Annotated in this window: 52 protein-coding genes (2 of these 52 cut by a window edge); 25 read left to right on the top strand and 27 right to left on the bottom strand. The window is 71.1% G+C overall.

The window, feature by feature from the left end:
• Window positions 1–1,100 carry the 5' portion of a LolA family protein gene (locus FHR33_RS09505; protein WP_183645590.1) on the bottom strand. The gene continues 22 nt to the left of window position 1, outside the view, so only the first 1,100 of its 1,122 coding nucleotides appear in the window; its start codon is at window positions 1,098–1,100; the stop codon falls past the left edge of the window.
• Window positions 1,101–1,209: 109 nt separating this feature from the next.
• On the opposite strand from FHR33_RS09505, the gene FHR33_RS09510 reads away from it, so the two are divergent.
• Window positions 1,210–1,884 (top strand): response regulator transcription factor, encoded by a 675-nt coding sequence (locus FHR33_RS09510; RefSeq protein ID WP_183645591.1) that lies wholly within the window; start codon window positions 1,210–1,212, stop codon window positions 1,882–1,884.
• The gene (locus FHR33_RS09515) at window positions 1,877–3,223 is read left to right on the top strand and encodes a sensor histidine kinase (protein WP_183645592.1); all 1,347 of its coding nucleotides are present in this window, start codon (window positions 1,877–1,879) and stop codon (window positions 3,221–3,223) included. Before FHR33_RS09510 ends, FHR33_RS09515 begins: the two co-directional genes overlap by 8 nt.
• Window positions 3,224–3,272: 49 nt before the next feature.
• On the opposite strand, the gene FHR33_RS09520 is transcribed toward FHR33_RS09515, so the two are convergent.
• Window positions 3,273–3,863 carry a TetR/AcrR family transcriptional regulator gene (locus FHR33_RS09520; protein WP_183645593.1) on the bottom strand — a complete coding sequence of 197 codons (591 nt, stop codon included), beginning with the start codon at window positions 3,861–3,863 and terminating at the stop codon, window positions 3,273–3,275.
• A gap of 84 nt (window positions 3,864–3,947) precedes the next feature.
• Here FHR33_RS09520 and FHR33_RS09525 point away from each other — a divergent pair, with 84 nt between their 5' ends.
• Window positions 3,948–4,946, top strand: coding sequence for a saccharopine dehydrogenase family protein (locus tag FHR33_RS09525; RefSeq protein ID WP_221241032.1), 999 nt, complete (start codon window positions 3,948–3,950; stop codon window positions 4,944–4,946).
• A 63-nt stretch (window positions 4,947–5,009) separates the two neighbouring features.
• Here the strand turns inward: FHR33_RS09525 and folP are convergent, their stop codons facing one another.
• Together folP and FHR33_RS09535 are read right to left on the bottom strand one after the other, a co-directional pair.
• Window positions 5,010–5,852, bottom strand: coding sequence for a dihydropteroate synthase (folP, locus tag FHR33_RS09530; RefSeq protein WP_183645594.1), 843 nt, complete (start codon window positions 5,850–5,852; stop codon window positions 5,010–5,012).
• Between the two features lie 90 nt (window positions 5,853–5,942).
• Entirely contained in the window at window positions 5,943–6,815 is an 873-nt protein-coding gene (locus tag FHR33_RS09535; protein WP_183645595.1) for a LysR family transcriptional regulator, read from the bottom strand.
• Between the two features lie 190 nt (window positions 6,816–7,005).
• Here FHR33_RS09535 and FHR33_RS52510 point away from each other — a divergent pair, with 190 nt between their 5' ends.
• Complete coding sequence (locus tag FHR33_RS52510) at window positions 7,006–8,604, top strand: neutral zinc metallopeptidase (RefSeq protein ID WP_312895436.1); 1,599 nt, start codon at window positions 7,006–7,008, stop codon at window positions 8,602–8,604.
• A 135-nt stretch (window positions 8,605–8,739) separates the two neighbouring features.
• Entirely contained in the window at window positions 8,740–10,404 is a 1,665-nt protein-coding gene (locus FHR33_RS09545; RefSeq protein ID WP_312895437.1) for an LCP family protein, read from the top strand.
• 15 nt (window positions 10,405–10,419) lie between these two features.
• Here the strand turns inward: FHR33_RS09545 and FHR33_RS09550 are convergent, their stop codons facing one another.
• Window positions 10,420–11,178 carry a maleylpyruvate isomerase family mycothiol-dependent enzyme gene (locus FHR33_RS09550; RefSeq protein WP_183645597.1) on the bottom strand — a complete coding sequence of 253 codons (759 nt, stop codon included), beginning with the start codon at window positions 11,176–11,178 and terminating at the stop codon, window positions 10,420–10,422.
• A gap of 57 nt (window positions 11,179–11,235) precedes the next feature.
• Entirely contained in the window at window positions 11,236–13,269 is a 2,034-nt protein-coding gene (locus FHR33_RS09555) for a spermidine synthase (protein WP_183645598.1), read from the bottom strand.
• A 175-nt stretch (window positions 13,270–13,444) separates the two neighbouring features.
• Between FHR33_RS09555 and FHR33_RS09560 the strand changes: the two genes are divergently transcribed.
• Window positions 13,445–14,803 (top strand): S8 family peptidase, encoded by a 1,359-nt coding sequence (locus tag FHR33_RS09560; protein WP_183645599.1) that lies wholly within the window; start codon window positions 13,445–13,447, stop codon window positions 14,801–14,803.
• A 4-nt stretch (window positions 14,804–14,807) separates the two neighbouring features.
• Window positions 14,808–15,029 carry a hypothetical protein gene (locus tag FHR33_RS09565; protein ID WP_183645600.1) on the top strand — a complete coding sequence of 74 codons (222 nt, stop codon included), beginning with the start codon at window positions 14,808–14,810 and terminating at the stop codon, window positions 15,027–15,029.
• Here the strand turns inward: FHR33_RS09565 and FHR33_RS09570 are convergent.
• From FHR33_RS09570 to FHR33_RS09580, 3 genes are read right to left on the bottom strand one after another with little or no spacing between them, the layout of a single operon-like run.
• A complete protein-coding gene (locus FHR33_RS09570; protein WP_183645601.1) occupies window positions 15,026–15,907 on the bottom strand; it encodes an arginase family protein in 882 nt (293 codons plus the stop codon). The genes FHR33_RS09565 and FHR33_RS09570 overlap by 4 nt on opposite strands.
• Before the next feature lie 56 nt (window positions 15,908–15,963).
• Window positions 15,964–16,686: an ABC transporter permease gene (locus tag FHR33_RS09575; RefSeq protein ID WP_183645602.1), complete on the bottom strand. Its 723-nt coding sequence runs from the start codon at window positions 16,684–16,686 to the stop codon at window positions 15,964–15,966.
• Window positions 16,683–17,390 (bottom strand): ABC transporter ATP-binding protein, encoded by a 708-nt coding sequence (locus FHR33_RS09580; protein WP_183645603.1) that lies wholly within the window; start codon window positions 17,388–17,390, stop codon window positions 16,683–16,685. The genes FHR33_RS09575 and FHR33_RS09580 overlap by 4 nt, the downstream gene beginning before the upstream one ends.
• A 53-nt stretch (window positions 17,391–17,443) precedes the next feature.
• On the opposite strand from FHR33_RS09580, the gene FHR33_RS09585 reads away from it, so the two are divergent.
• Window positions 17,444–18,079, top strand: coding sequence for a TetR/AcrR family transcriptional regulator (locus tag FHR33_RS09585; RefSeq protein WP_183645604.1), 636 nt, complete (start codon window positions 17,444–17,446; stop codon window positions 18,077–18,079).
• Window positions 18,076–18,567 carry a nitroreductase family deazaflavin-dependent oxidoreductase gene (locus FHR33_RS09590; RefSeq protein ID WP_312895438.1) on the top strand — a complete coding sequence of 164 codons (492 nt, stop codon included), beginning with the start codon at window positions 18,076–18,078 and terminating at the stop codon, window positions 18,565–18,567. The genes FHR33_RS09585 and FHR33_RS09590 overlap by 4 nt, the downstream gene beginning before the upstream one ends.
• Here FHR33_RS09590 and rpsD read toward each other — a convergent pair.
• Entirely contained in the window at window positions 18,564–19,178 is a 615-nt protein-coding gene (gene rpsD / locus FHR33_RS09595) for a 30S ribosomal protein S4 (protein WP_183659973.1), read from the bottom strand. The genes FHR33_RS09590 and rpsD overlap by 4 nt on opposite strands.
• Window positions 19,179–19,255: 77 nt before the next feature.
• Here rpsD and FHR33_RS09600 point away from each other — a divergent pair, with 77 nt between their 5' ends.
• Window positions 19,256–19,978: a DUF2470 domain-containing protein gene (locus tag FHR33_RS09600; RefSeq protein WP_183645605.1), complete on the top strand. Its 723-nt coding sequence runs from the start codon at window positions 19,256–19,258 to the stop codon at window positions 19,976–19,978.
• 68 nt (window positions 19,979–20,046) lie between these two features.
• Window positions 20,047–20,550, top strand: a complete 504-nt coding sequence (locus FHR33_RS09605; protein WP_183645606.1) for a hypothetical protein — start codon at window positions 20,047–20,049, stop codon at window positions 20,548–20,550.
• Here the strand turns inward: FHR33_RS09605 and FHR33_RS52515 are convergent.
• Both FHR33_RS52515 and FHR33_RS09615 read right to left on the bottom strand, forming a co-directional pair.
• Window positions 20,485–21,945 carry an OmpA family protein gene (locus FHR33_RS52515; protein WP_183645607.1) on the bottom strand — a complete coding sequence of 487 codons (1,461 nt, stop codon included), beginning with the start codon at window positions 21,943–21,945 and terminating at the stop codon, window positions 20,485–20,487. The two genes, FHR33_RS09605 and FHR33_RS52515, sit on opposite strands and share 66 nt — an antisense overlap.
• 143 nt (window positions 21,946–22,088) lie before the next feature.
• Window positions 22,089–23,279, bottom strand: coding sequence for an ROK family transcriptional regulator (locus FHR33_RS09615; RefSeq protein WP_183645608.1), 1,191 nt, complete (start codon window positions 23,277–23,279; stop codon window positions 22,089–22,091).
• Between the two features lie 140 nt (window positions 23,280–23,419).
• Here FHR33_RS09615 and zwf point away from each other — a divergent pair, with 140 nt between their 5' ends.
• From zwf to lepB, 5 genes are all read left to right on the top strand, one after another.
• Window positions 23,420–24,880 carry a glucose-6-phosphate dehydrogenase gene (zwf, locus tag FHR33_RS09620; protein WP_183645609.1) on the top strand — a complete coding sequence of 487 codons (1,461 nt, stop codon included), beginning with the start codon at window positions 23,420–23,422 and terminating at the stop codon, window positions 24,878–24,880.
• A 4-nt stretch (window positions 24,881–24,884) separates the two neighbouring features.
• Window positions 24,885–26,795 carry a phosphogluconate dehydratase gene (gene edd, locus FHR33_RS09625; RefSeq protein ID WP_183645610.1) on the top strand — a complete coding sequence of 637 codons (1,911 nt, stop codon included), beginning with the start codon at window positions 24,885–24,887 and terminating at the stop codon, window positions 26,793–26,795.
• Between the two features lie 43 nt (window positions 26,796–26,838).
• Entirely contained in the window at window positions 26,839–27,804 is a 966-nt protein-coding gene (gene glk, locus FHR33_RS09630) for a glucokinase (RefSeq protein ID WP_183645611.1), read from the top strand.
• Window positions 27,801–28,412 carry a bifunctional 4-hydroxy-2-oxoglutarate aldolase/2-dehydro-3-deoxy-phosphogluconate aldolase gene (gene eda / locus FHR33_RS09635; RefSeq protein ID WP_183645612.1) on the top strand — a complete coding sequence of 204 codons (612 nt, stop codon included), beginning with the start codon at window positions 27,801–27,803 and terminating at the stop codon, window positions 28,410–28,412. The genes glk and eda overlap by 4 nt, the downstream gene beginning before the upstream one ends.
• 614 nt (window positions 28,413–29,026) lie before the next feature.
• A complete protein-coding gene (gene lepB / locus FHR33_RS09640) occupies window positions 29,027–29,749 on the top strand; it encodes a signal peptidase I (RefSeq protein WP_183645613.1) in 723 nt (240 codons plus the stop codon).
• Between the two features lie 7 nt (window positions 29,750–29,756).
• Here the strand turns inward: lepB and FHR33_RS09645 are convergent, their stop codons facing one another.
• Both FHR33_RS09645 and FHR33_RS09650 read right to left on the bottom strand, forming a co-directional pair.
• Window positions 29,757–30,425 (bottom strand): response regulator transcription factor, encoded by a 669-nt coding sequence (locus FHR33_RS09645; protein ID WP_183645614.1) that lies wholly within the window; start codon window positions 30,423–30,425, stop codon window positions 29,757–29,759.
• Window positions 30,418–32,142, bottom strand: a complete 1,725-nt coding sequence (locus FHR33_RS09650; RefSeq protein ID WP_183645615.1) for a sensor histidine kinase — start codon at window positions 32,140–32,142, stop codon at window positions 30,418–30,420. The genes FHR33_RS09645 and FHR33_RS09650 overlap by 8 nt, the downstream gene beginning before the upstream one ends.
• 111 nt (window positions 32,143–32,253) lie before the next feature.
• On the opposite strand from FHR33_RS09650, the gene FHR33_RS09655 reads away from it, so the two are divergent.
• Window positions 32,254–33,585, top strand: a complete 1,332-nt coding sequence (locus tag FHR33_RS09655; protein WP_183645616.1) for a serine hydrolase — start codon at window positions 32,254–32,256, stop codon at window positions 33,583–33,585.
• Between the two features lie 38 nt (window positions 33,586–33,623).
• Here FHR33_RS09655 and FHR33_RS09660 read toward each other — a convergent pair whose 3' ends face one another.
• Genes FHR33_RS09660 through FHR33_RS09675 form a run of 4 tightly spaced genes read right to left on the bottom strand, consistent with a single transcriptional unit; the run spans window position 33,624 to window position 37,622 of the window.
• Complete coding sequence (locus tag FHR33_RS09660) at window positions 33,624–34,619, bottom strand: LacI family DNA-binding transcriptional regulator (RefSeq protein WP_312895440.1); 996 nt, start codon at window positions 34,617–34,619, stop codon at window positions 33,624–33,626.
• Complete coding sequence (locus FHR33_RS09665; protein ID WP_183645617.1) at window positions 34,616–35,440, bottom strand: carbohydrate ABC transporter permease; 825 nt, start codon at window positions 35,438–35,440, stop codon at window positions 34,616–34,618. Before FHR33_RS09665 ends, FHR33_RS09660 begins: the two co-directional genes overlap by 4 nt.
• Window positions 35,437–36,321 carry a carbohydrate ABC transporter permease gene (locus FHR33_RS09670; RefSeq protein WP_183645618.1) on the bottom strand — a complete coding sequence of 295 codons (885 nt, stop codon included), beginning with the start codon at window positions 36,319–36,321 and terminating at the stop codon, window positions 35,437–35,439. The genes FHR33_RS09665 and FHR33_RS09670 overlap by 4 nt, the downstream gene beginning before the upstream one ends.
• Entirely contained in the window at window positions 36,318–37,622 is a 1,305-nt protein-coding gene (locus FHR33_RS09675; protein ID WP_183645619.1) for an ABC transporter substrate-binding protein, read from the bottom strand. The genes FHR33_RS09670 and FHR33_RS09675 overlap by 4 nt, the downstream gene beginning before the upstream one ends.
• A 188-nt stretch (window positions 37,623–37,810) precedes the next feature.
• Between FHR33_RS09675 and FHR33_RS09680 the strand changes: the two genes are divergently transcribed.
• The 3 genes from FHR33_RS09680 (at window position 37,811) to FHR33_RS09690 (ending at window position 42,780) form a co-directional block, all read left to right on the top strand.
• Complete coding sequence (locus FHR33_RS09680; RefSeq protein ID WP_183645620.1) at window positions 37,811–39,778, top strand: beta-galactosidase; 1,968 nt, start codon at window positions 37,811–37,813, stop codon at window positions 39,776–39,778.
• A gap of 30 nt (window positions 39,779–39,808) precedes the next feature.
• Window positions 39,809–40,909: a glycoside hydrolase family 53 protein gene (locus FHR33_RS09685; RefSeq protein ID WP_183645621.1), complete on the top strand. Its 1,101-nt coding sequence runs from the start codon at window positions 39,809–39,811 to the stop codon at window positions 40,907–40,909.
• A 143-nt stretch (window positions 40,910–41,052) separates the two neighbouring features.
• Window positions 41,053–42,780: a serine/threonine-protein kinase gene (locus FHR33_RS09690; protein ID WP_312895441.1), complete on the top strand. Its 1,728-nt coding sequence runs from the start codon at window positions 41,053–41,055 to the stop codon at window positions 42,778–42,780.
• 18 nt (window positions 42,781–42,798) lie between these two features.
• On the opposite strand, the gene FHR33_RS09695 is transcribed toward FHR33_RS09690, so the two are convergent.
• Window positions 42,799–43,227 (bottom strand): MarR family winged helix-turn-helix transcriptional regulator, encoded by a 429-nt coding sequence (locus FHR33_RS09695; protein WP_221241034.1) that lies wholly within the window; start codon window positions 43,225–43,227, stop codon window positions 42,799–42,801.
• A gap of 54 nt (window positions 43,228–43,281) precedes the next feature.
• On the opposite strand from FHR33_RS09695, the gene FHR33_RS09700 reads away from it, so the two are divergent.
• Window positions 43,282–43,671, top strand: coding sequence for a PPOX class F420-dependent oxidoreductase (locus FHR33_RS09700; RefSeq protein WP_183645623.1), 390 nt, complete (start codon window positions 43,282–43,284; stop codon window positions 43,669–43,671).
• Between the two features lie 4 nt (window positions 43,672–43,675).
• On the opposite strand, the gene FHR33_RS09705 is transcribed toward FHR33_RS09700, so the two are convergent.
• From FHR33_RS09705 to FHR33_RS09715, 3 genes are read right to left on the bottom strand one after another with little or no spacing between them, the layout of a single operon-like run.
• On the bottom strand, window positions 43,676–44,554 hold the full coding sequence (locus FHR33_RS09705) for an adenosine kinase (RefSeq protein WP_183645624.1): 879 nt from the start codon (window positions 44,552–44,554) through the stop codon (window positions 43,676–43,678).
• A 22-nt stretch (window positions 44,555–44,576) separates the two neighbouring features.
• Complete coding sequence (locus tag FHR33_RS09710; RefSeq protein WP_183645625.1) at window positions 44,577–45,602, bottom strand: LacI family DNA-binding transcriptional regulator; 1,026 nt, start codon at window positions 45,600–45,602, stop codon at window positions 44,577–44,579.
• A 10-nt stretch (window positions 45,603–45,612) separates the two neighbouring features.
• Window positions 45,613–47,118: a glycoside hydrolase family 13 protein gene (locus FHR33_RS09715; protein ID WP_183645626.1), complete on the bottom strand. Its 1,506-nt coding sequence runs from the start codon at window positions 47,116–47,118 to the stop codon at window positions 45,613–45,615.
• Window positions 47,119–47,498: 380 nt separating this feature from the next.
• On the opposite strand from FHR33_RS09715, the gene FHR33_RS09720 reads away from it, so the two are divergent.
• On the top strand, window positions 47,499–48,782 hold the full coding sequence (locus FHR33_RS09720; RefSeq protein ID WP_183645627.1) for an ABC transporter ATP-binding protein: 1,284 nt from the start codon (window positions 47,499–47,501) through the stop codon (window positions 48,780–48,782).
• Between the two features lie 100 nt (window positions 48,783–48,882).
• Here FHR33_RS09720 and FHR33_RS09725 read toward each other — a convergent pair whose 3' ends face one another.
• Window positions 48,883–49,503, bottom strand: a complete 621-nt coding sequence (locus FHR33_RS09725; RefSeq protein WP_183645628.1) for an ACT domain-containing protein — start codon at window positions 49,501–49,503, stop codon at window positions 48,883–48,885.
• Window positions 49,504–49,687: 184 nt separating this feature from the next.
• Here FHR33_RS09725 and FHR33_RS09730 point away from each other — a divergent pair, with 184 nt between their 5' ends.
• The 3 genes from FHR33_RS09730 to FHR33_RS51675 are packed head-to-tail and all read left to right on the top strand — an operon-like array spanning window position 49,688 to window position 51,259.
• Complete coding sequence (locus FHR33_RS09730) at window positions 49,688–50,848, top strand: thiolase family protein (RefSeq protein ID WP_183645629.1); 1,161 nt, start codon at window positions 49,688–49,690, stop codon at window positions 50,846–50,848.
• Window positions 50,845–51,120, top strand: coding sequence for an SDR family NAD(P)-dependent oxidoreductase (locus tag FHR33_RS09735; RefSeq protein ID WP_183645630.1), 276 nt, complete (start codon window positions 50,845–50,847; stop codon window positions 51,118–51,120). Before FHR33_RS09730 ends, FHR33_RS09735 begins: the two co-directional genes overlap by 4 nt.
• 4 nt (window positions 51,121–51,124) lie before the next feature.
• On the top strand, window positions 51,125–51,259 hold the full coding sequence (locus FHR33_RS51675) for a hypothetical protein (RefSeq protein WP_281388152.1): 135 nt from the start codon (window positions 51,125–51,127) through the stop codon (window positions 51,257–51,259).
• Between the two features lie 41 nt (window positions 51,260–51,300).
• On the opposite strand, the gene FHR33_RS09740 is transcribed toward FHR33_RS51675, so the two are convergent.
• The 4 genes in view from FHR33_RS09740 to FHR33_RS09755 are tightly spaced (at most 57 nt apart) and all read right to left on the bottom strand, a layout consistent with a single transcriptional unit that may run on beyond the window.
• Window positions 51,301–52,542: a right-handed parallel beta-helix repeat-containing protein gene (locus FHR33_RS09740; protein ID WP_183645631.1), complete on the bottom strand. Its 1,242-nt coding sequence runs from the start codon at window positions 52,540–52,542 to the stop codon at window positions 51,301–51,303.
• Window positions 52,543–52,599: 57 nt separating this feature from the next.
• Window positions 52,600–54,387 carry a glycoside hydrolase family 13 protein gene (locus tag FHR33_RS09745; protein ID WP_183645632.1) on the bottom strand — a complete coding sequence of 596 codons (1,788 nt, stop codon included), beginning with the start codon at window positions 54,385–54,387 and terminating at the stop codon, window positions 52,600–52,602.
• 9 nt (window positions 54,388–54,396) lie between these two features.
• Window positions 54,397–55,236, bottom strand: a complete 840-nt coding sequence (locus FHR33_RS09750) for a sugar ABC transporter permease (protein WP_183645633.1) — start codon at window positions 55,234–55,236, stop codon at window positions 54,397–54,399.
• A protein-coding gene (locus tag FHR33_RS09755) for an ABC transporter permease subunit (protein WP_183645634.1) crosses the window boundary here: on the bottom strand, window positions 55,233–56,219 show its 3' portion. The gene runs 582 nt beyond the window's last position; 987 of the gene's 1,569 nt are visible here — the last part of the coding sequence; its start codon lies off the right edge, out of view; its stop codon occupies window positions 55,233–55,235. Before FHR33_RS09755 ends, FHR33_RS09750 begins: the two co-directional genes overlap by 4 nt.

Genomic DNA, 56,219 nt, shown 5'->3' on the forward strand with positions numbered 1-56,219 from the left:
GTGAGCTCCTCGGGGGTGACCGCGCCGACCAGGAGGCGGCCGTCGTCGGTGAACAGGGCGCTGACCAGCTTGGTCCTGATCAGCTTGCCGCTGCCCCACGCGCCGCTCACCGGGGTGGCCGAGCGCAGGACGGTGTCGAGCGCGGCGGCGGCTTCCTGGCCCTGCCCCTGCCCCTCGCTCCGCCCCTGGGCGGGAGCCGCGGGGGTCTTCGGCGTGGGCAGGACCGCGACCGTGGTCCAGCCGGCGCCGACGGTCTTGACCTCGCCCTCGGCGAAGTCGTGCTTCTCCTCGTCCTTCGAGAAGCCGAGCGTCTTCTCCTCGACCTTGGCCCCGGCGGGCGGGGTGAAGGCGAAGTTCTCGGGCGCCGGAGCCGAGAAGGTGACCTGGGTGAAGCCGACCTCGAAGGCGGGCTCGGCCGAGCCCTTGGCGTACACCTGGACCCTCAGCGGGACGTAGGTCTCGCCGTCGAGCGCCAGCCGTACGTCCTGCACCAGCGAGCCCGCCTCCTTGGGCGCCAGCACCAGCTCGTAGGCCGGGCGGCCGGCGACCTGGGTGTTGCTGGTGACGCTGACCACGCTGTGCTCGCCGACCTTGGACAGCAGCTGCTCGGCGGCCTGCTGCGGGGTCATCGAGGGCCCGGTCGGGGCCGCGGTGTGCGTCTTCTCGGCGCCGGGCGCGATCTTGACCCGGGTGGCGGTGTTGGACTGGCTGTCCCACACCCAGGTCTGGTCGCCGTTCACGATGACGTTGGTCTCGTTCATCGGCCCGGGGACGGCCAGCCTGAACTGGTCGCGCGAGCCGTACCAGACCTTGGCCTCATGGGATCCGGACAGCAGGGCGATCGGGGATCCTGCCGACGCGGTCTGCGGGAGGGCGGGAAGGCCGAGGGAGGCGGTCTCCAGGACGGTCCCCGACATCGGGGGCAGTCCGTCCTTCTGCACCGCGGCCGCCGCCTCCGCCAGCAGCTGCTGAGCCGAGCGCTCCGGCAGGACCGGGTCTCCGCTGACCGCGGCGATCACCGGCCCCGCGCCTATCGCGGCGCCGATGACGGCCACGGCCGCCATCGGGACTCCCCACCTCACGAGCTTGCCTCTGGACATCTCACTCCTTCACGGTATTGCTTACCTCTCAACAGTGCGTGAAGTGTCCTGTGGCGACCCTGAGACGAGCTGAGAGGGCTCTCAGCGCTGATGGTGCACTATGTGGCCTATGAGAGTTCTGGTCGTCGAGGACGAGCGGCGGATGGCGGCGGCCCTCCAGCGAGGGCTGCAGGCCGAGGGGTTCGCCGTGGATCTGGCCCACGACGGCGAGGAGGGCCTGCACCTGGCCAGGCAGGGCGACTACGACGTGGTCGTGCTGGACATCATGCTGCCCAGGCTGTCGGGCTACAACGTGTGCAAGCGGCTGCGCGCGGAGGAGAACTGGGTGCCGATCCTGATGCTGTCGGCCAAGGACGGCGAGTACGACATGGCCGACGGTCTCGACCTCGGCGCCGACGACTACCTCACCAAGCCGTTCTCCTACGTCGTGCTGGTGGCCAGGCTGCGGGCGCTGCTGCGGCGTGACGCGGGCCGCCGTCCGGCCGTGCTGACGGCGGGCGACCTGTCGCTGGACCCGGCCAGGCGCAAGGTGCAGCGCGCCGAGGAGTCGGTGGAGCTGACGCCACGGGAGTTCGCGCTGCTGGAGTACCTGATGCGCCGCCACGACGAGGTGGTGTCGAAGACGGAGATCCTGGAGCACGTCTGGGACACCTTCGACACCGACCCGAACGTGGTCGAGGTCTACGTCGGCTACCTGCGCCGCAAGATCGACGCCCCGTTCGGCAGGAACGCGCTGCAGACCGTGCGCGGCGCCGGGTACCGGCTGGCCGGCGACGGTGGCTGACTCCCCTCTCGCCAGATGGAGGCGCAGGAGCCTGCGCTTCAGGCTGACCGCCCTGGCGGCCGTCGCGCTGGTGCTGGCGTTCGGGGTCTCGGCCTCGACGCTGATGATGGTGCTGGGCAGGTCGCTGATGGACACCGTCGACGAGACCACCAGGCAGCACGCGCAGGCCGTCAGGGCCCAGGCCGACAGCGGCACGCTGACCGACCCGATCACCACGCAGGACGGCACGATCGTGCAGGTCATCGCGGCCAACGGCAGGATCACCCACGGCACGTACGGCGCTGACCGACTGGTGCCGCTGCTGCCCGCCCACGACAGGAGGCGGGCGCAGAGCCACGAGAACGCCCGGTTCCGCGACGGCGAGCCCTACGGCATCCCCGGGCCGCTGCGCGTCGTGGTGGTCAGCGGGGACGACGGGATCACCGTGCTGGCGGCGCGCCCTGTGGCCGAGATCGAGAAGAGCCTCATCGTCGCCGGCAGGGTGCTGTTCGTGGGCACGCCGCTGCTGGTGGCCTTCCTGGCGGGGGCGAGCTGGCTGATCATCGGCAGGACGCTGCGTCCGATCGCCGCGCTGCGCAAGGGGGCCGCCGAGATCACCCACACGGCCAGGTCCAGGCGGCTGCCCGTGCCGGAGGCGCGCGACGAGGTGCACTCGCTGGCGGTCACGCTCAACGACATGCTGGCCCGGCTGGAGGGAGCCGAGTCGCGCCAGCGGGCGCTCGTCTCCGACGCCGCGCACGAACTGCGCAGCCCGCTGGCCAGCATCAGGCTGCAGCTCGAGGTGGCGCTCGGCCATCCGGAGGGCCAGGACTGGCGCGAGACGGCCGAGGGTGTGCTCGAGGACACCCTGCGGCTGTCGCGCCTGGCCGAGGACCTGCTGGCGCTGGCCAGGCTGGACGAGCGCGGCGGCAGGCTGGCCAGGAACGAGCCCGTCAACCTGGATGAGGTGGTCAGGCAGGTGGTCGAGAGGTACGGCGAGGCCCGTCTGACCGCCTGCGAGCCCGTCGTGGTGCGCGGCGACGCCTTGGACCTGAGCAGGGTCCTGACCAACCTCATGGACAACGCCGTACGGCACGCCACCGGCAAGGTCGAGGTGGCGCTGAGGGCCGACGGCGAGCTCACCGTGTCCGACGACGGGCCCGGCGTCCCCGAGCAGGACAGGGAGCGCGTCTTCAACCGCTTCACCAGGCTCGACGACGGCCGCGGCAGGGACGAGGGCGGCGCGGGCCTGGGCCTGGCGATCGTGCGCGAGACGGTCAGGGCGCACGGCGGCACCGTCCACCTGGAGGACGCCGCTCCCGGCCTGCGCGCGGTGGTCAGGCTGCCACCCGCCGCCTGAGGCCTGCGTCGCCTTCTCCGAACCGTCGAGGGCCGGCGCCGTCGCGGCATCAGCGATCGGTCCTGGCGCCGACGCTTCCGACGATCAGGTCGGACAGCGCCGTGACCGCCTCCGCCGCGGTCGTCTGCCCCCTGTTCAGCTCCGCCGCGATCGTCTCCGCTGCGCCCAGCACGCCGACGCAGCGCAGCCGAAGCGCCTCGGAGGTCAGGCTCGAGTGGGGCAGCAGTGCGGCGGCCAGCCAGTCCCTGAAGCTGTCGAGCATCTGGTGCTGGATCTCCTCCATCTCCGGATTCCCCTTCAGCGCGGCGGACACGGCGTTGAACTCCGGCATGTCGGTGGCACAGGCGAAGTACGCGGCGCTCATGGCACGAGCGATCTCCTCGACGGCGGGCGCGGCCTCCCGCAACGCCCGCGCCGACGCGTCCCTGTGTCGTTCGTCCAGTCGCCGGTAGAGCGCGAGCAGCAGGCCTGGCCGGGTGCCGAAATGCTCGTACACGATCGGCCTGCTCACGCCCGCGGCCTCGGCGAGGGTCGCCAGCGTCAGACCGTCTGCGCCCTGGTCGCGCACCATCGTCATGGCGGTGTCGAGCAGCTGCTCCCGCCTGGCCTGCTTGGACAGGCGACTCGGTGATGTGGTCATCGTCCTCCCTTGCGCTGTCGCCCCAGTTTAGCTACAAAATGTAAGTTACAAAATGTAGCTTGGCTGGACACGAGAGGAACCTCAGTGGAGCATTCGACATCCGTCCTGGTCATGGGTGGTTCGGGCCAGGCGGGCGCGGGAGCCGCCGCCCTCCTGCGCCAATGGCATCCGACACTGCCGCTGACGATCGCGGGTCGCGATCTCGCTCGCGCGCAGCGGGTCGCCGACGAGCTCGGGACCGCGACGGCCGTGACCATCGACCTGGAGCGGAGCGACCTCGGCCTGCCTGCCGGCCAGGGCCACTCAGCGGTGGTCGCGGCCGTGTGGGACGCCCGCCTGCACGGGCTGCGCTACGCGCAGCAGCGCGGGCTGCCCTATCTCAGCATCTCCAGCGGTCTGATGGACATCGCACCGGAGGTCGTCGCGGGCGCCCAGCGGGCGGGCGGGGCACCGATCCTGGTGGCCAGCCACTATCTCGCCGGTCTCGTCGTCCTCGCGGCGCTGGACTCGGCCCGGGAGTTCGACCGGATCGACACCATCAGGATCGGCGCCATACTCGACGAAACAGACATCGGCGGGCCCGCGGGGGTAGCGGATCTGGAGCGCTGGTCGGCCGTCACCTCGGCAGGGCTGGTGCGCCGTGACGGCGTCTTCACCTGGCTCGACAGCCGCGACGCGCAGGCGGAGGTGATCGGCTTCGACGGCACCGTCCTGCCCGGCCAGAGCATCCCCATCCTCGACGTGCCGAGCCTCGCCCTCGCCACGGGCGCACCGAACGTCCGCTTCGACTTGGCGGTCGGGCAGTCCCCGAGCAGGCGCCGCGGCGAACCCGCTTCCATGGAGGTCCGGATCGACCTCGAAGGAGCAGGGTCCACAGGTGCGCCGCTCAGCACGAGCCGACACCTCGTCCACCCCGAGGGGCAGCGGCCCCTGACCGCCCTCGGCGTCGCCCTCGGCGTCGAACGACTGCTCGGGCTGCGCGGCGATGCCGTGGCGCCGGGCATCCACACCCCCGAGGCCTTGCTCGACCCCGCCTACGCGGTCGAGCGGATGATGGAGGTCGGCGCCACGTTCGTCGGCTGACGAGACGACCGCCGAAGCACCCCGCGCCGCCAATCCTCGGGCGCAGGGTGCCGGTGGGGGGCCTCAGGCGCCGGGTCGCGTGAGGCGGGCGACCTCGGCCAGCGCCGTCCTGGCCGAGGCGGCGTCGTGGACCCGGAAGACCCGCGCCCCCTGCAACGCCGAGACGGCCAGCGTGGCGATCGTGCCGGCGTGCCGTTCCTCCACGGGCAGCCCGCCCAGCGCCTCGCCCACGAAGTCCTTGTTCGACACGGCCACCAGCACCGGCCAGCCGGTGGCCGTCATCTCGTCCAGGCGGCGGCTGACCTCCAGCGAGTGGAAGGTGTTCTTGCCGAAGTCGTGTGCCGGGTCGATGAGGATCGACTCTCTCGCCACCCCGGCCGCGACCGCCCGCCCGGCCAGCTCCACGGTGTAGGAGACGACGTCGGCGACCACGTCGGCGTAGGCGATGCGGTGCGGCCTGGTGCGCGGCTCCACCCTGCCCGCGTGCGCGCACACGAGCCCTACCCCGTGCCTGGCCGCGACCTCGGCCAGGCCGGGGTCGACGCCGCCCCACGTGTCGTTGAGCAGGTCGGCGCCCGCCTTGGCCACCACGTCGCCCACCTCGGCCCGCCAGGTGTCGACGCTGATGATCAGCTCGGGGTGGCGCTCGCGGACGGCGGAGACGAGGTCGGCCACCCGCCTGATCTCCTCGTGGGCGTCGACCGTCTCGCCGGGGCCCGCCTTGACGCCGCCGATGTCGACGATGTCGGCGCCGCCCTCGACGGCCTGGGCGACCGCCTCGAGCGCGGCCCCGAAGCCGTAGGTCCTTCCCCGGTCGAAGAAGGAGTCGGGAGTACGGTTCACCACGGCCATGACCGCGTACTCCCCCGGGCCGAACTCCCTGCCGCGCAGGCGCAAGATGCTCATCACCTCGGAGCCTACAGAGCCGTACGGCCGGTCGGCCCCACCACCGCGACCAGCCCAGGGACGAGAGTGGCTCTCGCCCCTGGGCGGAGGTCATGCGGCCGTGGAGCCCTTCTCCGCCGTCGCCAGGAAGTCCTGGGCGATGAGGGGAAGCCTGCGGCGGGCGTGGACGACGGCGATCACCCGGCGCACGGCCGGATCGAGCGAGCGCACCACGAGTCCCGCCCTGGCCGCCTGCTCGGCCATGCCGCGGTACCACAGCAGCGAGGCCTGCCCCGCCCGCACCGCGTTGAGCCAGCCGTTGCGCTCGTCGGTCTCCAGCACGACGATCGGGTTGACCGCGTACTTGCCGAACATCGCGTCCAGCTCCCGCCTGCGGACGCTGCCTCTGGCGGGCAGGGCCAGACGCAGCCCGTCGAGCCTGCGCATCGGGACGGGATCGGGCAGATCGAGCCCCGGAGGGGAGATGAGCACGATCTCCTGGCGTTCGAGGGGATGGGTGATCAGGTCGGTGGGCACCGGCAGGTCGGTGAGACCGAGATCGGCCCGCTGGTCCCTGACCGCGTTCACGACCGCGTCACGGCCGTCGCAGCGGATGATGTGCACCCTGACACCCGGATGCTCGGCCGCGTAGGCGGGGAGCAACCGGCCTGCCAGGCCTGGTTCGAGGTTGGCGGTGGAGGCGATGCGAAGCTCGGCCTCCGAGGCGCCGCCGTGGGTCGACAGGGCCTCGATCTCGCCGACCGCGTCGAGCGCCTCTCGGGCCAGTTTGACGACCCTGCGGCCCTGCGCGGTGACGACCACCCCGCGCCCCGAGCGGGCGAACAGCGTCATGCCCAACTCGCGCTCCAGGTCTCGGATCGCGCGCGAAAGCGCAGGCTGCGCGATGTAGAGCGACCTGGCCGCGTCGGTCATGGTGCGGTGCTCCGCAGTCGCGACCACGTAGCGGAGCTGCTGCAGATTCATGACATTGAAGCTAGGACAACGGCCGCTCCTCGGACGGCGACATAGCGGAGATCACCTCGAATGATTTCGGACTGTAACCGAGTACCGCTACATCCGTGACGGGTGAGAAATCAGTATGCTTCTGCCCCAAATTTGGCAAAGGTCTGGACTGCGGTTCCCATTTCGGACAACCGTGTCAAGGGGAGACAGCGTGACAGGCAACGGGCAGTATCCACCCCCGCCTCCGGGACACCAGGGGCAGCCAGGTTCAGGCCCACCCCAGCAGCCGCCGTTTCCCCCGTGGCCTCCCCAGCGGGACGGGCAGCAGTACCAGGAACCGGCCACCCGGCAGTACCGGCCGCCGCCCCCTCAGCCGCCCGCCCAGCCCACCGCGCAGCCGCCCGCCCCGCAGGGCCCGCCGTACGGCGGGCCGCCACAGGCGGGCCCGCAGGCCCCCTATCCGCCGCAGGCTCCCTACCCGCCGCAGCCGCCCGCCCCGCCGTACGGCAGGCCTCCCCACGCGCCGCACCAGAGCCCGGCGCCCCAGGGCCCACCTCAGGGGCCGCCCTACCAGGGCCCACCCCAGGGTCCGCCGTACCAGGGCCCGCCGCAGGGGCCGAACCAGGGGCAGCCGTACGGCGTGCCGTACGGGCAGCCCCCGCAGGGGCCTCCCCACGGTCAGGGCGGCCCCTACCCGCCGCACCCGCAGGGCGGGGGTCCGCGGCCCGGCTGGGGAGCGCCCCATGGCCCGCGCGGGCCATGGCAGCGGCCGCCCCAGCGCGGCAAGTCCAACGCGGGCGCGATCATCGGGGCGGTGTTCGGCTCGGTCGCGGCGATCTTCGTGCTGCTCGTGATCGGCGCGGCGCTCTTCAAGAGCGCCTCGCACACCGACACCACCTCGCCCGTGGCGATCCCCACGTTCACCCCGCCGACCTTCGAGCCCGAGCCCGACCGCAGCGAAGGGCCGATCGAGCCGACGGACAGGCCGACAGGGCAGCCCTCGCAGCGGCCGACACGGGAGCCGTCCACCCGCCCCTCGCAGCAGCAGACGCTCAAGCCGCCCGCCAGGGTCACGCTGAACACCAGCCTGCAGGCCAACACCCTCTACCGCGCCGGCAGGCTGCCGCGTACGACGTGCAGGGCGGGCAACGCGAGCCTGTTCAGCCACAGCCAGCTGAAGGCGCTCATCCTGAAGACCGGCCGATGCATGGACGCGGCATGGGCGCCGATCCTGCGCAAGCAGGGCATCGACTGGAGCCCGCCCAACTACGCGATCGCCGCCAAGCGCGGCAGGGGCGCGTGCGGCGACTACCCCTCGCCCGGCAGCATGGTGCCGTACTACTGCCCGCGCAACAACACCATCTACGCCTCCACCTCCGCGCTCGCGCGGGGCAACGGCAACTCCATGGGGTACGGCCAGATCGTCGCCTGGCACGGCGCGACGATCAGCATGATGGCCCACGAGTACGGTCACCACGTCCAGCAGATCACCGGCATCCTCGGCTCGCACTGGCGCAAGCACCTCGACTCCTCCAGCGAGAGCGGGCGGCTGGCACTGAGCAGAAAACTGGAGCTCCAGGCAACCTGTTTCGGCGGTATGTTCATGAGGGCCGTCGCCGACAGCTATCCCATCAACTCCAGCCGTCGCGACACCCTGTTCTGGTTCTACTCGCGTGTGGGCGACCACCCTGGCTACCCCCGCGACCACGGCAGTCTCGCCAACAACAACCGGTGGTTCCGCCAGGGGTGGGAGAGGAACATGACCTACCAGTGCAATACGTGGCTGGCCTCCTCGTCCTCGACCTCCTAGCTTCATGGGGCGTTCATCCCACATTGGTCATCTGTCATTGATGTCCCGATATGGGGGCTAGAATCCTGGCAATCTCGTGACCAACGGGGGGCAAACCCCAGGGTTTGGCCTGGTGCGACGTAAGAAGGAGCCGGTGTGTCGAAGCGCCCTGGGGGAGACGCCGCCGAGCGCGGCAGGAAACGGCGGGCTCCTCGGCGCGCCCCCGCCTCTGACACTCCCACCAGAGACCGCGAGACACAGCCGAGCAACCGCGCCCCCAAGCCTCCTCGCGCGCCCCGTACCCCGAAGTTCCTTGCCAGGCTGCAGGCCTCCGGCGGGCCCCGGTTCGCCAGGAAGATGACCACGGGCTCGATCATCGGCTGGACGGCCCTGTCGGTCATCGTGCCCGGCGCCGCCCACCTGCGGGCGGGGCGCCGCCGTACCGGCCTCATCCTGCTGGGGCTCTTCGGCCTGCTGCTGCTCGTGGGGCTGATCTACGGCCTGTCCTTCGTGGGCAACTACGGCGCGGCGGCGCGCGACAGCACGATGATCACCGTCTCGGCGGCCGCCGTGATAGGCGCGCTGTGCTGGTTCGCGCTCGTGCTGACCTCCTACATCGCCCTCGGCCCCGACCGTCTCAACGGCCGGGGCCAGATCATTTCCGGGATCGCGGTCGGCCTGCTGTGCGTGTCGGTCATGGCGCCCTTCGCGCTGACGGCCAACACCGTGCTGACCTTCCGCGACACGGTCAAGGCGATCTTCCCCTCGACGTCGGACCCGGAGGTCCAGCCCATCAAGCAGGCCGATCCGTGGAACGGCAAGAAGCGGGTCAACTTCCTGCTCATCGGCGGTGACGCGGCGGGCAACCGCACCGGCATGCGGACCGACAGCATGAACGTGGCGAGCGTCGACATCAAGACTGGCAACACGGTGCTGTTCAGCCTGCCCCGCAACCTGCAACACGTGCGCTTTCCCCCCTCCTCGCCGCTGGCCAAGCACTTCCCCAACGGCTTCATGGCCGAACTGCCCAACGGCGGGCTGCTGAACGAGGTCTGGCAGTTCGCCAACGACAACCCGCAGATCATGGGGGGCAAGAACAAGGGCCCCAAGGCGCTGATGGACGCCATCAGCCACACGCTCGGTCTGCGCATCGACTACTACGCGCTGATCAACATGTACGGCTTCGTCGACCTGGTGGACGCGATCGGCGGCATCAGGCTGCGGGTGGAGAAGGACATTCCGTGGGGCGGCCACTACGGCACCGCGGGCACCATCAAGGCGGGCTTCCGGCAACTGTCCGGCGAGGAGGCGCTGTGGTACGGGCGCTCCCGCGTCGTCGACGACGACTTCGGCCGGATGGGCCGCCAGCGCTGCGTCATCGGCGCCTTCGCCCAGCAGGCGACGCCCGACAAGATCCTCACCAACTTCGGCGAGATCGCCAGGACGGCCAAGCGGATGGCCCAGACGAACATCCCGCAGGAGTTGCTGGAGCCGCTGGCCAACCTGGCGCTCGAGGTGAAGGACGCGCGCATCACCAGCCTGCAGTTCGTGCCCCCGCAGTTCTACACCGGCTCCCCTGACTGGCCCAAGATCCGCAGGGCGACGGTCAAGGCGATCAACGACTCGCTCAAGCCGGCCAAGCGGGCGCTGGCGGCCGGGGTCACCGCCTCGCCGGGGACGACGTCCTCCCCCACGTCCTCGCCCACGGCGACGCCGTCGGCCAGCCGTCCGGTGAAGCCGTCGCAGACCCCGACGCGCAACGGTCAGTCGGCCGCCAACAACGCCTCGGCCAAGAGCCTGGCGGAGCTGTGCGGCTTCTGACCCCGACCCGGTCGGCTACTGGGTGACGAGCACGAGCATGCGGCGCAGGTAGGCGGCCCAGGCGGGGTCGCCTGTGACCTCGACGCCGCCGCCCCTGCCCCACATCCACAGCAGCACCTCGGCGGGCTCACCCGCGACCAGCGCGCGGGGGGCCTCGACGCCGCCTTCGGAGATCCGCACCGACGTGGGCGCGGGAAGGACCGTCCACTCGCGCTCCCCCGCCCGCACGACGATCGCCTCCTCGCCTTCGGGCCCTGCCAGGTGGCCGCCCTCCATCGCCGCGAACTCCTCGGGCGACTGCGCCGCCTCGTAGGCCAGGAAGACGGTCAGCACCTCGTCCACGCCGTCGGCGGCCAGGTCGGCGGGGATCGGCGTCACCGGCAGGCCCGCCGCCAGCTCGGCGTCGACGCGGTGGATGACGCTCTCGTGGGCCATTCTCCTGATCCAGAAGCCGACGCTCTGGTCGGGTTCGTACCAGGTCAGCGCGGGCGAGTCGGCCGGTCTGGCGGCGAACTCGGCGGTCAGCGCGCCGTACGCCGCGTCGAGGACGGCCAGCGGCTCGCCCGACAGGTCCGGGTCCCACGGGTCGGGGTAGGAGCCCGTGCGCATGGTGACCGTCTTGTGCATGTAGACGGCGGTGATGTGCGTGAGCAGGTCGGCGGCGTTCCACCCGGGGCAGGACGGCACGGGGGCGGCGGGGTCGCCGGCGGCGGCCGCCTTCCTCAGCAGGGAGTAGTCGGCGGCCAGGCACTCGAGCAGGCGGTTGTCGTTCACGGGAAGGCAGCCAACCACATCGGCCCCCGGGATCCACCGCCGGGGTTCCACCGCCGGTCAGGCCACCGCCCTGCGCGGGAGCAGCGCGAAGGCGCCCAGGTAGAGCACCGCCGCCACGATCAGCAGGCCCTTGTAGCCGACCACCAGGGCGAGGTACTCGAGGCAGCCGCCCACCATCGCGCCTAGCAGGTTGGCGCCGAAGGAGGTCGTCGCGTCGGCGGACTCGGAGAAGCGCTTGGCGAAGACCACGTTGGCCGCGAAGATCGGCAGGAAGGCCACTGTCACGGCCGCCACGACGCGCACCGGCACGGGGAGCCCGAGCAGCCACGTGTTGGGCACCAGCCACGCCAGCACCAGTCCGGCGAACAGCACGCCGTACATCACCGGCAGGGGTGGCGTGCGGAAGCGGCGGGTCACCTCGACGGCGGCGAGCACGGCCACCAGCACTCCGGCGAAGACGATGGCGTTGACCACCCACGTGGTGCCGAACAGCAGCGCGAACCCGGTGACGCTCTTGGTCTCCAGTAGCAGGAAGCCCACGCCGAGCAGGAAGAGGTCGGCGTAGGGCCGCATCCTGGCGAACGGCCCCGCGACCACGCGCACCGCGAGGAGCGAGACGATCAGGATGAGGCCGAGCGTGATGATGTACAGCGAGGGGATCGTCGAGTCCTTCAGGTACAGGAACGGCCTGTCGTCGCCGGTCGGGGCGGGTGTGCCCGCCGCCGCGCCCGCCCACTCGGGGCCGCAGCGCTGGGCGTCGGGGGTGAGGCCCGCGGTGATGACGGCCTGCTGTCCCGCCGTGCTGACGACGTCGACGCACGGCTTGTGCCCGAAGGCGTTCTGCATGGTGGAGGCGAGCCTGTCGACCAGCCAGCTCTCGCGGTAGTAGTTGTACATCGAGAACGCCCCGCCGGGCTTGAGGTGCTCGCGGGCGGCCCGCATCGCCTCCTCGGTGAACAGGTAGCTCTCCAGCCGCAGCGAGCTGGCCCCCGACACCAGCGTGAGCGAGTCGGGAAGGGCGAAGAGGATGAGGTCGTACTTCCTGTCGGTCTGCTCCAGATAGGCGCGGCCGTCGGTGATGGAGGTGGTCACGCGCGGGTCGCTGTAGGGGTGGTCGGGGTGGTAGGTGCCGCCCAGCTCGCGCAGCTTGGGGTCGATCTCGACGGCGTCCACCCGCTGCGCGCCCTTGGACAGCGCGATCGCCACGTCGGTGCCGCTGCCCGCGCCGACGATCAGCACGTCCTTGGGCGGCGCGGCGGCCCTCTCGTACGGCAGGCCGTACTGCGCCTCCCACTGCAGCCTGGCCGCCGCGGGCACGGCCTCCTGGTGCGGGATGCCGTTCACCTGGATGTTCATGACCCGCACGCCGGCCCGGTCGAGCTCGTTGTAGGTCACCTTGTAGTAGGGCGACCACAGCGCGCCCGCGGTGAGCGTCTCGACCAGCAGCAGTCCGACGACCAGCAGCGAGGGCACCACCACCAGCAGCACGTACGGCACGCGCGGCCTGGGCACGAGCAGCACGCCGTAGGCGACGGCCGCCAGGACGCCCCATACCACGGGCGGCGCGCTCAGGAACGACAGCGCGGTGAACAGCGCGATGCCGCTGAGCGAGCCGATGAGGTCGTAGCGGTAGGCGTCCAGGCGAGGCAGCTCGGGAAAGCACCGCCCGACCAGTTCGGCGGGGCCCATGAGCACCAGCGCGGCGGCTACGAAGATCACCGGCAGGATCACCCACGCGGGCGGCCCGGTGGTGGCCAGGCTGGTCCAGTACAGGACGCCCTCGGTCTCCCTGTTCACCGTCACGGGGAACATCAGCACGACCAGCACCAGCACCGCCAGCACGACCGGCGAGTAGTACGGCTGCCGCCTGGACCGCCCCACGCGCAGGAAGCCGAGGCCGATGCCGAGGAAGGATCCGAGCAGCACGAAGTTGGTGAAGTAGCTCAGGTGCACGATGTTGGAGCCCGTCCACCGGATCAGCGCCAGCTCGAGGAAGAGCATGAAAGCGCTGGCCAGGATCAACCGCGGCCTCACGGCCATCCAGTGATCACGAGTGGAGTCGGAGGAGGCGGCCTGCACCTGTGCGGTCATGCCGCCACACGCTAGTGAACCGGCCGTCGTCAGGGAAGCCCCCACGCGGCGTCCCGATAAGCGTGAAATGCCGTGTTTTCCCAGGTCACAACCCTCAAGAGTCGCTGGACGCGGGAGGTGATGTTGAAGGAATGTGGGGAGGTTCGATCCCTCCATCAGAATTCGGTGATCCCCCATGCGAGTGCTCATCCAGCTACGCCCATCCCCAGACCTGGTGGCGGCGGTCACCGACCCCGGCAGGAGCGCCACGACCGCCGACGTGGCCGACGGCCTGCCAGGGGTGATGCTCGACCCGTCCTTCACCCCCGTGGCCGTCCCCAGGCCCGTTCCCCCCGCGGGCGGCGACCCGCTCTCACTCAACCAGCCGCTCGACTTCTCCATGGCCGCCGAGGAGGCCTCGGTGCTGGTGCGGGGCGAGATCTCCGACGACGAGCTGACCACGAGGCTGGCGCTGCTGCCCACGCTGCGCCCCGACGTCGTCGGGGTCTTCGCCGACCCCGTCATCGAGCCGAACCTCACCTGCGGCGGCGACGCGCCCGTCGGCGACTGGCGCGACGTCGAGCGGCTGCTGGGCACCTCGGCCCTGCACGCCGAGGGCCTCGACGGCTCGGGGGTGGCGCTGGCCGTGCTCGACACCGGCATCAACGCCGCCCACGTGGCCAGGCACCTGGGCAGGGGCGTCAACCTCGACGCCGAGCGCAGCTGGAACCCCTCGGGTGTGCAGGGCCGTCCAGGCGAGTTCGAGGTCGACCACGGCACGATGTGCGCCTTCGACACCCTGATCGCCGCGCCCCAGGCGTCGCTGATCGACATCCCCGTGCTGCTGTCGAGCCGGATGGGCGGCTCGGCCCTCGACGGCCTGCTCTCGGACGCGGTGGCCGCCTTCGCGCACCTGCGGACCCTGCTGGAGGCCCAGCCCGCCGAGTCGAGGTCTCTGGTCATCAGCAACTCCTGGGGCTCCTTCTCCCCCCGATGGGACTTCCCTCCCGGCCACCCAGGCAACTACTCCGACAACGCCGCCCACCCCTTCAACCTCGTCGTGGCCTCCCTCGACAGCGCGGGCGCCGACGTGCTGTTCGCGGCGGGTAACTGCGGGCGCGAGTGCAAGGACGGCAGGTGCGCCTATCCCGACCGGCCGATCGGAGGCGCCAACTCCCACCCCAGGGTGCTGTCGATCGGCGGCGTCGACACCGAGGGCGAGCGCGTCGGGTACTCCTCGCAGGGGCCCGGACGGCTGGCCACGCGCAAGCCCGACCTGTGCGCCTACACGCACTTCTCCGGCTCGAAGGCGTTCGGCGACGGCGAGCCGGACTCCGGCACCTCCGCCGCCTGCCCGGTGGCCGCGGGCCTGGTCGCGGCGATCCGCACCCAGTGGCCCGCCGCGCGCCTGTCGCCCGGCCAGCTGCGCTCGCTGCTGCGGCGCACCGCCGACGACCGCAGCGACGTCGGCTACGACTTCGACTACGGCTACGGGGTCGTGGACCCCGCGGGGGTGCTCGCCGCCCTGCGCCGAAGGGCCAAGCGCGTAGCCTGACCGTATGGTCCTGGTCACCGTACGGCTGCCGCCCGGCGCGACGCTCGCCGACGCGATGGAGCGGCTCGGGCTGGCGGAGGAGGAGGTGGACACCGGCTACGGCCTGGTGCTCATCGACCCTGACCAGGGGCTGTACGGCTTGCGCGTGACCGAGGAGGCGGGCCACCGCACCGGCCCGCCCTTCTCCGACCCGAGGATCGAGCCCTTCGGTCCCGAACCGCGCTAGACGAGCGCCAGCGCCTGCTCGACGTAGCCGACGATGCGCTCGGCCTCGTGTCCGTCCTCGTCGAGATCCGGGTTGTAGATGGTGAGCGACCATCCCGCGCAGCCAGGCCGCCGCAGCGCGACGGCGGTGAGCTCGGTCAGCTCCTCCCAGCGCAGTCCCCCAGGCTGGGGGTAGTCGACGGCGGCCAGCTGGTCGGTGGCCAGCACGTCGAGGTCGACGTGCAGCCACCACCGCGACGCCGACCTCTCGATGGTGGCGATGGCGTCTTCCGCCGAGGCCGCGACGCGTCCGCTGAGCTCCCTGTCGGTGGCGAACCACAGCGAGCCGCGCAACGAGCCGACTCCGTGCTCCCGCAGTTCCTCGCCGTCGCGCGGGCCCAGCAGCGCGGTGGCCTCGGGGCGCAGCACGGGCGCCAGCTCCGGCCCGACGTCGGCCGAGGTGACGCCGAGAGCGAGGCCGAGCTCGCAGTCCGCGGCCTCTCCCGTGGTGGAGTCGGCGGGCGGCCAGGCGTCCTCGTGACCGTCCACGAACAGCAGGCCGACCGAGCCGTGGACCGAGCGGCAGGCGGCCAGCGCCCCCGGCAGCACCGCGCAGTCCCCGCCGACCAGCAGCGGGAAGGCGCCTCCCGCCATGATCGCCTCGACCTTCCGCCTGACCTCGGCGAGCATGGACGTCAGCGCCTGCTCCGCCAGGAGCCGCGACGCCTCGCCGCGCCGTGGCACCGGCTCGCTGAACGCGACGTCGCCGACGTCCCTCACCTCGTGGGAGAGCCCCGCCCGCGCGACCAGGCCCGCTCGGCGCAACGCGTGCGGCCCCCTGGCCACCCCGGTCCGCACCCCCGCGGAGTTGAACCCCGCTCCCAGAACGTCGATCCTCACCCCTCCAGTCAACCCGCCCGACCCCGGATCGCACCACTCCGACGCCCCGGCTGTGGTCAGGCGTTGTCCCTGCTGAAGACTCTCGTGCCCACCGTCAGGCTGATCGCCGCGAAGAGCGCCACCACCAGGACGCCCACCGCGACCACCCCGCTGGCGTAGGTTCCCGCGAACAGCTCGCGCATGGCCTCGAGCACGTACCGGAACGGGCTGACGTACGACAGCGTGCTCAGCCACTGCGGCGCCATCGACATCGGCAGGAACGTGCCCGACAGCAGCATCAGCGGCCAGACCGCCGTCATCATGACGGGCGCGAACAGGTGCTCGTTCAGCCGCATCGCCGCCGCATGCGACAGCGCCGCCAGGCTGACGCCGAGCACCACCACCAGCGCCATGGCGCCCAGCACGCCGAGCAGCGGAGCGCGCAGGCCGATGAGGTAGGCGACGGCCACCAGCAGGACGGTCTGCACCACCAGCGTGAAGGTGTTGTTGAGCACCCTGCCGAGCAGCAGCGGCAGCCGGCCCGCAGGGGTGACGCGCAGCCGCTCCAGCACGCCGGAGCGCCAGTCGAAGACCACGCCGAACCCCGCCATGCCCGCGCTCAGCAGGCCGAGCTGGATGATCAGTCCGGGGACCAGCGTCTCCCAGGAGCCGAAGGTGGCGAAGATCGGGCCGAACAGCACCAGGAAGAACAACGGCTGCGCGGCGGTGATCAGGATGGCGAACTTGTTGCGCAGCGTGATGCGCGTGTGGTGGCGGAAGATCAGCCAGGTGTCCCTCATGCCGGCCTCCCCGCGATCTCCAGGAACGCCTCGTTCAGCGTGCGCTCGCCCTTGAGCTGAGCGGGGGTGCCCTCGGCGGCGATCCTGCCGCCGTCGATGACGAGAAGCCGGTCGCAGAGCGCCTCGGCCTCCTCCAGGTAGTGCGTCGACAGCAGGACCGTCAGGCCGAGGGAGCGGATGTGCTCCCAGAGCGCGGCCCTGCTCTGCGGGTCGAGGCCGGTGGTCGGCTCGTCGAGGAAGAGCACCGAGGGGCGGTGCAGGAGGCCGAAGGCGATGTCGAAGCGGCGTCGCAGGCCGCCGGACAGGGCGCCGCCCGGCATGCCCTCCAGTCCGGTGAGCTCCAGCGTGGCCAGGACGTCGGCGATGCGGGAGCGGGCCTCGGCGCGGCTCATGCCGTACAGCATGGCCTGGAGTTCGAGTTCGTCGCCGAGGGGGTTGACCGGGTTCACACCTCCGCTCTGGGAGACGTATCCGATGCTGCGCCGTACGCCTCGGGGGTCGGAGCGCAGGTCGTGACCCGCGATGGTGGCCGAGCCCGAGCTGGGCCGCAGCAGGGTGGCCAGCATGCGCATGGTCGTGGTCTTGCCCGCGCCGTTGGGGCCGAGGAAGCCGACGATCTCGCCGGGGGCGACCGTGAGGTCCACGCCGCGAACGGCCTCGACGCCGTTTCTGAAGGTCTTGGTCAGACCGGATACATCGATCATATTTTTAGAGTAGCTCCAAATTTGGTGTGACTGCAAGCTTGTAGCATGTGCCCATGGACGAGGGGCTGCGCGAGCGCAAGAAGCGGCAGACCAGGCGGCGCATCGCCGACATGGCGATGGGGCTGTTCATGGCGCGCGGGTTCGACCAGGTCACGGTGGCCGAGGTGGCACGGGCCGCCGACGTGTCGGTCAACACCGTCTTCAACTACTTCGGCACCAAGGAGGACCTCTTCCTCGACCGGCAGGAGGAGGTCGAGGACCTGCAGAGCAGGGTGGTGCGCGAGCGCGGCAAGGGCGAGAGCGTGGTGGCGGCCTTCCGCCGCGACTTCATGGAGGCGATCGAGGAGCGCGACTGGCGCTACGGCCTCAACGAGGGCGCCGACGTGTTCGGGCGCCTGGTGGGAGACAGCCCCTCGCTGCTGGCGCGCTTCAGGGAGCTGGAGCACGCCCAGACGCAGCGGCTGGCCAGGACACTGGCCGAGGAGTCGGGCGCGGCCCCCGACGACCTGACCCCGTCCCTGGTGGCCGCGCAGATCCTGGAGACCACCAGGCTGCTCTCACGGCACGCCACGGCGCGCACGTTGGCGGGCGAGAGCTGGGCCGAGATCGTTCCGCAACTCAGAAGCCAGGCGGAGCAGGCCTTCGACCTTCTGGAAAAGGGCATCTCGGGCTACTGTGTGCGAGTGTGACGCTCATCGAACGGCTGCGGCCGTTCTTCCAGTGGCTCGCGGGCACCGACGCGTTCATGAAGGCGGGCCCGAAGATCGTTCCCGCGATGGACCGCCTCGCGCACAGGCTCACCCGAGGCCGTCCCATCAGTGACCGGATGATCCCCACGCTGGTGCTGTTCACGACGGGGTCCAGGAGCGGGCAGCCGCGCGAGACCCCGCTGGCCTGCCTGCCCGAGCCGGAGGGCACGCTGCTGGTCGTGGGCAGCAACTTCGGCAGGGACAGGCATCCGGCGTGGAGCGGCAATCTGCTGAAGACGCCGCGCGCGGCCGTGAGCTTCAGGGGTGAGCGCTTCCCCGTGCTCGCCACGCTCCTGGAGGGCGAGGAGCGAGAGCGGGCCTGGCCCGGGCTCATCGCGCAGTGGCCCGTCTACGACCGTTACACGGCGAAGTCGGGCCGCGAGCTGCGCGTCTTCAGGCTGACCCGCGCCACGGCCGAGGAGGCCTAGCGGGAGTAGAACTCCACCACGAGCTGCTCGTCGACCGGTACGGCGATCTGCTCGCGCTCGGGCCTGGCGGCCAGCGTGAAGGTCAGGTTGGCGTGGTCCACGCTCAGGTAGGGAGCGATCCGCTCGTCGGCGTAGATCCCCTCGGCCGCCGCGACGAAGGGCTGCATCGGGCGCGATCGCTCGCGGACCGTGACGACCTGGCCCGGCTTGACGAGATAGCTGGGGATGTCGACCTTGCGACCGTCGACGCTGATGTGGCCGTGCGTGACGTACTGCCTGGCCGCGTAGATCGAAGGGGCCAGGCCCGAGCGCAGCACGAGGGAGGCCAGGCGGCTCTCCAGCAGCACGACCAGCTCGGCGCCCGAGGCGCCCGACTTGCGGACGGCGAGGTCCCAGTAGCGGCGCAGCTGCCGTTCGGACACGTCGTAGAACCAGCGCAGCTTCTGCTTCTCCATCAGCCGCAGCCCGTAGTCGCCGGTGGTGCAGCGGTTGGTCTTGCGGCCGTGCTCGCCCGGCGGATAGGGGCGCTGCTCGAAGTAGCGGACGGCTTTCCTGGTCAGCGGGACGCCCGCACGTCGGGACAGTCGCACCTTCGGGCCGGTGTAGCGCACGTTCACCTCAATGTGGTTAGGTAATCCTTACTAAGGGAAGCCTAACCTACTTTTGACGCCGATCTCAAGGAGACGCCATGCCGCTGGCCGCCCCGCCGCTCCCGGAGCGGATCCGCACCCTCGCCGCGACCTCCCGCGCCGGCCAGCTGGTCGTCGACGGCGTCCGCTGCCCCGTGAGCGGCGCCGTCGACGGCGCGGGCCGCCCCGTCCTCCTCGTCAGGCCCGGCGAGCCGCTGCACCCGCTGCGCGGCGACGCGGTGGTGTCGGTGAGCCTGACCTCCATGCGGGTGCTCGGCGGGGTCGAGCACCCGAGGGGCATCGTCGAGGTGCAGGGCTGGGCCGAGGCCGTCCCCGAGGACGAGGTGAGGGCCGCCGCGGTCGCCATCGCCGAGCACGTCGCGGACGAGGCGCTCTTCGAGGCCATCGAGGGATACGGCTCGCCGGACGCCCCGAGGCTGCTGCGCCTCGATGTCGGGCAGGTGGTCTACCTGACGGGTGAGGACTCCGGCGTCCTGGACGCCGACGAGTACATGGACGCCTCGCCCGACCCGCTCGCCGAGGTGGCCGAGCGGGTGCTCGCCCACGTCAACGGCGCCCACAGGGCCCAGCTCGCCTCGGGAGTGGGACGGCTGCTCGGCCTGCCCGCCGAACCCGTGTGGCTGTGGGAGCTCGACCGCTACGGCGCGACCGTCAGGATCGGCGAGGACGACCCCGCCCTGGTGCGCTTCCCCTGGCCCGAGCCCGCCGGCACCGTCGTGGGCCTGGAGGAGTCGCTGCGCGCGATCCTGTGCACCTGCTGAGGCCCTGAGGGCGCCCGAAAAGGCAAGCCTTGATCCATTCGCGGCCCGGCTCGCCTACCATGCATGTCGTGAGCAGACCCGGCCGGCGCGAACGCGCCCTGATGACCGTCGCGGCCCTCGCCGGCACGTTGATGCTGGCCTTCTCGGCGATCCTCATCGGCGGCTCGCTGCCGTCGTCGGGACCGTGGGGCGCTCAGGACGAGGCGGAGCCGCCCTCACCCGCCCACCAGTCCGTCCAGGGCGTCGGGGCCGCGACGCGCACCCCGCGGGCGCCCGAGCGGCCTGTCGCCCAGCCGGTGACGCCCGAACCCGACAGGAGCAGGCCTTCGCGGCCGACCAAGCTCAGGGCCGAGCGCAGCCCGCGGCCCACCCCTTCCGCGGCGGAGCCGGGCACGGCGGCGCCCGAAGTCTCCGCCGCCGTCCCCTCGCCCCTTCCGAGCCTGGTGGAGGCCACGCCGCAGGCTCCCAGGCCCACGCGGACCAAGAAGCCCAAGCGGCCGAAGAGGCTAGTTCACCGCGACTCGAAGCTCAGGGAAGTCGCCGACCCTCAGCTTGAGCGAGGCGGCCCCTGAGGGCAGGGCGAACAGCGTCCAGTACTCCCTCGTCTGGCCGGGGCCGAAGGTCTCGGCGCTCAGTCGCACGCCCGCGGTCTCGCTGCAGGCGCAGTAGGCGTCGGTGCCGTCGTCGGTCGTCACCATGATCCGGCCGGGCAGGTACTCGCGGCGGGCGGCCACGTCGGTCAGCCGGACGTTGCTGGCGCTGCGGTACTTGTACGACATCCACTCCGAGGACCGGCTCAGCTCGTTGTAGTGGGCCTCCTGGTCACCGTTGTTGGTGACGCGGTAGGTGAGCACGGCCAGTTGGCCGGGCAGCTGGCGCAGCCCCGTCACCTCCAGCCCGAACGGCTGGCCCTCGGCGCGCGAGGTGGCCTTCGATCCCTCGGCGCCGGGAGCCACGGTGGAGGTGGTCGTGGGCGAGGGGGCGGCGGGCTCGGGCTTGAGGAAGGTCACGGTGACCCTGCGGTTGCGGCGGCGGCCCTCCTCGCTCGCGTTGTCGTAGAGCGGCCTGCGCGAGCCGTACCCCCTGGCCTCGAAGGCGACCCCGTCACGGGTGACCAGTGACGACAGCGCCCGCTGGACGGCCTGGGCGCGCCGCCGCGACAGCGGGTCGTTGATCGCGTCGGTGCCGGAGGAGTCGGCGTGGCCCTCGACGGTGACGGCGGGCCCGGTCGAGGCGTCGACGAGCTTGGCCGTACGGGCCAGCACGCTCCTGGCCTTCGGCGTCAGCGTCGCCTTGTTCACCGCGAACAGCACGTCGGAGGAGAGGCTGACGCGCAGGTCCTTGCCATCGTCGGCGGTCTCCTCGCTCTTGTCGAGCGATTCGGAGGGCACCTGGACGGGGTGGCTGAGCGTGCTCACCTGCTGGGCGTCGGGGTCGGGCAGCGCCATGCCGGGGGCCGGCACCGGCGGCTCGTCGCTGACCGGCACGTCGAACATGGGCGCGGTCTCGGGGGTGACGATGGTGACCGTCTCGGGTTCGCCCGAGGGGGCGGGCAGCACGCCGTAGACGGTGATCGACTCCCCGGGCTCGAGGGAGTAGGGCAGGTCGTCGCGGTCCTGGTCGGAGCACAGGCACACCCCGTCCGCCGGCTTGTACGGCAGCAGCAGCCGGTGCGCGGCGCCGTCGAGAACGCCGATGCCAGAGGCCCACCTGATCTGCCCGAGCGGCCTGGTGCTGTCGCCCATCGGGCCCGTCCAGGAGATGTCCTCCTCGGTGCCGGCGTTGGACAGCCGCAGCTGCACGACCAGGTGCTTGCCTGCGACCCTGTTGACCGCGACGGGCTCCACCTTGAGCCGCGTCTTGTCCACGCCGTGGACCGCGGCGGTCAGCGCGGGCCTGTCGTCGCCGCCCGCCGAGGAGCCGGGCGAGGGGGAGGAGGAGGAAGGGGCCGCGGACGAGGGCGTCACGGACGAAGGCGCGGAGGGAGGGGGCGCCGGGGACTGCTGCGCCACGGGCAGGAAGGACATGGGGCTACATCCGGCCACCAGGATCACAAAGGCGGTGAAAGTCACAAATCTTGACCACATTCGCCAGATCCTGCCACACGTGGTTACTGACGTGTCGGCCGATTGGTGAGGGTCTCGTCCACGGCGTCCGGTGACAGCACGTGGTCCAGCACCATGACCGCGCAGCCGCTGATGCCCGCGGCCGCGCCCAGCCGGCTGGTCTCGATCCGCAGCCTGCGCGTGGCCAGCGCGGTCGAGCGCCGGTAGACGACCTCGCGGATGCTCGACACCAGCGGGCCGAACGCCTCGGCCACGTCGCCGCCGAGCACGACCACCGCGGGGTTGAGGATGTTGACCGCTCCCGCGAGGACCTCGCCGATCCTGCGGCCCGCCTCGCGCACCATCGCCATCGTCTCGGCGTCGCCGGCGCGGACCAGGGCGGTGACGTCCGGGATCGTCTTGACGTCGCGCCCGGCCGCCCGCAGATCGCGCAGCAGGGCGGTGCCGCTCGCCACCGAGTCGACGCAGTCGACGTTGCCGCACCTGCACAGCACGCCGCCGCCGTCGCGGACGGGGATGTGCCCGATCTCGCCCGCCGCGCCGAGCGCGCCGCGCAGGATCTCGCCGCCCGCGATGACGCCCGCGCCGATCCTGGTGGAGACCTTCACGAACATCAGGTCGCCGGTCTCCTCGGCGTAGACGCCGCGGTGCTCGCCGATCGCCAGGACGTTCACGTCGTTGTCGACGAAGACCGGCACGGGGAAGCGCTCGCGGATCAGCGGAGGGATCACCACACCCGTCCAGCTGGCCATCACCCTGGCCGACTCGGTGCGGCCCGCGGCGAACTCGACGGTCGCGGGCACGCCCATGCCGACGCCCTTGACGGGCACGCCGGGGCGGCCCTGCATCAGCTCGTCCCAGGTGTCCATGAGCAACGGCAGCACCACGTCGGGGCCCTGCTCGACGTCGATCACGAACTCGCGCCCCTCGAGCTCCACACCCGCCAGGTCGCACACCGCCACCCTGGTACGGCTGGCACCCAGCGCCGCGACGAGCACGACCCCGCCCGCGGCGTTGAACTCCAGGCGCACGGGAGGCCGCCCCCCGGTGGAGGGGGCGTCGGTCCGCTCGACGACGAGACCGCGTTCGAGCAGCTCGCCGACGCGCAGCGAGACGGCGGGCCGGGACAGGCCCGTCACCCTGCCGAGGTCCGCGCGCGTGACTGCCTCACCTGTGCGGATGAGGTCGAGAACCTCCCCGCTGGTGGCGAGCGTGGCTGCGGTACGTCTGGGCATCGGCCAAGTGAATCACAGACGGTTAGGTAATGAAAAGTCACGACTTTCTCATCTCAAATAGCAAAAGCCTGGTTGTGTAGAGCCGAAACTCTGGCTAGTGTCCGTTCTGTCCTTCCTTGGTAGACCATCGGAGCCTTGGCGTGTCCTCCCCCACCTCTCACACCGCCGATCTGGTCGTTTTCGGCGGCACCGGCGACCTGTCCATGCGCAAGCTGCTGCCCGCCCTCTTCCACTCCGACCTCGAGGGCCGCCTCGCCCCCGAGACGCGGATCGTCGCGATGTCGCGCGGCGGCCTCACCGACGCCGACTTCCGCGGCAAGGTGGACGCCGAGGTGCGCGCGGCCGTACCCGACGACGCGGTGGCCTGGCAGCGCTTTCTCGGCCGCCTGCACCACGTGTCGGTCGACGTGGGCGGCGAGGACAAGAGCGGCTGGTCGACCGTGGTGCGGATGCTGGCGGGCCACGAGGACAGGGACAGGGTGTTCTACCTGGCCAGCCCGCCCATGACGTTCGGCCCCTTCTGCAGGGAGCTGCAGGAGGCCGGTCTGGTGACCCCGCGCTCGCGGGTGGTGCTGGAGAAGCCGCTCGGCCGCGACCTGGTCAGCGCCCAGCGCATCAACGACGAGGTCGGCGAGATCTTCGACGAGCGGCAGATCTTCCGCATCGACCACTACCTCGGCAAGGAGACGGTGCAGAACCTGCTGGTCCTGCGCTTCGCCAACGCCTTCCTCGAGCCGATCTGGAACTCCCTCTGGATCGACCACGTGCAGATCACCGCCGCCGAGACCGTAGGCACCCCCGGCCGCCGCGGCTACTACGACCACGCGGGCGCGCTGCGCGACATGGTGCAGAACCACCTGCTGCAGCTGCTCACCCTGGTCGCGATGGAGCCGCCCGCGCGCAACGACCGCGAGTCGATCCGCGACGAGAAGGTGAAGGTGCTGCAGTCGCTGCGCCCTATCGTCGGCGGCGAGGTGGACCGCTTCACCGTGCGCGGGCAGTACACCGGCCAGGGCGACATGCCCTCCTACCTGGACGAGCCCGCCTCCACGCCGACCACCGAGGCCTCGCGCAGGGTCGAGACGTTCACCGCGATCCGCGCCGAGGTCAAGAACTGGCGCTGGGCGGGCGTGCCGTTCTACCTGCGCACCGGCAAGCGCATGCCGTACCGGCGCTCGGAGATCGTGATCCAGTTCAAGGACGTCCCGCACTCCATCTTCCCCGGCGGCACCCCCAACCGCCTGGTGCTGCGGCTGCAGCCCGAGGAGGGCATCGAGCTGCACATCATGGCCAAGGAGCCGGGAGCGGGCGAGACCATGCTCAAGCCGGTGCCGCTGTCGCTGTCGTTCGGCAAGACGTTCACCGCGCGCGTCCCCGAGGCCTACGAGCGCCTGCTGACCGACGTGCTGGCGGGCAACCCGACCCTGTTCATGCGGCGCGACGAGGTCGAGGCCGCGTGGCGGTGGATCGACCCGATCCTGGCCGCGTGGGAGTCCTCGGCCGAACTTCCCGAGCCCTACCCCGCAGGGACGACCGGTCCCGCGGGCGCGCACGAACTGCTCGGCCGCAGCGGCCGGGCCTGGCACGAAGAGGAGGCGTAAGACAGTGAGCCCGACGAACCCGATCATCCAGCAGGTGACCGAGCGGGTGGCCGAGCGCTCCCGTGCCAGCCGTACCGTCTACCTGGAGCGGATCAGGCGCGAGGGCGCGCTCGCCCGCGAGCGCGGCCCCGCCCGCGCGCACCTCGGATGCGCGAACCTGGCGCACGGCTTCGCCGCCGCCTCCGCCGAGGACAAGCCCCTGCTGCGCGGGACGGCCAAGCCCGGCGTGGCCATCGTGACCAGCTACAACGACATGCTGAGCGCGCACCAGCCGTACGAGACCTACCCGGGTGAGCTCAAGACCGCCGTGCGCAGGGCCGGCGGCGTGGCGCAGGTCGCCGGCGGCGTGCCCGCCATGTGCGACGGCATCACGCAGGGCCGCGCCGGCATGGAGCTCTCGCTCTACAGCCGTGACGTCATCGCCATGTCGACCGCGATCGCGCTGTCGCACGACATGTTCGACGCCACGCTGATGCTCGGCGTCTGCGACAAGATCGTGCCCGGCCTGCTGGTCGGCGCGCTGCACTTCGGCCACCTTCCCGCCGTCTTCGTCCCTGCGGGGCCGATGACCTCGGGGCTGCCCAACAAGGTCAAGGCCCGCACCAGGCAGCTGTTCGCCGAGGGCAAGGTCGGCAGGGAGGAGCTGCTCGACGCCGAGTCGCAGTCCTACCACTCCCCCGGCACCTGCACCTTCTACGGCACCGCCAACTCCAACCAGGTGATGATCGAGGTCATGGGCCTGCACCTGCCGGGCTCGACCTTCGTCAACCCGCACACCGAGCTGCGGCACGCGCTGACGGAGGCGGCCGGGGCCCGCGCGGTGCAGATCACCGCGCACGGCGAGGAGTACGCCCCCGTCGGCGAGGTCGTGGACGAGAAGTCGATCGTCAACGCCTGCGTCGCCCTGCTGGCCACCGGCGGCTCCACCAACCACACCCTGCACCTGGTCGCCATCGCGGCCGCCGCGGGCATCGTGCTGACCTGGGACGACCTGGCCGAGCTGTCGAAGGTCGTGCCGTCGCTGACGAAGATGTACCCCAACGGCCAGGCGGACGTGAACCACTTCCGCGACGCGGGCGGCATGCAGGTGCTGATCGGCGACCTGCTCGACAACGGCCTGCTGCACGGCGACGTGCTGACGATCGCGGGCCGCGGCCTCGACCACTACCGCTCGGCCCCTTCGCTGAAGGAGGGGTCGCTGGTGTGGGAGGAGGTCACCTCCGGCAGCTCCGACCTCGACGTCCTGCGTCCCGTCGCCGAGCCGTTCTCCGCCGACGGCGGCATCCACATGCTGGAGGGCAACCTGGGCTGCGCGGTCAGCAAGGTCTCGGCCGTCAAGCCCGAGCACCTGGTGATCGAGGCGCCCGCCAAGGTCTTCGACGACCAGCTCCAGCTGCTTCGCGCCTTCGAGGCGGGAGAGCTGGACGGCCAGGACTTCGTCGCGGTCATCCGCTACCAGGGCCCCTCCGCCAACGGCATGCCCGAGCTGCACAAGCTCACCCCTCCGCTGGCGGTGCTGCTCGACCGCGGCCAGCGGGTGGCGATCGTGACCGACGGCAGGATGTCGGGCGCGTCCGGCAAGGTGCCCGCGGCCATCCACCTGTCGCCCGAGGCGGCCGACGGCGGCCCCATCGCGCTGGTGCGCGAGGGCGACCTCATCAGGCTCGACTCGGCGGCGGGCAGGCTGGACGTGCTGGCCGACCTGTCGGAGCGGGTCCCCGAGGGCCGCGCGCTGAGCGACGCGGAGTGGGTCGGCACGGGCCGCGAGCTGTTCTCTGCCTTCCGCAGGATGGCGGGGCACGCCGAGCACGGGGCGAGCGTCTTCGGCGTCAACGGCGCGGAGTCGCCCACCCACGGCCCCGGTCTCGGCTTCGCCGCCCCCGCGGGCTTCGCGCACTCCGAGGTCCCCGAATGAGCCCCACCGCCCCTCAGCAGCTTCACCCCGCAGGAGGTGCGCGGTGAGCGCGTTCGACCTGCCCTGGCTGGTGGCCGACATCGGGGGCACCAACGCCAGGTTCGGGCTCGTCCGCGAGCCCGGCGGGCCGCCCACCGAGGTGGCCGTGCTGGCCGGAGCCGACCATGCCACGCTTCCCGACGCCGTAGCCGCCTATCTCGCAGACCATGCGGGCGGAGTGCGGCCGGGAGCGGCGTGCCTGGCGGTCGCCGGGCCGATCGACGGCGACGTCTACCGGCTGACCAACCTGCCGTGGACGGGGTCGGTGCGCGACCTCGGCATCCCCTACGCGACGCTGCTGAACGACTTCGAGGCGCTGGCGCTGTCGCTGCCCCACCTGGACGGCGACGACCTGATCGCGCTGGGCGGCCCACCGCCCGCGCGGGGGGTCAAGGCCGTCCTCGGCCCCGGCACGGGGCTCGGGGTGGGGGCGCTGGTGCCCTCCGAGCGCGGCTGGGTCCCCGTTCCCGGCGAGGGGGGCCACGTCACCGTGCCCGTCCTCGACGACAGGGAGCTGGAGGTCGTCCGCGTCCTGCGGGCGGGCGGCATGGCGCACGTGGTGGCCGAGGACCTGCTCTCCGGGCCAGGGCTGACGCGCCTGCACGGCGCCCTCGCGGTGGTGAACGGCGTCTCCGTGCCCAGGCTGACGGCCTCCGACATCGTCGCCAGGCTCGACGACTCGCTGTGCGCGCAGACGGTCGAGGTGTTCTGCGGGATGCTCGGCAGTTTCGCCGGCAACGTGGCGCTGACCCTCGGCGCCAGAGGCGGGGTCTACCTCGGCGGCGGCGTGCTGCCCCGTATCGTGGATCGGGTCCGCGCCAGCGACTTCCGCCGCCGGTTCGAGGCCACGCCCCACCTGGTCGACTACCTGTCGGCCATCGCGACCACCCTGATCGTCGCGCCCCAGCCGGCGCTCACCGGAGCGGCCGCGTGGCTGGCGCAGCAATCGTTGAAGGAGCTCGTCCCATGAGTCTGCTCGACCTCGCCCCCGTGGTGCCCGTCGTCGTCATCGACGACGTGGAGACCGCCGTGCCGATGGCGCGCGCCCTGGTGGAAGGTGGCCTGCCGGTCATCGAGGTCACGTTGCGCACGACCGGCGCGCTGGAGGCGATCTCCCGCATCGCCGCCGAGGTGCCCGACGCGGTGATCGGTGCGGGCACGATCCGGACTTCCTCCGATATTTCGGCATCTGTGGAGGCTGGGGCCAAGTTCCTGGTCTCCCCCGGGACGACTCCGTCGCTGGTGGACGCTCTGCTGGCAAGCGGGGTGCCCTTCCTGCCCGGCGCCGCGACCGCATCGGAGGTCATGGCCCTGGCCGAACGGGGCATCGGCGAGCTGAAGTTCTTCCCCGCCGAGGCCGCGGGCGGCCTGCCGTACCTCAAGTCGCTGGCGGGGCCGCTGCCGGACGTCAGGTTCTGCCCGACGGGCGGCATCAGGCTCGAGACCGCGCGTGACTACCTCGCTCTGCCGAACGTCGGCTGCGTGGGCGGCACCTGGCTCACCCCCGCCGACGCGCTGGCGACCGGTGACTGGGAGCGCGTGAGAAAGCTCGCCGCGGAGGCGGCCGCGCTGCGCTGAGAACGGTGCCGGGCCGAGAACGGGCCGGGCCGAGAACGGCCACCCGGGCAGAGAACGGTGCCGGGCAGAGAACGACCACCCGAGCCGAGAACGACCCGAGCCGAGGACGACGCCTGGCCTGGGACGGCGCCGAACCGAGAGACCCGGATGAGACTCGTCGGCGGGACAACCTCCCTCGCCCGCCGCCGGCCATGAGCGCGCCGTGACCCGGCGCGGCGCTCGTGGAACAGGCCCGTGGCGCGCACCCCGCGCCCCGGGCCTTTCCGCTGTCCTCGCAGCGGCTGGGACCGCTGGGACGCAGCTCGCGGCGGTATCATCGCGGGATGGGCGCACCGAGGGAAGTGATCTTTGCCATCCGCCTCGGCCGCTTCCACGCGAGCCTTCCCAGCGCGCTCTCCCACCCCTTCACGGGCTCCCCCGCCGTGCCTGGCCACGGCTGCGCCACCCCTCTCCGGCGGCGTGCCGCCCCGGGCGAAGGCGCCATACGCCGACTTGACGCGGAGCACGAGAGGATTCGAATTGACTGTTGGGCATGAGATCAGGAAGCTGAGCTGCCCCATCAGCGATGATGGAAGCATCAACCATGGCGACGAAGCGCCTTCCGGGGGGACGAGGTGGACGTGATCGGTGAAGACGCGCAGCAACGCGCCGAGGACGGCAAGAGCGACAAGAAGAAGGGCTCCTCGTGGAAGGAGCTGCCGATCCTCATCGTCGTGGCTCTCGGCCTCGCCCTGCTGATCAAGACGTTCATCGTCCAGCCGTTCTACATCCCGTCGGAGTCGATGGAGAACACCCTGCTGATCAACGACAGGGTGCTGGTGAACAAGCTCGTCTACCACACGCGCGACATCGAGCGCGGCGACGTCATCGTCTTCAACGGTGAAGACTCGTGGGATCCCGAGGTCGTCACCGAGGAGCCGACCAACCCGGTCACAGGGGCGCTGCGCTGGGTGGGCGAGCTGTTCGGGCTCGTGCCGGGCGAGAAGGACTACATCAAGCGGGTCATCGGCGTGCCGGGCGACACCGTCAAGTGCTGCGACTCCAAGGGCAGGGTCACGGTCAACGGCGTGCCGCTGGACGAGACGAGTTACCTCTTCCCCGGCGACGAGCCCTCCGACCGTCCCTTCGAGGTGAAGGTGCCCGCGGGAAGGCTGTGGGTCATGGGCGACCACCGCTCGGTCTCCTACGACTCGCGCGGCCACACGGGCGACCCCGGCGGCGGCACGATCGCGGTCGACAACGTGCTCGGCAGGGCCTTCGTGATCATGTGGCCGGTCTCGCGCTGGACCTCCCTCGACATCCCCTCGACCTTCGATCAGCCGGGTCTGAAGAAGTGAGCGCGGGTCAAGGACCGAGATAGGCCAGAACGGCGGCGACGCGGCGATGGACGTCGCCGCTGTTCTCCAGGCCGAGTTTGGTGAAGATGGCGTTGACGTTCTTCTCCACCGACGACACCGACAGGTGCAGCGCCCGCGCGATCCCGCCGTTCGATCTTCCTCTGGCCATCTCGCGCAGCACGTCGCGCTCGCGCGGCGTCAGCTCCTCCTGCTCGGCCCGCACCGCACGCCTGGCCAGCAGCCCCTCCACCACCTTGGGGTCGATCACCGAGCCGCCCGAGGCGACCGCCCTGATCGCGCCGAGCAGCTCCTCCAGGTCGCCCACCCTGTCCTTGAGCAGGTAGGCGAAGCCCTCGGTGCCGTGCTTGAACAGCTCGAAGGCGAACAGCGCGTCGGAGTACTGCGAGAGCACCACCACGCCGACCCCAGGATGCTCGGCGTGGACGCGGTGGGCGGCGTCGATGCCCTCGAAGCCCGCCCTCCACGCGCCTCCCGGCATCCTGATGTCGGTGACGACGACGTCGGGCGCGAGTCTGCGCACCGCGTCGAGCAGCTCGTCGGCGTCGCCGACCGCGCCCACGACGCTGACCTCGCCCGACAGCTCGAGCAGCCGCCGTGTTCCCTCCCGCACCAGGTAGTGGTCGTCGGCCACCACCGTGCGCAGCCGCTCACCCATCGACAGGCACCCAGGCCGTCATCTGTGTTCCCTTCCCCGGGGCGGCTTGCATCTCCAGCCCTCCGCCGAGGGCGTCGAGGCGGTCGGCGAGCGTGGCCAGGCCGCGTCTGGCGGTCGTGGCGGGGTCGAACCCCCTGCCGTCGTCGACGACGCGGGCGTGCAGGCGGCCCTCCTCGCGGTCGAGCCGCACCTCTATCCTCGTCGCCGCTGCGTGCTTGAGCGCGTTGGCGACGGCCTCGCTCACGGTGAAGTACATCGCGCCCTCCACCTCGTCGGAGAAGCGGGTGGCGCGCAGGCCCTCGCCCGCGCTCACCTTCGTGGGCACCGGCAGCTTCGCGCAGCGCTCCTCGACCGCCTCGACCAGGCCGCCCTGCCCGAGCGCGGAGGGGTGGATGCCGGCGGCGAGCTCGCGCAGGTCCGTCAGGGTCTGACGGGCCTGCTCGCGCAGCTCGGTGAGCAGGTCGGCGCCGCCACCCGTGGCCCTGGCCAGCTCGAGCCCCGCGATCAGGGCGACGAGCTGCTGCTGGACGCCGTCGTGGATGTTGCGCTCGATGCGCCGCCGCTCGGCCTCCTGCGCGTTGACCAGCCGTACGGCCAGCCCTTCGCTCTGGATGGCCAGCCCCGCGGGTACGGCCAGCGCCTCCAGGAAGCGGCGGTCGTCGGCGGTCAGCCTGCCGTGCTGCCTCGGGCCGCACTCAAGCTGGCCGAGCCCGCCCCTGACCGGCACGACGAGCGCGGGGGGGCCCACCTCGACCCCGGCCACGACACGGGTGCCGTCGGCCAGCCGTACGGCCGCCCAGGTGGTCTCCAGCGCCGAGCGCACGCTCGCCGCCAGCCTGCCGATCAGCGCCGCGGGCTCGGGGCGCTCCTCCATGGCCGAGCCCAGGCTGGAGAGCACGTCACCCACGGAGGGCCGTACGTCGAAGACGAACAGCAGCCTGGAGCCCCGGACCCCGAACCTGATGTCGAGCAGCCGGTGCCTGACGATCGCCACGCCGACCGCGGCGGGCAGCGATCCGAGGGTGCCGGTCATCCCGACCAGTCCCCATCCGGCATCGCCGCCCATGAGGAAGACGATGAGCGCGACGAAGGACAGGGTGTTGGCGCCCGCGCCCGCGACCATCCACGCGTACTGCCCGCGCTCGGTGACCGCGCTGCGCCGCCAGCGCACGACCAGTCCCACCAGCACGATGACGGCCATGACCCACGACAGGATCTGCCCGAGCGCGCCCACGGCGGCCGCCGTCATGGACACCGGCGGGCTCTGCGGTCCCGAGACGGGCCATGCCGCCACGACACCGAGCGCGTGGGCGCTGATCGTGCCCGCCGAGATCCACGCGACGGGCCGCCACCTTCTGGAGGGCAGCCGGCCCTCGGGGAACAGCAGCGGCACGAAGATCGAGTTCAGCCCGAAGTACACGGCGAACAGCCCCGCAAGCCAGCCTGGCACGCCCGTGGGTGTGCCGGCCGCGAGCGCGATGCCGACCCCGAGCGAGCCGAGGCCCAGAAACACCGCGGTGGCAAGCAGCAGCCAGCCGTAGGGGCTGAAGGGCCGCCTGACGGCCAGCAACCAGCCGAGCGCGGGGGTGACGAGGCCGAGCAGGATGAAGGCGAGCTGAGAGGGAGGCGGGGGCAGCCCCGACTCCAGCAGCGCGCCGGTGGTCAGGCTCACGGCGGCCAGCGCCACGAGGAGCCCGGCCGTCAACCTCGAACCCATGGGCACCCATCGTCGTGTGAAAGCCGGGCGGCGTCTATGAGGTTAACCGCACACTTGACGATGCGGCTGGCATGGTGGGCGCGCGCTGCCCTGCTCGCTTGCATGGAAGCCATGAGATCCGTCGCCATCACCGTGACCGCCTCCTCGCTGCTGCTGACGGCGTGCGCCGCCGCGCCCTCGGCCCTGGCCTCCGCGACGCCGTCCACCGCGCCCGTCTCGGCATCCGCCGTGGCGCGCGACGTCCCCATCCCCGACACCCCGGCAGGCAGGCAGCTGAGCTGGCTGATGTCCGCCGTTCCTGACGCGCCGATCCCCGAGCAGCAGCTCACCGAGCACTTCTCCGCGCTCATGCTCTCCGCCCTGCCGCCGGCCGAGCTCAACGCGGTCCTGGTCGGCACCAAGGACCTGCGCCTGATCAAGATCCTCTACGCGGTGGACACCGCGATCACCGCCGAGGTGACGACGGGCGGCAGGACGCTCTGGATGGAGCTGACGGTCGACGCGGAGGGGAAGATCTCCGGGCTGCGGATGACGCCTCCCGTCACGCCCAAGCCCACCCCCACGACCTGGAAGGAGATCGACGAGCGGGTCCGCAAGGTGGCGCCGAGAGTGGGCTTCCTGGCCGCCGAGATCACCCGTGACGGGCGCTGCGTGCCCGTGCGCTTGCTCGCCCCCCGCACTCCCAGGCCGCTCGGCTCGATGTTCAAGCTCTACGTCCTCGCGGCGGTCGCCAAGAAGATTCCCAACTGGGACACCAAGCTGACGATCAAGCCTTCGCTCAAGAGCCTGCCGAGCGGCGAACTGCAGGACAGGCCCGACAACAGCAAGGTGTCGGTGCTGGAGGCGGCCAAGCTGATGATCGGCATCAGCGACAACACCGCCACCGACCTGCTGATGCACAAGGTGGGCAGGAAGACGGTCGAGGCCTACCAGTCGCGCAACGCCCCTCTCCTCACCACGCGGGAGCTGTTCGCGCTCAAGGGGGCGGCCTATCCCGAGCATGCCAAGCGTTACCTGTCGCTCGGTGAGAAGCAGCGGCGGGCCTACCTGGACAGGGTGGTCGCCAAGATCCCGCTCAGCGCGATCAAGCCGTGGGTCTCACCCCGGGAGCTGGACACCATCGAGTGGTTCGGCACCCCCGGCGAGGTGTGCGCGGCGCACGCCAGGCTGCGCGTGCTCGGCGACAGGCGCGTAGGCGAGGTCATGTCCCAGAGCGACGCGGGGCTCGGCCTCGACGCGAAGAAGTGGCGTCCGGCCTGGTTCAAGGGCGGCTCCGAGGCGGGCGTGCTGGCACTCGGCCACTCGGCCACGACGAAGGACGGACGCACCTTCTTCGTCACCACGATGGCCTCCGACACCAAGGCGCCGCTGGACGAGGGCAACGTGGCCACCGAGGCGCTCGCGCTGGCCAAGGGCGCCTTCGAGCTGATGGCCAAGGGCTGAGAGCCTCATCGCGAGGTCCTCGCCACACTCGGCGGCGCTCACGCGGACTCTCTGATCACCAGTTCCGTCGGCAGTATCACCGGCTCGACGCCCGCCGCGCCGTCGATCAGCGCCAGCAGCAGGCTGACCGTCTCCTCGGCCACCCTGGCCAGCGGCTGGCGGATGGTGGTGAGGGGCGGGTGGGTGGAGACGGCGACGGAGGAGTCGTCGAACCCGCCGACAGCGACGTCGTCGGGGACGCGCCGCCCCGCCGCCCGCAGGGCCGCAAGGGCTCCGGCCGCCATCAGGTCGGAGGCGACGAAGACGGCGTCGAGATCGGGAGAGCGCTCCAGCAACTGGGTCATCGCCCGCTCGCCGCTGGCGCGCGACCAGTCGCCGTGGGCGATGAGCTTCTTGGAGGCCTTGCGGCCGAGCACGTCGGCGAAGCCCTCGAGGCGCTGCGTGCCGCCCGGCGTGTCCATGGGCCCGGTGATCATGGCGATGCGCCTGCGGCCCTGCTCGACGAGGTAGGAGGTCATCTGGCGGGCGCCGAGGCGCTCGTCGGCGGCGGCGTAGGGGATGACGTTCTCCTTGCCGATGACCGCGCCCTGTGCAACGACGGGGACGTCGGAGCCGAGGGCGTCGGCAAGGGGGTCGCCCGCGTGGGTCGAGACGAGGAACACGCCGTCGGCGTGGCCGCCCCTGATGTAGCGGATGACCCTCTGCCTGTCGCCGTCGTCGCCCGCCATCATCATGACGAGCGAGACGTCGCGTTCGGCCAGGCGGCGCACCGCCGTACTGATGAGGACGCTGTAGTTGGGGTCCTCGAACAGCTTCTCGTGCGGGTCGGACAGCACCATGACCACCGAGCCCGTCTTCTGTGTGACCAGGCTGCGCGCGGCGCGGTTGACGACGTAGCCGGTCTCGGCGATCGCCCTCTCGGTGGCCGCGCGGGCCGCCGCGCTGACGTACTTGTCGCCGTTCAGCACGCGTGACACCGTGCCGCGGGAGACACCCGCGGCGGCGGCGACGTCGTGGATGGTGGGACGTTTCACTTGACGGCTCCGGAGGACAGGTCGGTCCTCCAGTATCGCTGCATCGTCAGGAACAGCGCGATCAAGGGGATGATCGACAGCAGCGCGCCGGTCAGGATCAGGTTGTAGAGGGTGGGCTGGTTGGCGCCCGCGGCGAGCATGGTGTAGAGCCCGACGGTGAGCGGGAACTTGCCGTCGTCGCCGAGCATGATGAACGGCAGCAGGAAGTTGTTCCAGATCGCCACGAACTGGAACAGGAAGATCGTCACCATGCCGGGCACCATCAGCGGGATGGCCACCCTGGTCATCAGCCGCCACTCCCCCGCTCCGTCGAGCCTGCCGGCCTCCAGCAGCGAGTCGGGGATGGCCGCGGTCGCGTAGATGCGGGCCAGGTAGATGCTGTAGGGGTGCAGGATCTGGGGCAGCAGCACCGCCCAGTAGGTGTCGGCCATGCCGATCTGGGAGAAGAGCAGGTACTGCGGGATCGCCAGCACGACGGCGGGGACCAGGATGCCGCCGATGAGCAGGTTGAAGATCGCGTCGCGGCCGGGGAAGCGGTACTTGGCGAGGGCGAAGCCGGAGACGGCGCTGACCGCGGTCGACAGCAGCGCGCCGCCGCCCGCGTAGAGCAGGGTGTTGGCCAGCCACAGCCAGAACACCCCGTCGCGGTAGGCGAAGAGCTCCTCGATGTTGGACAGCAGCCCGGTGCCCGGCGTCAGGGTGGAGGTGGTGAACAGCTCCGCGGGTGACTTGGTAGCCGCCACCAGGACCCAGCTCACCGGGAACAGGCAGTAGATCGCGCCCAGGAGCAGCAGCCCCGTCGGCGCCAGGCGCCTGGTCATGACTCCTCCCCGAAGGCGCGCCCGCGCACCACGCGCAGGAAGCCGAACGACAGCACGAGTGAGACGGCCGCGATGACGATCGAGGTGGCGGCGGCCGAGTAGAGGTCGCCGGTGACGAACGCGTCGCGGTAGACCTTCATGAGCGGGCTCCAGGTCGAGCTGATCGTGTTGGTGAGCGGCCGCAGCGTGGTCGGCTCGGTGAAGACCTGGATGGTCGCGATGACCGAGAAGACCGTGGTAAGGATGATCGCGGGCACCAGGATCGGGATCTTGACCCTGAGCGCGATCTGCGTCTCGGTGGCTCCGTCGATCCTGGCGGCCTCGTACAGCTCGCGGGGGATGGCCCGCAGGGTGGTGTAGAGCACGAGCATGTTGAAGCCGACGCCGCCCCACACCGCCACGTTCGCCATGGAGAAGGTGATCGTGGTCGCGCCGAGGAAGTCCACGTCGAGCAGGGCGCGCAGGGGGCTGAGCGAGGGCAGGTAGAGGAAGCCCCAGAGCAGGGTGGCCGCCACTCCTGGAACCGCGTAGGGCAGGAAGATCGCGATGCGCGAGAACCTGGCCAGCCGTACGTGGGCGGAGTCGAGCAGGAGCGCGAACAGCAGGGCCAGGCCGAGCATCACGATCAGCACGAGCGCGCCGTACCCCAGCACGCGCAGCCATCCTGCCCACAGCTCGCCGTCGGTGGCGGCGGCGGCCAGGTTGTCCAGGCCCACGAAGATCTCCTGGCGCGAGCCCTTGCCCAGCCCGAGCCCCGAGACCTTCACCCTGCGCATGGACAGGTAGAAGGTGTAGCAGACGGGCAGCGCGAGGAAGAGCGTGAACAGGACGATCGCGGGGGTCAGGAAGAGGTACGGCGCGGCCTTGACGCGTCGGTTCATGGCGCGATCTGGAAACCGGACTTGCGCATGTCGGCGACGGTCGCCTCCTGCATGGCGCGCACGGCGTCGGAGAAGGACGACCTGGCCTGCACGGCCTTGTCGAAGGAGTCCTTGAAGGCGTTGTAGGTGACGCCGACGTTCGGGCCGAAGGTGAAGCCCCTGGCGCCGGCGGCGACCCCGGCGGCCTGCTGCCAGAAGTCCGGCTGGGTGGAGAAGTAGTCGGGCGCCTCGGTCAGCGCGCTCTGTCCCTTGGTGGCGGCGGGGTAGATCGCCGCCTCCTTGACCAGCAGGTCGACGGCCTTGGCGTCGGTGTTGAGCCAGGTGGCGAACTTAGCTGCGGCGGCCTGGTGCTTCGACTTGGCCGCGACGGCGACCGACGAGCCGCCCCAGAAGCCGCTGAAGTTCTCCCCCGCCTTCCACTGCGGCAGCGGCGCGGCGGCCCACTTGCCCTTGGCCTTGGGAGCGTTGCTCGACAGCACGCCGGGCGCCCAGATCGCCGAAGGCCAGGTGAGCAGCTTGCCGTCGTTGAGCGCCTTGTTCCATTCGGGGGTGAAGTACGGCATGCCGTCGATGACGCCCTCCTTGACCAGGCCGCCCCAGAAGTCGGCGACCCTGGTGGTGGGCTCGTCGGCGACGTTCACCTTCCACGACTCGCCGTCGATGGCCCACCACTGGGCGCCCGCCTGCTGGGCCAGGCCGGTGAAGGCACCGGGGTCCTTGCTGGAGAAGGTGCCGAGGAAGACCTTCGGGTCCTGCTCGTGCACCTTGCGCGCGGCCTCGGCGTACTCCTGCCAGGTCTTCGGCACGGCGATGTCGTACTTGTCGAACAGGTCCTTGCGGTAGAAGAGCATCATCGGGCCGCTGTCCTGCGGGATGGCGTAGACGGTGTCGGTGCCGAGCGTGACCTGACCCCACACGCCCTCGGAGAAGTCGGCCTTGACCGGGGCCGCGGCGGTCGTGAGATCGGCGACCGCGTCGGCGGCGATGAACGAGGGCAGGTGCTGGTACTCGGCCTGCACGAGGTCCGGAGGGTTGCCCGCCTTGGCCGCGGTGAGGAACTTGGCCGCCGCGTCGTCGCCGCCCGCCTGCTTGCTGACGGTGACCTGGATGTCGGGGTGTTCCTGGTTCCAGACCGCGACGATCTTGTCCATGTTGGGAGCCCAGGTCCAGTAGGTGAGCTTCACCGGACCCTGGGGAGCCGCCTGGGTCGCCTCAGGGGCCGGGGCGGCTCCCTCCGAAGCGCAGCCCGCCGCCGCCAGCGTGACCACGAGAGCGGCCACGCCCAGGAGTTTTGTACGCATTTGTTCCTCCGAGCACCGAGATGAGAACTCTAAGCTGTCGGCAGCGCGCCGCAGACTCTGTGAACGTGCACAGACTGATTGCCGCAGAGATGACCCGTCAAGTGCCCGTTACGTTCTCGTTAAGGTCCAGGTGGGTTCCCTGCACGGCGGATGTGCCGATACTGTGCACGTTCACAGAACGATTGGGGATGTTGATGCGTGACGGGATCGCGTTCGGGGGCGACTACAACCCGGAGCAGTGGCCACGGGAGGTGCAGGAGGAGGACATCGTCCTCATGCGCGAGGCGGGGGTGAACCTGGTCAGCCTCGGCATGTTCTCCTGGGTGCTGATGGAGCCGGCCGAGGGCCGCTTCGAGTTCGGCTGGCTGGACGAGATCGTCGACCGGCTGCACGCCGCGGGGATCGCGGTGAACCTGGCGACGCCGACGGCTGTCCCTCCGGCGTGGTTCGTCAGGAAGCATCCGGACGCGTTGCCGGTGAACCGCGAGGGCAGGCGCATCGGGTTCGGCGGGCGGCAGAGCGCGTGCTCCAGCTCCCCCGACTTCCTGGCCGCCACCTCCAGGCTGGTCACCGCGCTCGCGGGCCACTACAAGGACCATCCCGCGGTGGTGATGTGGCACGTGCACAACGAGTACGGCGCGCCGCTGGGCGAGTGCTACTGCGATCACAGCGTGCGGGCCTGGCGCGAGTGGCTTCGCCGTACATATCGGGACTTGTCGGCTTTGAACGACGCCTGGGGCTCAACGTTCTGGGGCCAGCGGTACACCGACTGGGAGGAGATCGACGCTCCCAGGGCCAACCACACCGCGGTCAACCCCGCCCAGCGCCTCGACTACGCGCGTTTCAGCGACCAGCAGCACCGCGCGCACTACGCGCTGCAGCGCGACCTCATCCGGCGGGTGTCGGACCTGCCGGTGACGACGAACTTCGCCGGCACCGTCAACTGCAAGTCGACCGACCTGTGGCAGTGGGCGCGCGAGGTCGACGTCGTCGCCAACGACCACTACCTGTCGGCGGAGAAGCCCGACAACCACATCGAGCTGGCCATGTCGGCCGACCTGGCGAGGTCGGTGGCCGGTGGCAGGCCGTGGCTGCTGATGGAGCACTCCACCGCGGCGGTCAACTGGCAGCCCCGCAACATCGCCAAGCGCCCAGGCGAGATGCGGCGCAACAGCCTCGCGCACGTGGCCCGCGGGTCGGACAGCGTGATGTTCTTCCAGATCAGGGCCTCGCGGTTCGGCGCGGAGAAGTTCCACTCGGGGCTGATCCCGCACGCGGGCACCGACTCCCGCCAGTGGCGCGACGTGGTCGCCCTGGGCGCCGAGGTCGAGGCGCTCGCCGAGGTCGCCGGCAGCACGGTCGCCGCCGAGGTGGCCGTCGTGTGGGACTGGGAGTCGTGGTGGGCGCTCGAGCTCGACTGGCGGCCCTCGGTCGACGTGTCCTTCCGCGAGCGGGTCGACGCCTTCTACGAGGCGCTGTGGCGCGAGCACGTCACCGTGGACTTCGTCCATCCCTCCGCCGACCTGTCGGCGTACAGGCTCGTGGTCGCGCCGAGCTCCTACCTGGTGACCGAGGCGTCGGCCAAGAACCTGCACCGCTACGTCGAGTCGGGCGGCCACCTGCTGACCTCGTTCTTCTCCGGCATCGTGGACGCCCACGACACCATCCACCCCGGGGCCTTCCCCGGCGCGCTGCGCGAGGTCCTCGGCCTGTCGGTGGAGGAGTTCCACCCGCTGCGCGAGGACGAGCGCGTGGGCCTGTCGGGCGGCCTGTCCGGCAGGATCTGGTCGGAGCGGGTCAGGCCGGCGGGCGCGCGGGCCCTTCGCTCCTTCGCCGAAGGCCCCGACGCGGGCCACCCCGCCTTCACCCGCCATGACCTCGGCGCGGGCAGCGCTTGGTACCTGGCCACCGCGCCGGTCACCGGCCTGCGCGGACTGCTGGCCGAGGTCCTCGACCACGCCGGCGTCACCCGTCCCCGTGACCTGCCCGACGAGCTCGAGCTGGTACGGCGAGGCCGCCACGTCTTCCTGATCAACCACGGCGACACCCCCGTCACGGTTGCGGGCGTGAGCGGGGTGAACCTGCTCGACGGCGGCGTCCACGACGGCTCCTGCACCGTGCCCGCAGGGGCGGTCGCGGTCGTCCGAGAGGCCTGAGAACACCCTCACACCCCCCAGGAGGTCCCTGTGAAGCGAGCCATCGCCGCCTTCCTCTGTGTCGCGGCGTTACTCACCGCTCCTCCCGCCCACGCGGAAGGCGGACCGCTGCCGATCAGAGGCGCGGACGTCTCCAGCCTCGCCAAGTCCGAGGCGCTGGGCGGCGTCTACCGCGACGCGGAGGGCCGGCGCGGCGACCCGCTGCGCATCCTTCGCGCGGCGGGGCTGACCCACATCAGGCTCAAGGTGTGGGTCGAGCCCGCCGACGGCTACAACACCAGGCCGCACGTCCTGGCCGTCGCCAGGCGGGCCAGGGCCGCGGGGCTGAAGCTGCTGGTGGACTTCCACTACTCCGACAGCTGGGCCGACCCCTCCAAGCAGAACAAGCCTGCCGCGTGGGCGGCGCTGTCCTTCGAGGAGCTGCGCCAGGCGGTCCACGACCACACCTTCGACGTGCTCGACGCGCTCAAGCGGCAGGGCACGCCCGCCGACCTGGTCCAGGTCGGCAACGAGCTGAACGGCGGCCTGCTGTGGCCGGAGGGCCGCTGGGACGACTGGCAGGGCATGGCCGCCCTGCTGAACGCCGGCTCCGACGCGGTCAAGGAGGTCAGCCGGGCCACGAAGGTCGTCCTGCACCTGGCCGACGGCGCCGACAACGGCCTGTACCGGTGGTGGTTCGACAACGCCGTCGCCCACGGCGTCCGCTTCGACGTGATCGGGCTGTCGTACTACCCGTTCTGGCACGGCACGCTGGAAGCGTTCCAGACCAACATGAACGACGTGGCCGCCAGGTACGGCAAGCCGCTCCTCGTCGCCGAGACGGCCTATCCGTTCACCACCGCCGACGAGGACGGCTGGGAGAACATCATCACCTCGGCCGAGCCGTACCCCGGCTATCCCGCGACGCCCGAAGGGCAGGCGGCCATGCTCAGGAAGGTGAGCGACCTGGTCAGGGCGGTCCCCGGCGGACGGGGGCTCGGCGTGTTCAGCTGGGAGGCCACCTGGACCGCCGTGCGGGGCAACGGATGGGACCCCGCCGACCCCGCCTCGGGCAACGCGTGGGAGAACCAGGCGCTGTTCGGCTTCGACGACAGGGCGCTGCCCGCGATGCGGGCGCTCGGCGGCCGCTGACCGTTCAGCCCGTCTCCCGTCCCGCGCGGGAGACGGGCCACCCGCGGGCCGTTCCTCGGTTAGAGTTCCGGGTGAATACGGTCATCCGGGCGGAGGACGGTCGGTTGGGACGGCGGGATCACGAAGGCGAGGGGGCAGCGACGGTGGGATCGCCGCTGACCTCTGACGACCCCGCCGCGATCGGGCCCTATCGGCTCGAGAGCCGCCTGGGCTCGGGCGGCATGGGCACGGTCTACCTCGCGACGGCCCCCGACGGGGCCAAGGTCGCGGTGAAGGCGATCAGGCGCGACTTCGCCGCCGACCCCGTCTACCGGGCGCGCTTTCACGAAGAGGTGTCCAACGCCAGGCGGGTGGCCTCCTTCTGCACCGCCCGCGTGCTCGACCACGGCGACGACGGCGGCATGCTCTACCTGGTCACCGAGTACATCGACGGCGTCTCGCTCGAGGACCACCTCATCGAGCACGGCGCGCTGCAGCCCTCGGTGCTGCACTCGGCCGCCGTGGGCGTGGCCGCGGCGCTCACCGCGATCCACGCCGCCGGCCTGGTCCACCGCGACCTCAAGCCGGCCAACGTGATGCTCACGCTCGCAGGGCCCAGGGTGATCGACTTCGGCCTGGCGCGTTCCACGCAGGTGGGCTCGCGGCACACCAACGTGGGCCTGGTGATGGGCACTCCCGGCTGGATCGCGCCCGAGCAGGTCTTCGAGGGGCGCACCAGCCCCGCCGCCGACGTGTTCGCCTGGGGCTCGCTGATCGCCTACGCGGGGCTCGGCGGCCATCCCTTCGGCTCGGGTGACGCCTACGTGATGGCGGCGCGCGCCCGGACCGCCCCTCCCGACCTGCGCGGGCTGCCCGCACCGCTGGACCGGCTGGTCGCGGCCGCCATCCACCCCGACCCCTCACGGCGTCCCCAGGCGCGCGAGCTGCTGCTGGAGCTGGTGGGCGCGCCCGACGTGGCAGGGGCCCAGCTGGCCGCCACCCGTCACCTCACCGACTCGTGGAACCCCGCCGACCTCGGTGTACGGCAGCCGCCGCCCGGGCAGGGCTGGTCGCCTCCGCCCGGCAGGCAACGGCCGCCCTCGCGGCAGGCCGCTCCCCCGCCCCCCTCGCGGCAGGCTCCACCCCCTCCGCCCGCCGAGACGACGATCCCGCCCAGGCAGGGGCCGTTCGTGCCGCCCGCCGAGACCACCGTCCCGCCGAGGCCCGGCCCGTTCGTGCCGCCCGCCGAGATGACGATCCCGCCGACGGCCACCAGGCGGGGTCCTGTGCCGCACGGCGCGAACCCGGCCGAGACGACCGGGGGCGGGCCGATGCCCTATCACGCCACCGGTCAGGGCCCGCTGCCGCAGCGCCCGCCGTACCAGATGACCGGGCAGGGGCCGCTGCCGCCCCGGCCCGCGCGCAGGGGCGGGGTGCTGAGCGGATGCCTGGTCGCCGCCGCCGTCGTGGTGGTCCTGGTGCTGCTGCTGATCGCCGCGGTCGCGTGGATCTTCAAGCCGCCCGCCATCGGGGCCGAGGGTCCCGTGCAGGACGGCAAGCTCCGCTTCACCGTCACGGGGCACAAGTGCGCGAAGGCCGCGCAGGCCGCCAAGGTGCGCACGTGCAGGGTGTCGCTGAAGGTCAGCAACATCGGCCAGGAGGGCCGGGTGCTCTACCCCGGCCAGCAGAAGCTGCTCGACAACGACGACATGAGGCACAGCGCCGCCAAGCTGCTCGACAGGGCGGGCAAGGAGATCCAGCCGATCAGGATCGGGCCGGGCGAGTCGTTCACCGGCGGGCTGGTCTTCGAGCTTCCCAAGGAGGCCGATCCCGCAGGGGTGGAACTGCACGACTCGGGCCTGAGCAGGGGCATCAAGGTCGTTCTCGGCTGAGGGGCGGGGCCGGCCGGCTCAGCCCGACACCGCGCGGCCGAAGCGGGCCAGCAGCTCGCGTAGTTGGTCGCGTTCGGGCGGCGTGAAGGCCTTCTCGATCCTGCGCTCGATCTCCACGGCGGCCGCGTCGGCGACCTCCAGCGCCTGCCTGCCCTGCTCGGTGAGGTGCGTCTCGAGCATCTGGCGGTGCCAGGCGTGCGGGCGGCGCTCGATCAGGCCACGCTCGAGCAGGTTCTTCAGCACGACGTTCGAGGCCTGCGGCGTGACCAGGCACTGCCTGGCGAGGGCGGCGTTGGAGATACCAGGGTTGCCCGCCAGGACGAGCAGCGCCGCGTACTGCGGCACGGTGAGGCCCGCCCGCTTCACGGCCGCGTGCTTGGCGGCCATGAGCAGCTGTTCGGCGCGCTTCACGTCGAGCCCGAGTCGTTCCTCGGCAGGCATTCCCATGCCAGAACCATACAGGCGTGGACAACCATCAAAGCTTTGATAGTGTCCTCGGCCATGAGCGTGATTCCCGACAGCCATGTCGATCTGCTGACCCGCCCGCTGTTCGCCCACCTGGCGACGCTGATGCCCGACGGCACCCCGCAGGTGACGCCCGTCTGGACGATCTGGGACGGCGAGTTCCTCCGCTTCACCACGACCACGGACCGGCAGAAGGGCAGGAACGCCGCCGAGCGGCCCTCGATCTCGCTGTCGATCAACGACCCCGAGGCCCCCTACCGGTACCTGGAGGTGCGCGGCGTGGTCGAGCGCGTCGAGCCCGACCCCGGGGGCGACTTCTTCGACGTCCTGGCCAGGCGGTACGGGCTGGACTACGAGGCGCCCGTGGGCGACGCCGAGCGGCGCGTGACGCTGGTGATGCGCCCCCTGCGCTGCACCAGCCAGTAGGGCCTCAGCTCGAGGCGGCGCGGGCCATCAGGACCTGCTCGGTGATGGGGTTCTCGTGGGTGCCTTCGGAGACGCAGGCGTGGGCCCCCGCGATCGAGCCGAGGCGGACGCATTCCTGCACGGGCTCGCCGCGCAGCAGGCCGTACAGGAAGCCGGAGACGAAGGCGTCGCCGGCGCCGTTGGAGTCGACGACCGGCCCCGGCAGCGGCGCGGCGGGGAAGGCGCGCACGTCCGCGTCGCGGGTGAGCACCAGGCAGCCGCGCGGCCCGTCGGTGCACACCACGGTGTGGGCGCGCCCGTTCGCGAGGATGTGCCGCATCGTCGCGGCGGGGTCGGCCAGCGCCGTGGCCGACAGGAAGACCAGGCCGGAGCGGTAGGCGAAGTCCTTGTGGTAGTCGGAGGAGCCGTCCCAGTCGTGCAGGTCGGTGGAGGTCGGCACGTCGTCGGGCAGGTCGGCGTAGACGTGCCGGGAGAAGTCGGTGATCGAGACGTGCACGTGGCGGGCGGGCCGCAGGTACAGCTCGCGGGGCAGCACCTCGCCCAGCACGCCCCTGGGGTCGAACAGGGAGGTCCTGCGGCCGTCGGGGCCCACCAACAGGACGCTGCGGCGGGTGCCCGCGGCCGAAGGGGCCCACACGAAGTCGACGCCCTTGGCGGCCAGGTGCTCCCTGATCAGCCTGCCCTGCGGGTCGTCGCCGATGAGGTCGGCGAAGCGGGTCCGCAGGCCGAGCGCGGTGCAGCCCAGCGCCACGCCCGAGCCCGTGTTGCCGATGCGGTCGACGACAGGGGGGACGGCGTAGGTGTCGGCGTAGGGCAGGGGCAGTTCGGGCACGTAGACAGTGCTGTCGACCCCCGCGCCGCCGATGACCAGCACGTCGTACATTCGTCGTCTCCTGGAGGTTCGGTCAGCGGTTGACGAGGGGCCCGGAGCCGGTGGAGCCGCGCACCACGAGCTCGGGCTGGAAGATGAGCTCGACGCGCCGCGCCTGCGCCCCGTTGACCTCTTCGAGCAGCGTGGCGACGGCCGCCGAGGCCATGGCGCCGATCGGCTTGCGGACCGTGGTCAGCGGCGGGTCGGTGAAGGCGATCAGCGGCGAGTCGTCGAAGCCGACCACCGACACGTCGCCTGGCACTGCCAGCCCGCGCTCCCTGCAGGCCCTGATGGCGCCGAGCGCCATCAGGTCGCTGGCGCAGACGATGCCGGTGCACCCCTTGGCCAGCAGCTGCGCCGCGGCCGCCTGGCCGCCCTCGACGGAGAAGAGGGAGTGCGCGACCAGGTCGCCGGCATCGCCTGCCCCCAGCAGCTGCGTCATCGCCTGCTGGTAGCCCTCGATCTTCCTGATCACCGGCACGAACCTGCGGGGGCCCGTGGCCAGCCCGATGCGCTCGTGCCCGAGATCGACAAGGTGCTGGACGGCCAGGCGCGAGGCCAGCCTGTCGTCGGGCGAGATGAAGGGCGCGTCGATGTCGTCGTTGTAGCCGTCGACCAGCACGATCGGCAGGCCGCGGTCGATCAGCCTGGTGTAGCGGTCCATCCGCGCGGTGGTGTCGGCGTGCAGGCCCGAGACGAAGACGATGCCGCTGACGCCCCTGTCGACCAGCAGCTCGGTGAACTCGTCCTCGGGCGCGCCCCCCGGCATCTGCGTGCACAGGACCGGCGTGTAGCCGTTGTGGGTCAGCGCCTTCTCGATGGCCTGCGCGAAGGCGGGGAAGATCGGGTTGTCCAGCTCGGGTGTCACCAGCCCGATCAGCCCGTTGCTGCGCTGGCGCAGCCGCTGCGGCCGTTCGTAGCCCATGAGGTCGAGCGCGGTCATCACGGCCTGCCTGGTGGCCGAGGAGACTCCCGGCTTGCCGTTGAGCACCCGGCTGACCGTGGCCTCGCTCACCCCTGCGTGGGCGGCGATGTCGGAGAGTCGGGCGTGACCGTTCATGATGGACACTTTACGCAACCTTGGCTCTCCACCACGTGGCGGAGTCGGGAGCGAGCGTGCCGGGCTCGACCGGCCCGCTCGACAGGACGGGCTCGCCGGGAGCGGGGAAGGCGATCTCCGAGCCGGTGAGGTTGACCGTGCAGACGAAGCCGTCGTCGCGGCTGAAGACCAGCGTGCCTTCCGGTGAGTCGGACCAGCGCAGCTCGCCCGACACGGTACGGCGCAGCCGCAGCGCCTCGCGGTAGAGGGAGAGCATCGAGCCGGCCTCGCCGGTCTGCGCCTCGACGCTCAGCGGGCCCCATCCGGCCGGCATGGGCAGCCACGGGCTGCTCCAGCCGTACCCCTCGGCCGAGGTCCAGGGCATGGGCACCCTGCAGCCGTCGCGGCCGCTGTCGGGGTCGCGCAGCCGCTGGGGGTCGAGGCAGAACTCCTCCGGCAGGTCGAGCACCTCGGGCAGGCCGAGCTCCTCGCCGTTGTAGACGTAGGCCGAGCCGGGCAGCGCGAGCATGAGCAGGGCGGCCGCGCGGGCCCTCTCGACGCTGCCGAAGCGGGTGACGTGCCGCTTGACGTCGTGGTTCGACAGCACCCACGTGGAGGGGGCGCCGACGGAGGCGGCGGTCTCCAGCGACTCGGTGATCACGTGGCGCAGGGGGCCCGCCTCCCACCGCGTGCCCAGGTAGTGGAAGTTGAAGGCCTGGTGGAGCTCGTCGGGGCGCACGTAGCGGGCGAGCCGCTCAGGCGTGGGCGCCCACGCCTCCGCCACGCCGATGCGCTCGCCGGGGTAGGAGTCGAGGATCTTGCGCCAGGAGCGGTGGATCTCGTGGACGGCGTCGTTGTCGAAGTACGGCACGACGTCGCTGCCGATCATGCGGACCTGGTCGGCGTGGCCGATGTCGGGCAGCCCCTCGGGTTTGACCATGCCGTGCGCGACGTCGACGCGGAAGCCGTCGACGCCCAGGTCGAGCCAGAAGCGCAGGACCGACTCGAACTCGGCGCGCACCTCGGGGTGGTCCCAGTTGAGGTCGGGCTGGCTCGAGTCGAACAGGTGCAGGTACCACTGGCCGTCCTCGACCTGCGTCCAGGCCGACCCGCCGAAGATCGACTCCCAGTCGTTCGGCTGGTCGCGGAAGATGTAGCGGTCGCGGTTGACGCCGCGCAGCGCCTCCTGGAACCAGGGGTGGGCCGAGGAGGTGTGGTTGGGCACGATGTCCACGATCACCCTGATGCCCAGGCCGTGTGCCTCGTCGATGAGCGCCTTGGCGTCGCCGAGCGTGCCGAACAGCGGGTCGACGTCGCGGTAGTCGGCCACGTCGTAGCCGAAGTCGGCCATCGGCGAGGTGTAGAAGGGCGTGAGCCAGATCGCGTCGACGCCGAGGTCGGCCAGGTAGCCCAGCCGATCGCGGGCGCCGATCAGGTCGCCGACGCCGTCGCCGTTGCCGTCGGCGAAGCTGCGCACGTACACCTGGTAGATCACGGCGTCACGCCACCAGCGGGTGGCTGCCGAAGTATGGATCATGGAAAACGTGTCCCCCGAGATACAGGTCCCTCCTTGTGACGGAACCACCTCATATGAAAGAGCTTGCCGTAAGTTTACGCAAGCCTTTCCAAAGTGGGATTTTTCGCAATAAGAGGTGGCGAAGGGGCTTACGGCCACACCAAAACCTTGCTCAGCAGGGGCTCTGGGGAAGCGCACCGCGCGGGGCCCGAGACGTTGACCTTGAAACCGAAACACGACGGTTACTGAATTTTCATGTCAAGTCTGGACACACGGGGGAACACGCGATGTACTACCTCATCAATCAGCCCCGTCACAGGTGACGTCTCACGCCCGCCAAGCAGCGGTGACTCCCCCTAACGCGGGAGTCTGATGCGGATCTACAAGGGTGGAGCGGACCCATGAGCACCGTCGTCCTGGACAAGGTCACCAAGGTCTACCCCGGGGGATACCTGGCGGTCGACAGGTTGAGTCTGCGCGCCGAAGACGGGGAGTTCCTCGTGCTGCTCGGGCCCTCCGGCTGCGGCAAGTCGACACTGCTGCGCATGATCGCGGGCCTGGAGGAGGTCACCGACGGCGACCTGTGGCTCGACGGCGAGCTCGCCAACCACCTCGCGCCCCGCGACCGCGACGTCGCGATGGTGTTCCAGAACGGCGCGTTATATCCGCACCGCACGGTGCGCGGCAACATGGCCTTCCCGCTGGAGATCGCCAAGGCCGATCCCGCGCTGGTGAAGGAGCGCGTGACGGAGCTGTCGAAGGCCCTGCACATCGACGAGACCCTCGACCGCAGGCCCGGCACCCTGTCGGGCGGCCAGCGGCAGCGCGTGGCGATGGGCCGCGCCATCGTCCGTCAGCCGAAGATCTTCCTCATGGACGAGCCGCTGTCCAACCTCGACGCGGGCATGCGCACCGAGCTGCGCATGGAGATCTCCTCCCTGGTCCGCTCGCTCGGCGTCACCACCATCTACGTCACCCACGACCAGGTCGAGGCGCTCACCCTGGCCGACCGCATCGCCATCATGAACCGCGGCGTGCTCCAGGACGTCGGCACGCCAGGGCAGATCTACAACGACCCCGCGACCGCCTTCGTCGCCGCCTTCCTCAGCTCCCAGCAGCTCAACCTGCTGGCCGCCACCGTGCGCACTCCGCAGAACCAGTACGTGCTGCTCGACTTCGGCCCCCACCAGCTGGTGATCCCGTGGAGCGATCCCAGGGCCTACGCGATCTCGCAGCACACCGGCGGCCAGATCATCGTCGGCATCAGGCCCGACGGCCTCGCCCCCGTCCAGGAGTCCTACGAGGGGCCGAGCTTCTACGGCAGGGTCAGGGCGCTGGAGTACCACGGTCACGAGTGGCTGGCCTACGTGGAGTGCGGCGTGCCGGCGGTGGCCGTGCCCGAACCGCCCGACCCCCGCCAGAACGCCCACGGCAACGAGGGCGGAGGCGGCGGCCTACGCGCGATGGTGCGCAGGATGTTCGGCTCGGAGCCCGACGAGCACGCCCAGCAGGAGCAGGTCGGCCACAACCTGCGCGACGGCCACCACCGCAGGGCCGACCTGATCGTCAGGCTCGGCGTGCGGCCCGCGTGGCGCACGGGCGACGCGGCGAAGATCGGCGTGGACGTCACGCGCCTCATGCTCTTCAAGCTCGACGGCAGCCGCATCGACCCGCCCCGCCGCTGACCCCCGTCTCCGCCTCCACCTCTGCCACGGCCTCCGCCCTGGCCTCCGCCTTGACCTCCGCCAAGGTCTCCGCCAAGGTCCGCGGAGTCCCCCGCGTCCCTCAGTCGTTGACAGGCTCGAAGCGGGCGGCCATGCGGGAGACCACCTCCACGATGCGGGCCGCGCGGTCGAGTTCGGCGCGGTGGAACGGCGGGCCCTCGGAGCGGGCCACGACCAGGTTCATGGCCGTCCCCTTCACGGGCAGCAGCATCAGGCGGCGTTCGCCTGCCACGTGGACGGCCGGGCGGGGCGGCGGCGGCGCGGCCAGCTCGAAGACGGGCGGCGCGGCCAGGCTCGCGTGCCGTACGACTCCGTCGGCCAGCGCGAGCGCCCACTCTCCCCCGCACAGCCCGGGCAGCGCGTCCACCAGCGTGGCGAAGCCCCGCGCGGGATCGCCCGCCACGTGCATCAGGAGGTCGTAGTCGAGCGCCGAGCCCGGCACCTCCTTGGTCGGCCAGACCCCCTCGACCTTGACGCCCGGCACGGACGACAGACGCTCGTGGACCGCGGCCGGGGTGGTCGTGCCCGGCCACGAGACCGTGAAGTCGTCCACCGCCCTCCCTGCCTCCCGTTCGAGCACGGTGACCTGCAGGATGTCGGCGCCGAGCGCGCCTAGCACGCGCGCCACCTGGCCGAGTCCTCCAGGGCGGTCCGGCAGGGACACCCTCAGTCGCAGCAACATCGCATCTCCCCCTTTCAGGGCTCACACAGTGCCGCAGCGAGATTTCCAGGGCGTTTCTGGGCTATGTCCAGCATGCTGCCCATTTACCCGTTTTGTCGACACTGGACACCAAAGGGTTGGAAAACCGGACTCACTAGGGATAGTGTTCATCCAGTTTTCCAACTCACAACGGGACGGGGATGCGATGCGTGACGCCGTGATCGTGCAGGCCGTACGAACTCCCATCGGCAAGGGCAAGCCGCGGGGCGCCCTCGCCCATGTCCACCCTGTCGAGCTCCTCGCCCACACGTTGCGCGAACTGGTCGCCCGCAGCGGGATCGACCCCGCGCTCGTCGACGACGTGATCGGTGGCTGCGTCGACCAGGTGGGCGAGCAGGCGATGAACACCACCCGCTACGCCTGGCTGTCTGCGGGCTTCCCTGACGAGGTCCCCGCGGTGACGGTGGACAGGCAGTGCGGCTCCTCGCAGCAGGCCGTCCACTTCGCCGCTCAGGGCGTCATCTCGGGCGCCTACGACCTGGTCGTCGCCTGCGGCGTGGAGTCGATGAGCAGGGTGCCGATGTGGTCGAACGTGCCGCAGGGCGCCGACCCCTTCGGGCCCGGCGTCGCGGCCCGCTTCCCCGGGGGGCTGGTGCCGCAGGGCATCAGCGCGGAGCTGATCGCCGCCAAGTGGGGCCTGTCACGGGAGGCCATGGACGCCTTCTCGATGGGCTCGCACGTCAAGGCGGCCGCCGCCGACCTCTCCGAGGAGATCACGCCGATCGACGGCGTCGACAGGGACGAGTCGGTACGGCCGGGCACCACGATGGAGGTCCTGGCCGGGCTCAGGCCCGCCTTCACCGACCCTGGATACGCCGAGCGCTTCCCGCAGATCAACTGGTCGGTCACGGCGGGCAACGCCAGCCCCACCAACGACGGCGCCGCGGCCGTGCTGATCACCACCAGCGAGAACGCGGCCAGGCTCGGCCTGCGCCCGATGGCCAGGCTGCACTCCTTCGCCGTCACGGGCTCCGACCCGCTGCTCATGCTGACAGGGGTCATCCCCGCCACCGAGAAGGTCCTCAGGCGCGCCGGACTGGCGCTGTCCGACATCGACCTGTTCGAGGTCAACGAGGCGTTCGCGAGCGTGGTGCTGGCCTGGCTGCAGGAGACGGGCGCCGACCCTGCGAAGGTCAACGTGAACGGCGGCGCGATCGCGCTCGGCCACCCGCTCGGGGCCAGCGGCGCGCGCATCATGACCACGCTGGTCCACGCCATGCGTCAGCGCGGCGCCCGTTACGCGCTGCAGACGATGTGCGAGGCGGGCGGCCTGGCCAACGCCACCGTCCTGGAGTCCCTCCGATGAGGATCGAGGGCGCCGTCGCGCTCGTCACGGGGGCCAACCGAGGGCTCGGCGCGGCCTTCGCCCGCGCCCTGGTCGAGCGGGGCGCGAAGACGTCTACGCGGGCGTCCGCGACCCGTCCACGGTGCGGGATCCCGCCCTCTTCCCCCCTGCCGCTGGACGTCACCGATCCCGGCCAGGTGGCGGCGGCGGCCGAGCGGTGCGGGGACGTCGATCTGGTCATCAACAACGCAGGAGTGCTCGGCCAGGCCGAGCGGGAGATGGCGACCAACTAGGCGCGTGACCCAGCCCAAGGTGAGCCCCGCGCTCGTGGCGGCCATGACGCTGGCCGGCGTCGAGGCGGGCCTGACGGAGGTGCTGGTGGACGAGCCCAGCCGCGCGGCCAAGGCGGGGCTGTCAGCCGCGCCCGCCTGAGGAGGGCGCGGCTGAAGGTCGCGCTGAGCGGCGGCGGGGCGTCACTGCTGGTAGGCGCCGGCGTCGGGAGCGGCGCCGAGGGCCTTGCCGGTGAAGTCCTTGCCCAGCGCGGCGCCGCCGTACCAGGCGGGGCCGAGGGGCAGGCCCCTGTCGAGAGCCGGTGAGCCGGGGCTCAGGCGCAGGTCGGTGCGGGAGACGAAGCGCGGGTCGGCGATCACCGTCCTGGGGCCCGCCTTGAAGCGCTTGGAGCGCCCCTTGTAGACGCTTCCGCCCTCGTCGGCGCCCTTGCCGTCCTCCCAGCCCATCTCCCCGCCGACGACGATCACGTTGTTGCGCAGCTTGAGGATGTCGGGGGCGCACCCGTCGTGGCAGGACCAGCCGATGGTCCTCGAGCCCGGCAGGTAGACGGAGTTGTGCACCGCGACCGTGCCCTTGACGGGGCCGACGATGTGCCGCGAGCCGCGTGTCACCAGGAAGGAGCCGAGCTTGCGCGCGGAGGTCACCACGTTGAAGGCGAACACGTTGCCCGTCGCCGTCGTGCCCTTCTTCGCGCCGAGTTCGGTGAACGTGTGGTTGTCGCGGGAGAGGTTGTGCGTGACCCTGTTGCGGTCGCCGCTGAAGATCTCGACCGCGGCGCCGTCCAGGCCGTAGTCCTTGCTCGCGGCGGTGCTGCCGGTGATAGAGTTGCCGGTGATCAGGTTGTCGTCGCCGTTGACCAGCACGCCGAAGGCGCCCGAGTCGTTGTCGCCGCCTTCGTCGTTGACGCTCATCCTGTTGTTGCCGGTCAGCCAGCTGTTCCTGACGGTGTTGCGGGCTCCCTCGGGGGTGATGTGGACGCCCGCGATGTTACGGTCGGCCGCCACCCCGACGAGCTCGTTGCCGTCGCCCGAGATCTCGAACCCCGCCCACTGGCAGTTACTGGCCCGCAGCCCCGACACGCGCCAGTAGTTGCCGCTGATCACCACGCAGTGGGCGTCCTGGCCGCTGAGCTTCGGGGCTGCGCCCTTGCCGTACGGCTGGACCACGATCGGCCGGGCGGCGGTGCCCTTGGCGGACAGCTCCAGCGGACCGTTCCAGCTGCTGCCCCTCTTGAGGTTGACGGTGTCGCCCGGCTCCAGCGTCGCGGCGTTCAGCGTGGAAAGGCTCTTCCACGCCGTCGCCGCGCTGGTGCCCGCGGCCGAGTCGTCACCCGCCTTGGAGTCGACGTAGTACGTCGTACCTGCCGTTCCCTCCGCCAGGGGAAGTGCGGGAAACAGCAGAAGGGCCACGGCCAGCGACTTCATCGGGGCACCACTCATCTAGTTGAAAGGCGAATCGTCAGGGGCAATACCGTAGCGTGATCACGCCTCCACCGACAGACGCCAGATGCGCAGAGAGGGACCGTCACCCGGCAGCACGAGCGGCGACAGGTCGCCCGCGTTGTAGACGCCCCGAGCGGCGCCCGCCAGCGGCAGCTCGAGCGGCTCGCCCTGCGCCCTGCGGGCGCACACCAGCAGCGACTCCTCGGCCGTCTCCCGCAGGAACACCAGGCAGTCGGCGGAGGCGTGCAGCCAGCGAAGCCCGCCCCTGCGCAGCGCGGGCTCGGCCCTGCGCAGGCCGAGCAGCGCCCGGTAGGCGGCGTGGGTCGGCTCGTCGCGGTCCTGCGGCCTGTTCCACGGCATGGGAGTGCGTGAGTACTCACCGTTGGCGCCGGTCAGACCGAACTCACTGCCCGCGAACACCATCGGTGTGCCCGGCAGCGTGGCCTGCAGGCCGACCGCCACCTCGTGCAGTTCGCGTGAGCCCGTGACGGTGCGGATGCGGGGCGAGTCGTGGGAGTCGAGCAGCTGCCAGGAGTGGACCAGCGAGCGCCACGACATGTGCGCGGCGAACTCCCTGAAGGTCGCCACGGCAGCCTCGCCGTCGCGGCGCGGCACCCCGCCCGGCACGCCGAGGAAGTGCGTCAGCTCCAGGTCGTCGCCGCGCAGCCACGTCCAGACGGGGCGGGTGAAGCCGCCGTAGTTCATGGTGCCGTGCCAGCCGTTCCTGTCGAGGTCGGCGGAGGCGTCGTGGTTGTGCTCGGCGATGAAGGCCGCGCCCTCGGGGCGCAGCATGGCGGCCACCTCGTGGTTGCGGTCGTCGGCGCCCAGCCTGCCCGTCATGTTGGCCACGTCGACGCGCCAGCCGTCGAGCACGCCGAGCCATCTGCGCAGGACGGCGGGCATGCGCGTGCGGACCAGCTCGCTGGCCCAGTTGAGCTTGGGCAGCGTCTTGACGCCCCACCAGGACTCGTAGTCGCCGGTGTCGGGGTCGAAGTAGAACATCTCGCGCTCGGGGGCGTTGACGTCCGAGATGGCCGCGGTGAACCACTCGTGCGAGTCGCCTGTGTGGTTGGTCGTGATGTCGCCGAGCAACCTCATGCCGCGCGCGTGCAGCGCGTCGGACAGCCGGATGAGCGCCTCGTCGCCGCCGAGCAGCGGGTCGACATGGTCGAAGCTCGCGGCGTCGTAGCGGTGGTTGGAGCGCGAGGGGAAGAACGGCGTGAGGTAGACGGTGTCGGCGCCGAGCGCCTGGATGTGGTCGAGCCGCTCGGTGATGCCGTCGAGGTCGCCGCCGTAGAGCTGCTCGGGCGTGCCGGGGCCCTCCCCGATGACGGGGTCGCCGTCCCACGAGGCGGGCAGCGCCCACGAGGGAAGGTCCTTGCCGGGACGGGCGCTGGCGAACCTGTCGGGGAAGATCTGGTAGACGATCGCGTCGGCCATCCACTCCGGCGGCGCCTCATGGGAGACGAGCCTGAAGTCGGTGGAGTCGGTCACGTCGTGACCGGTGAGGCCCGAGGCGTTCAGCCACCGCTGGCCCCGGCCGGAGATCAGCAGGAACCGGTACGGCACGAGGGGGTTGACCGCCGTGATCGTCGCCTTCCACCAGGTGTCGCCCTCGCCGTACCCGCCGAGCCCCTTCCTCGAGGGGTCGGGGGCGGCCGCCGTGTAGCGCGGCTCGCCGTCGTAGACGGTGCGCACGTGCACCGCGTCCATGGCCAGGCCCTGCGGCACGCGCAGCCACACGCTCACCTCCTCGCCGAGGGAGGGGGCGAGCGTGGAGACGTAGAGGGACGAGCCGTCGTGATGCGGCTGGTCGAGGTAGTGCAAGAAAGGTCCTTACCCCTTGACCGCGCCCGCGGTCAGACCGGAAACGATGAACTTCTGCAACCAGAGGAACACACCCACTGTCGGGATCGCGGTAATGAGCGTGGCCGCGGCGAACATGCCGAAGTTGGCGTTGCGTCCGTCGCCGGCGATCATGCCGTACATGCCGACCGCGAGCGTCTTGCTCTCGGCGTCGCGCAGGAAGATGTTGGCCATCAGGAACTCGCTCATCGTGCCGATGAAGGCCAGCAGCGCGGTGACCGCCAGGATGGGCGTGACCAGCGGCATGATGATCTTCCAGAAGACCTGCGCGTGGGTGGCTCCGTCGACCGTGGCCGACTCGTCGAGCTCCTTGGGGATGGTGTCGAGGAAGCCCTTCATCAGCCAGGTGTTCACCCCGAGCGCGCCGCCCAGGTAGAGCAGCAGGATGCCCCAGGTGGTGTTGAAGCCGAACGCGGGGTACAGCTCGCTGACCCTGGTGAAGATCATGAAGATCGTCACGATGGCCAGGAACTGCGGGAACATCTGGATCAGCAGCAGCGCGAGCAGGCCGACGCGGCGGCCCGCGAAACGCATGCGGCTGAAGGCGTAGGCGGCGAACATCGACAGCAGCAGGCTCGCCGTGGAGGAGGCCAGCGCGATGAACACCGAGTTGAACACCCAGCGGCCGAAGGGGTAGATGTCGGAGGAGAACAGCTTCGCGACGTTGTCGAAGCTCGCCCCGTTGGGCACCAGGTCGGAGGAGGCGAGCGTGCCGAGCGGGTTGATGGCCGCCGAGACCACGAACAGGATGGGGAACAGCGCGAAGGCGCACACCAGCAGCACGAAGGCGTGCCTGAGAGCCAGCTTCATGCGTACACGTCCTCCTGCTTGCGGGTGCGCCTGAAGGTGATCGCCGAGATCGTCGCGACGATAGCGAAGATGAAGACCGACATCGTCGCGGCCAGCCCGAACTGCGCCGAGCCCGTGCCGAACGCCAGCCTGACGGTGTAGCTGATCAGCAGGTCGGTGCCGCCCACTGTCGGGCTCTCCGCGGGGAAGGGCCCTCCGTCGGTGGTCAGCGCGATCGCGTTGTAGTTGTTGAAGTTGAAGGCGAAGGAGGAGATCAGCAGCGGGGTGAGCGCCACCAGCAGCAGCGGCAGCGTCACCTTGCGGAAGGCGTACCACGGCGGCGCCCCGTCGATGGAGGCCGCCTCGGTCAGCTCGCGCGGGATCGCCTGCAGCGCGCCGGTGGTGACGAGGAACATGTAGGGGAAGCCCAGCCACGTGTTGACGAGGATGACGGCGAACTTGGCCGACAGCATCCCGCCCATCCAGTCGACGTCGAGCCCGAACAGCTGGTTGATCAGGCCGAAGTCGCGGTTGAACATGTCGCGCCAGACCAGCAGCATCGCGAAGGCCGGCATCGCGTACGGCAGGATCAGCGCGATCCTGTAGAACCTCGTGCCGCGCATCTTCGGGTGGTGCAGCGCCAGCGCCACGCCCATGCCGAGGGCGAAGGTGGTCAGCACCGACAGCACCGCGAAGACCATGTTCCAGGTGAACATGCCGAGGAAGTGGGCCGAGAGCGTCGGGTCGGTCAGCACGCGGATGAAGTTGGCGAAGCCGACGTTGACCTGCCAGCCCTGCGCCAGGTGCTCGCCCTTGGCGTTGACGAAGTAACCCTGCGACTCGTCGGCCTGCCAGCTGTCGCCGTCGCCCTTGACGCAGTCGCAGCCCGCGTCGTAGGTCAGCGCCGCCCTGCCCTCGACCGCCCTGCTCAGGCCGTTGGCCTTGATCAGGCCGCCCCGGGTCGGGACGGCCAGCTCGGCGATCTGATCGGCGCGGGCCGCGGC

This window comes from Nonomuraea dietziae, from assembly GCF_014195505.1.
Lineage (GTDB): Bacteria > Actinomycetota > Actinomycetes > Streptosporangiales > Streptosporangiaceae > Nonomuraea > Nonomuraea roseola.

What these genes read in the sequence shown, in the direction of transcription:
- FHR33_RS09510 (WP_183645591.1), top strand. Translation starts at nt 1,210, where the DNA reads ATGAGAGTTCTGGTCGTCGAGGACGAGCGGCGGATGGCGGCGGCCCTC.
- FHR33_RS09520 (WP_183645593.1), bottom strand. Translation starts at nt 3,863, where the DNA reads ATGACCACATCACCGAGTCGCCTGTCCAAGCAGGCCAGGCGGGAGCAG.
- folP (WP_183645594.1), bottom strand. Translation starts at nt 5,852, where the DNA reads ATGAGCATCTTGCGCCTGCGCGGCAGGGAGTTCGGCCCGGGGGAGTAC.
- FHR33_RS09535 (WP_183645595.1), bottom strand. Translation starts at nt 6,815, where the DNA reads ATGAATCTGCAGCAGCTCCGCTACGTGGTCGCGACTGCGGAGCACCGC.
- FHR33_RS09555 (WP_183645598.1), bottom strand. Translation starts at nt 13,269, where the DNA reads ATGACCGCACAGGTGCAGGCCGCCTCCTCCGACTCCACTCGTGATCAC.
- FHR33_RS09560 (WP_183645599.1), top strand. Translation starts at nt 13,445, where the DNA reads ATGCGAGTGCTCATCCAGCTACGCCCATCCCCAGACCTGGTGGCGGCG.
- FHR33_RS09565 (WP_183645600.1), top strand. Translation starts at nt 14,808, where the DNA reads ATGGTCCTGGTCACCGTACGGCTGCCGCCCGGCGCGACGCTCGCCGAC.
- FHR33_RS09575 (WP_183645602.1), bottom strand. Translation starts at nt 16,686, where the DNA reads ATGAGGGACACCTGGCTGATCTTCCGCCACCACACGCGCATCACGCTG.
- FHR33_RS09580 (WP_183645603.1), bottom strand. Translation starts at nt 17,390, where the DNA reads ATGATCGATGTATCCGGTCTGACCAAGACCTTCAGAAACGGCGTCGAG.
- FHR33_RS09585 (WP_183645604.1), top strand. Translation starts at nt 17,444, where the DNA reads ATGGACGAGGGGCTGCGCGAGCGCAAGAAGCGGCAGACCAGGCGGCGC.
- FHR33_RS09600 (WP_183645605.1), top strand. Translation starts at nt 19,256, where the DNA reads ATGCCGCTGGCCGCCCCGCCGCTCCCGGAGCGGATCCGCACCCTCGCC.
- FHR33_RS09615 (WP_183645608.1), bottom strand. Translation starts at nt 23,279, where the DNA reads ATGCCCAGACGTACCGCAGCCACGCTCGCCACCAGCGGGGAGGTTCTC.
- eda (WP_183645612.1), top strand. Translation starts at nt 27,801, where the DNA reads ATGAGTCTGCTCGACCTCGCCCCCGTGGTGCCCGTCGTCGTCATCGAC.
- FHR33_RS09645 (WP_183645614.1), bottom strand. Translation starts at nt 30,425, where the DNA reads ATGGGTGAGCGGCTGCGCACGGTGGTGGCCGACGACCACTACCTGGTG.
- FHR33_RS09650 (WP_183645615.1), bottom strand. Translation starts at nt 32,142, where the DNA reads ATGGGTTCGAGGTTGACGGCCGGGCTCCTCGTGGCGCTGGCCGCCGTG.
- FHR33_RS09655 (WP_183645616.1), top strand. Translation starts at nt 32,254, where the DNA reads ATGAGATCCGTCGCCATCACCGTGACCGCCTCCTCGCTGCTGCTGACG.
- FHR33_RS09665 (WP_183645617.1), bottom strand. Translation starts at nt 35,440, where the DNA reads ATGACCAGGCGCCTGGCGCCGACGGGGCTGCTGCTCCTGGGCGCGATC.
- FHR33_RS09670 (WP_183645618.1), bottom strand. Translation starts at nt 36,321, where the DNA reads ATGAACCGACGCGTCAAGGCCGCGCCGTACCTCTTCCTGACCCCCGCG.
- FHR33_RS09675 (WP_183645619.1), bottom strand. Translation starts at nt 37,622, where the DNA reads ATGCGTACAAAACTCCTGGGCGTGGCCGCTCTCGTGGTCACGCTGGCG.
- FHR33_RS09680 (WP_183645620.1), top strand. Translation starts at nt 37,811, where the DNA reads ATGTTGATGCGTGACGGGATCGCGTTCGGGGGCGACTACAACCCGGAG.
- FHR33_RS09695 (WP_221241034.1), bottom strand. Translation starts at nt 43,227, where the DNA reads ATGGGAATGCCTGCCGAGGAACGACTCGGGCTCGACGTGAAGCGCGCC.
- FHR33_RS09700 (WP_183645623.1), top strand. Translation starts at nt 43,282, where the DNA reads ATGAGCGTGATTCCCGACAGCCATGTCGATCTGCTGACCCGCCCGCTG.
- FHR33_RS09705 (WP_183645624.1), bottom strand. Translation starts at nt 44,554, where the DNA reads ATGTACGACGTGCTGGTCATCGGCGGCGCGGGGGTCGACAGCACTGTC.
- FHR33_RS09710 (WP_183645625.1), bottom strand. Translation starts at nt 45,602, where the DNA reads ATGAACGGTCACGCCCGACTCTCCGACATCGCCGCCCACGCAGGGGTG.
- FHR33_RS09715 (WP_183645626.1), bottom strand. Translation starts at nt 47,118, where the DNA reads ATGATCCATACTTCGGCAGCCACCCGCTGGTGGCGTGACGCCGTGATC.
- FHR33_RS09720 (WP_183645627.1), top strand. Translation starts at nt 47,499, where the DNA reads ATGAGCACCGTCGTCCTGGACAAGGTCACCAAGGTCTACCCCGGGGGA.
- FHR33_RS09725 (WP_183645628.1), bottom strand. Translation starts at nt 49,503, where the DNA reads ATGTTGCTGCGACTGAGGGTGTCCCTGCCGGACCGCCCTGGAGGACTC.
- FHR33_RS09730 (WP_183645629.1), top strand. Translation starts at nt 49,688, where the DNA reads ATGCGTGACGCCGTGATCGTGCAGGCCGTACGAACTCCCATCGGCAAG.
- FHR33_RS09735 (WP_183645630.1), top strand. Translation starts at nt 50,845, where the DNA reads ATGAGGATCGAGGGCGCCGTCGCGCTCGTCACGGGGGCCAACCGAGGG.
- FHR33_RS09740 (WP_183645631.1), bottom strand. Translation starts at nt 52,542, where the DNA reads ATGAAGTCGCTGGCCGTGGCCCTTCTGCTGTTTCCCGCACTTCCCCTG.
- FHR33_RS09750 (WP_183645633.1), bottom strand. Translation starts at nt 55,236, where the DNA reads ATGAAGCTGGCTCTCAGGCACGCCTTCGTGCTGCTGGTGTGCGCCTTC.